We start from the raw sequence: 56,454 nt of genomic DNA on the forward strand, positions 1-56,454 counted from the left end.
AAATAAATCAGTCGATTTTATTCAGCACGTCACCGACCGCATCGAACAGACGATCCAGATCCTGCGGCTTGCTGTTGAACGTTGGCCCGAACTGCAGGGTGTCGCCGCCGAATCGCACATAGAACCCGGCTTTCCACAGGGCCATCCCGGCCTCGAACGGACGCACGATGGCGTCGCCGTCGCGCGGGGCAATCTGGATCGCCCCGGCCAGGCCGAAGTTGCGAATGTCGATGACGTTCTTCGAACCTTTCAAACCATGCAAGGCACTCTCGAAATGCGGCGCGACCTCGGCCACGCTTTGCACCAGGTTTTCCTTCTGCAACAGATCCAGTGCCGCCAGGCCAGCCACACAGGCCACCGGGTGCGCCGAATAGGTATAGCCGTGGGGAAACTCCACCGCATATTCGGGCGTCGGCTGGTTCATGAACGTCTGGTAGATTTCCGAACTGGCAATCACCGCCCCCATGGGGATGGCGCCGTTGGTGACCTGCTTGGCGATGCACATCAGGTCCGGAACCACGCCGAAGCTATCAGCGCCGAACATCGAACCGGTGCGACCGAAACCGGTAATGACTTCGTCAAACACCAGCAGGATGTTGTGCTGGTCGCAGATCTGCCGCAGACGCTTGAGATAACCCTCAGGCGGGACCAGGACCCCGGCGGATCCGGCCATCGGCTCGACAAATACGGCCGCAATGTTGGAAGCGTCGTGCAGCTCGATCAATTTCAGCAGCTCATCGGCCAGAGCGATGCCACCTTCCTTCGGCATGCCACGGGAATAGGCATTGCTGGCCAGCAAGGTGTGGGGCAGATGATCAACGTCCATCATGGCCTGGCCGAACAATTTACGGTTGCCACTGACACCGCCCAGGCTGGTGCCGGCGATGTTCACGCCGTGATAACCACGGGCACGGCCGATCATCTTGGTCTTGGTGGCCTGCCCCTTGAGGCGCCAGTAGGCACGGACCATCTTCACTGCGGTATCGGCGCACTCGGAACCGGAGTCGGTGAAGAACACATGGTTGAGGTTGCCCGGGGTCAGGCTGGTGATCTTTTCCGCCAGCTGGAACGACAGCGGATGGCCGTACTGGAATCCCGGGGAATAATCGAGGGTGCCCAATTGCCTGGCGACCGCCTCCTGGATTTCCTTGCGGGTGTGCCCGGCGCCACAGGTCCACAGGCCCGACAACGAATCGTAGACCTTGCGCCCCTTGTCATCCGTCAGCCAGCTACCCTCGGCGGCGACGATCAAGCGGGGATCGCGTTGGAAGTTACGATTGGCCGTGTAGGGCATCCAGTGGGCATCCAGCTTGAGCTGGCTGGCCAGGGAACCGACAGCGTGTTCGGGCATGTTCATCGACAAAACCTCGCAGGGTATGAGCGGCATGAAGCCAAGGCGTTCTTGCGACTACGTTGCCACGACGATAAAGTCGGTGAAATCCAGCTTTTCTAACCTTCAGTCAGCGGATCACTAAACTATGAGCGCTCGTCGTCCCGATCCACTGGCCCAAGTCAGCGACTTCGATATCCGCTTACTGCGCATTTTCCGCAGCGTAGTGGAATGCGGCGGATTTTCGGCGGCGGAAACCGTGCTTGGCATCGGCCGCTCGGCTATCAGCCAGCAGATGAACGATCTGGAGCAGCGTCTGGGCCTGCGTCTGTGCCAGCGTGGACGCGCGGGCTTTTCACTGACGGAGGAAGGGCGGGAAGTCTATCAATCGGCATTGCAGTTATTGAGCGCGCTGGAGAGCTTTCGCACCGAGGTCAACGGCCTGCACCAGCATTTGCGCGGTGAATTGACCATCGGCCTGACGGACAATCTTGTCACCCTGCCCCACATGCGGATCACTCACGCCTTGGCCCAGTTGAAAGAACGCGGGCCGGACGTGCAGATCCAGATTCGCATGATCGCTCCCAACGAAGTCGAACAAGGCGTGCTCGATGGGCGCCTGCATGTCGGCGTAGTGCCCCAAGCCAGCGCCCTTTCCGGACTCGAATATCAACCGCTCTACAGTGAACGCTCGCTGCTCTATTGCGCAGTAGGCCATCCGCTGTTTTATGTGGACGACCAACAGCTCGAAGACGCTCGGCTCAACAGCCAGGACGCTATCGCGCCAACCTTTCGCCTGCCCGCCGAGATCCAGGCTCACTACCAGGCACTCAACTGCACCGCCAGCGCCTCGGATCGCGAAGGCATGGCGTTCCTGATCCTCACCGGACGTTACATTGGTTATCTGCCAGATCACTACGCCAATCTATGGGTTCAGCAAGGACGTTTGCGAGCCCTCAAGCCCTTGGCACGTTTTTATGATCTGAGCCTGGCGTCGGTCACACGCAAGGGTCGCCGCCCGCACCTGGTGCTGGAAAGTTTTCTCGAAAACCTGGCGGCAACCCGCTGACATTTTTGCAGTACACGGCTTTTATGGCAGCAGCACTTGTCGGATCCGCGCCGGTGCGCTATGAACGCACTTGCCCGCCCCCACAGACCCAGCCCGGAAACGTCCATGACCTTTGAAGTTCCTGCCCATGGTGGCAAGCCTACCGGCCGTATTCGTCAAAAAAACGAGGAAACCATCCTCAGGGCCGCCGAGGATGAGTTCGCCCGCCACGGCTTCAAGGGCACCAGCATGAACGCCATCGCCCTGAAGGCGGGATTGCCCAAGGCGAACCTGCATTATTACTTCACCAACAAGCTCGGGCTCTACGTTGCCGTGCTGAGCAACATCATCGAATTGTGGGACAGCACTTTCAACTCTCTGACCGCCGAGGACGATCCAGCGCAGGCATTGACCCGCTACATCCGCGCCAAGATGGAATTCTCACGGCGCCAGCCCCAGGCATCGCGCATTTTCGCCATGGAAGTGATCAGCGGCGGCGAATGCCTGAGCGAGTATTTCAACCAGGATTATCGCGCCTGGTTCAAGGGCCGCGCGGCCGTGTTCCAGGCCTGGATCGATGCGGGCAAAATGGACCCGGTCGATCCGGTTCACCTGATTTTTCTCCTGTGGGGCAGCACCCAGCATTACGCCGATTTCGCCACCCAGATCTGCCGCGTGACCGGGCGTAGCAAATTGACCAGGCAAGACATGATCGACGCCGGCGACAATCTCATCCGCATCATTCTCAAAGGCTGCGGCCTGACACCAGACCTCTAGGACTCCATGCCTTATACCCTTGCCGGCTTTTGCGAATACCGTGAAGAAATCCGCAAAAGCCGTTTCATCACCTTAGCCGCCCCCATCACCAGCCCCGCCGAGGCCCAGGCCTTTATAGAGCGGCACAGCGACCTGGACGCCACGCATAATTGCTGGGCATGGAAACTGGGCGACCAATATCGCAGCAGCGACGATGGCGAGCCGGGCGGCACCGCCGGGCGCCCGATCCTCGCGGCCATCCAGGCCCAGGATTGCGATCAGGTGGTGGTGCTGGTCATACGCTGGTACGGCGGAATCCAGCTGGGTACCGGCGGTTTGGCCCGCGCCTATGGCGGCGGTGCGAACAAATGCCTGCAAACCGCCGAGAAGGTCGAATTGATCAGCCGCGTAGCGCTGCGTTGCCTGTGCGGTTTCGCCGAGCTGGCCCTGGTGAAACTGCGGATAGCTGAATGCGGCGGTCTGGTCCTCGCCGAGGATTTCACCGCCAACGGCGTGGAACTTCAATTGGCAGTCGGTGAAGAACACATCGAGAGCCTGCAGACGCGACTGGCCGACTTGAGTCGCGGACAGATACGACTTGAGCACCCGGCAGCCTCATGAAAAAGCACAGGTTTGCCCACATGCGCTGTGCACCTGCCTGTGGATAACCTGGGCGCATCCAGCTGTAACCCTTCTGTCATGCGGGTTTTCGAGCATTGTTCGTTTTTCATACAAAAATTCGCCGATCCGGCGAATACGTCAAAAAACAAATGGTTGCGATGCTTTATCACCTTTAGAAGAAAGCCGCACAGGGCTTATGCCCGACTTTCAGGCTTGCGCACAATAACTGTGGAGCAACCTGTGGATAACCCGTTCATGGCTCCAGCGGCCCCAAGAACAGCATGGCTTGCAGCCGCCTGATCATTTTTTAACCAGACATTATAAGGACCTGAACCTGATCGAAACCGCATGACCGCTCCCGACGCGTTGTGCCGCAAGCTGAAACAACCGCCCGGGCAATGTTGTCCATTAACTCCGTGACTTTTCTTTCAAGGAAGCATTCATGAATTCGGCAAAAACCGCATTGATCATCGGCGCCTCTCGGGGACTGGGCCTCGGCTTGGTGAAGACGCTTCTGGGTGATGGCTGGAACGTGACCGCCACGGTACGTAACCCACAGAACGCCGAGGCCTTGAAGGCGCTGGGCCCGGTTCGAATCGAAAAGCTCGACATGGACGACCAGCAAGCCGTCATCGCCTTGAGCCAGCAGCTCAGGGACCAGACCTTCGACCTGTTGTTCGTCAATGCCGGCGTCAAAGGCCCCGACAACCAGAGCCCGGGCGGCGCAACGCTGGCTGAGGTCGGTCAGCTGTTCTTCACCAATGCCGTGGCACCGATCAACCTCGCCCAACGCTTCGTCGGGCAGATCCGCGACGGCAGCGGCGTGCTGGCCTTCATGAGTTCGGTGCTGGGCAGCGTGACCATGCCCGACGCCCCCGAACTGGCGCTGTACAAGGCCAGCAAAGCCGCGCTCAACTCCATGACCAACAGTTTTGTCAGTCAGCTGGGCGAGCAGGCATTGACCGTGCTGTCGCTGCACCCGGGCTGGGTAAAGACCGACATGGGCGGCGAAGGCGCGGCCATCGATGTCGAGACCAGCACCCGTGGGCTGATCGATCAGGTCAACGCCTTTGCCGGCAAGGGTGGGCATCATTTCGTCAATTACAAAGGCGAGACGATTCCCTGGTAATCACCCCGATACCCTAGAGCATCCATCCTGCAGGACTTTTGTCGGGCACTGGAAATGTGTCCGGCAACCTGAGTACACTCCGAACCGCGCCCTCCAAGGCGCCCCTGGATCAGCAGACAGGGCATCACTGAGCTGGCTAACCTGAACCCACTTTCAGAGGAGCCGGCCACCATGCCTGCGACCCGTACCTGGTTAAAAAATCCCCTCGCCATTTTCACGGCCAACGGCCTCGATGCCCGTGGCGGTCTCGTCCTGCAGGACGGTGTGATCGTTGAGCTGCTCAGCGCCGGGCAACAGCCCGCACAGCCTTGTGGCACCGTGTTCGATGCTCGAGAACATGTGATCCTGCCGGGGCTGATCAACACCCATCATCACTTCTACCAGACCCTGACCCGCGCCTGGGCACCCGTCGTAAGCGAGCCGTTGTTCCCATGGCTGAAGACTCTCTATCCGGTGTGGGCGCGGCTGACTCCGGAAAAACTCGCGCTGGCGAGCAAAGTCGCGTTGGCCGAACTGCTGTTGTCGGGTTGCACCACGGCGGCCGATCACCACTACCTTTTTCCCGAAGGCCTGGAAAACGCCATCGATGTGCAGGTGCAATGCGTCGGTGAGCTGGGCATGCGCGCAATGCTGACCCGTGGTTCCATGAGCCTGGGCGAGGCCGACGGTGGCTTGCCGCCGCAGCAGACCGTGCAGCAGGGCCAGGTGATTCTCGACGACAGCCAGCGACTGATCGCTCGATACCATGAGCGCGGTGCCGGCGCGAAAATCCAGATTGCCCTGGCGCCCTGCTCGCCGTTTTCGGTCACGCCCGAGATCATGCGCGCCAGCGCCGAGCTCGCGGAAAAGCTCGACGTACGCTTGCATACCCACCTGGCCGAAACCCTCGACGAGGAGGACTTCTGCCGGCAGCGCTTCGGCCTGCGCACCGTGGATTACCTCGACAGCGTCGGCTGGCTGGGCCCACGTACCTGGCTGGCCCACGGCATTCATTTCAATCCTGACGAAATAACCCGTCTCGGCGCCGCCGGAACCGGAATCTGCCATTGCCCCAGTTCGAACATGCGCCTGGCCTCGGGCATTTGTCCGACGCTTGAACTGACCGCCGCCGGCGCCCCATTGGGCCTTGGGGTGGACGGCTCGGCGTCCAACGATGCGTCGAACATGCTGCTGGAAACCCGTCAGGCGCTATACATCCAGCGCTTGCGCTATGGCGCGCAAGCGATCACGCCGGAGAAGGTGCTGGGCTGGGCGACCCGAGGCTCGGCCCAATTGCTGGGACGCAGCGACATCGGCGAACTGGCAGAGGGCAAACAAGCCGACCTGGCGATGTTCAAGCTTGATGAGTTGCGCTTTTCCGGCAGCCACGATCCGATCTCGGCCCTGCTGCTGTGCGGTGCTGATCGGGCGGACCGGGTGATGGTCGCGGGTCAGTGGAGAGTGATCGATGGACAGGTCGAAGGGCTGGACCTGAAGGGCTTGATTGCCGACCACAGCCAGGCGGCGCGAGAGCTGATCGCGGGTACCTGACCCAACCAGAAAACCTGTGGGAGCGAGCCTGCTCGCGATAGCGGTTTCATATCCGGCACTGATATTGACTGACCTGGCCCAATCGCGAGCAGCTCGCTCCCACAGAGACTGTGACAGGTTCAAAGACCGAGCAACGACAACATGATAAACGTGGCAAACAGCACAAAGTGGGTCATGCCCTCGATGGCGTTGGTTTCGCCATCATTGAGGTTGATGGCGCTGACGATCAGGGTGATGAAGATCATCACCGTTTGCACCGGGGTCATCGCCATCTGGAAAGGCTGGCCGGTGTAGAGGGCCATGGCTTCCATCACCGGCACCGTCAGGATCACGGTGGACAGCGACGCGCCCAAGGCGATGTTCACCACCGACTGCATGCGATTGGCCAAGGCTGCGCGCAGGGCGGTGAGAATTTCCGGCGCAGCGGAGATGACCGCCACCAGAATTGCCGTGACCACCGGCGGCGCGCCGGAGCCTTCCAGCCCGAGGTCGATAGCCTTGGACATGACTTCGGCCAGCGCACCGATGACCACCACGCCGAACACCAGTGCGCCGATGGAAAACGCCAGGCTGATGGGTTTCGGCTCGGCTTCCACCGGTTCCTTCCTGCGGCGTTTTTCCGGGTAGCTGTAGCTGAAGAAATAGCTGTGTGGCCCCACCTGCATGCGCAAGAACAACGTATACAAGACGATCATCGCGCCGATGGTGAATGCCGAATAATGCTTCCAGTTTTCCTGCGGAATAAACTCCGGCACCACCATCGACACGCCCATGGCGGTGAGGATCATCACGCTGTAGGTACGCGCCGAATCGTCGTTATAGACCTGCTCGCCGTGCTTGAGCCCACCCATCAGCGCCGCCAGTCCGAGAATGCCGTTGATATCGAGCATCACCGCCGAATAGATCGTGTCCCGTACCAGGGTCGGCGACGCCTCGTTACTCATCATGATCGCCAGGATCACCACTTCCACCAGCACCGCCGACAAGGTCAGGATCATCGTGCCGTAAGGATCGCCGACCTTTTCCGCCAGCAACTCGGCGTGATGGGCCACGCGCATGGAGGCCGCGACGATGAAACCGATCAGCACCAGGCCGCCAACCAACGCCACGACCTGCCCGCTGCCCAGCAGCCAATGCTCCAGCGGGTAGGCGACAAAAGCGGCAAGCAGGGCCAGCAGCAGCAATTTTTCTTGCTTGATCAACGTCAGCATCGTGGGCCTATCGCAATGGACGGGTCATGAGCTACTAGACTGTGACGTGACGGGAACGTTTCCTTCATGTGCAGTAGCTGTCGTTCAGGTCTGCGCGGTTAGTGGATCAGCCGGTCAGGTTTTACCAGACATCGGCGTCCACCCCTGTAGAATGCCCGCCATTGATTCGCTGATGAGAAAAAACCATGTACGACTGGCTTAACGCCTTGCCCAAGGCTGAACTGCACCTGCACCTGGAAGGCTCGCTGGAGCCCGAGCTGCTGTTTGCCCTGGCCGAACGCAACAAGATTGCCCTGCCGTGGAACGACGTGGACACCCTGCGCCAGGCCTACGCCTTCAACAATCTGCAGGAGTTTCTCGACCTGTATTACCAGGGCGCCGACGTGCTGCGCACTTCCCAGGATTTCTACGACCTGACCTGGGCCTACCTGCTGCGCTGCAAGGCACAGAACGTGATCCACACCGAACCGTTCTTCGATCCGCAGACCCACACCGACCGGGGCATTCCATTCGAAGTGGTGCTCAACGGTATTGCCGCCGCCCTCAAGGACGGTGAGCAACAACTGGGCATCACCAGCGGCCTGATCCTGAGCTTCCTGCGTCACCTGAGCGAAGAGCAGGCGGAAAAAACCCTCGACCAGGCGCTGCCCTTCCGCGACGCGTTCGTGGCCGTCGGCCTGGACAGCTCGGAGATGGGCCACCCGCCGAGCAAGTTCCAGCGGGTGTTCGACAGGGCGCGCAATGAAGGCTTCCTGACCGTCGCCCACGCCGGCGAAGAAGGCCCCCCCGAGTACATCTGGGAAGCCTTGGATCTGCTCAAGATCCAGCGCATCGACCACGGCGTGCGAGCCATCGAAGACGAGCGGTTGATGCAGCGGATCATCGACGAACAGATCCCCTTGACGGTTTGCCCGTTGTCCAACACCAAGCTATGCGTGTTCGATGATATGTCGCAGCACAACATCCTCGACATGCTCGAACGCGGCGTGAAGGTGACGGTGAACTCCGATGACCCGGCGTACTTCGGCGGCTACGTCACCGAGAACTTCCACGCGTTGCACACGCATCTGGGCATGACCCAGGACCAGGCCAGGCGGTTGGCGCAGAACAGCCTCGATGCGCGGTTGGTGAAACCTTAAGACTGGCGATGATCCTTTGTGGGAGCGAGCCTGCTCGCGAAAGCGGTGAGTCAGTCGACATCATTTTCGATTGTCGGACCGCCTTCGCGAGCAGGCTCGCTCCCACTTGGATGAGGTTCAATCGACGACCGTACCCTCACTCAATTCCTCCAGCGTCTTGCCCCGCGTCTCCATTCCAAACAACCAGACCACGCCCGCCGCCACGGCAAAACACAGGGCGCCAAGGGCGAACACTCCGCCCTGCCCGGTGATCGGAAAGACCAAGCCGGTCACCAGCGGTCCAAGCAGCGAACCGATGCGACCGACCGCCGAGGCAAAGCCCGACCCCGTGGCTCGCGCCGAGGTGGGATACAGTTCCGGGGTGTAGGTGTAGAGCACTGCCCACATGCCGAACAGGAAAAACTGCATCAGCAGCCCGGAGCTGATCAGCAGCGTGACGTTCCCGCCAAACACCGCGCTCTGGCCATAAAGAAATGCCATGATCCCGCCGCCCAGCAGCGTGATGACACACACCGGTTTACGCCCCCACCGCTCCACCAGCCAGGCCGCCATCAGGAAACCGGGAATCCCGCCGAGGGAAATCAGCACCGTGTAATAAACCGACTGGGTCACCGCAAACCCCGACTGCTGCAGCAGCGCGCTGAGCCAGGACGTCAGCCCGTAGAAGCCGAGCAAGGCAAAAAACCAGACGCTCCAGATCATCATCGTGCGCTGGCGGTACAGCGGTGACCAGATCTGCGCCAGAGCCGAAAAGAAACTGCCGGGCGCCGTCGCCAGTGTCGGCAGGCGAATCGGTTCGGGCAGGTCCTGGCGACCCAGCGAGGCCCGGACCTTGTCTTCGATCCGCTTGAGTACGGCATCCGCCTCGGCGCCCCGCCCCGCCTGCTCCAGCCAACGTGGCGACTCGGGGATCAAGAAGCGAATCACCAGGACGAACACTGCCGGCACCGCCAACACCAGGAAAATGTCCCGCCAGCCGATCAGCGGCAGCAGGAAATACGACAGCACCCCCGCCGCCACGAAGCCCAGCGGCCAGAAGCCATCCATCAAGGCGATGTAGCGTCCGCGCTGCCTCGCCGGGATCAGCTCCGAGAGCATCGACTGGGCAATCGGAAACTCCATGCCCATGCCGATGCCCAACAGGATGCGAAACAGCGTCAGCGTCTCCACGTCCTGGGCGGTGGAACACAGGTAACTGGCGAGCCCCCACAAGACGATGCTCCACTGGAACACCGGTTTGCGTCCGAAGCGATCGGCAAGCAGTCCCGACAACGAGGCGCCCAGCACCATGCCGAAAAAGCTTGAACTGGCCAACAAACCGGCCTGGGCGGCGCTCAAGCCGAACTCGGTTCTGATCGAGCCCAGCAGGAACGTCATCATGGCCAGATCCATGGAATCAAAGAAAAAAGCCAGCGCGATAATAATGAAGATGACCCGGTGATAGCCGCTCATGGGCAACCGCTCAAGACGTTCCGCTGCACTGTAAACGTGAGTGTCCACTATTGCGTTCCCCCAATCCGATAGAACCCCGGACCGAGTGTGCGCGAACCTCACGGGCGGCTATTGCTGATAACGACCTGTGTACCGCTCTAGAGCGCCATTTCCAGAACCTCTTGCCTGGCGAATCGATGGATTTCCTGTTGACCGAGCGCGGTTACCTGCAACGCCCTGGAGTCGCTGGGCAGGCTGAGCCAGCCGGACTGCATGAACAATTGCAGCAATGCCGCCCCCAGCGCCCCTCCCAGATGTGGACGACGTTCGCTCCAGTCGGGGCAGGCGCAGGCCATACGCGTCTCGCGATGAGCCAGTGCCTGGATGAACAGACCTCGCCCAGCCAGTTGGCTGGCACCTTTATGCGTGACGACCACCCGATGCTCAAGCTGTTCGAGCCATCCGGCTTCCAACAGCCGCTGATACAGGTCCGCCGCCAGTGTGCCTCCCAGGTGGTCATCGCAAAGCCTGGCCCGCATCAACGAAGCGGGTGCCGTCGGCGTCCTGTTAGGCATGAGGCTGCGCTTGAAGACTTCCGGAACCTGTCGCGGCGTGCTGGCCAGGGTTGCGCTCGCCAATGCATCGACGGCAGCGCCGATCTCGGGTGCCGCCAGGCGAAAAAACCGCTTGCGGCCACGGATTTCGACCTTCACCAGGCCACCGGCAGACAGACGTCCCAGGTGGGCATTGGCCGAGGATGGCGAAAGCCCGGCCAGCAAGGCCAACTCTTCAGCTTGCCGGGCCGTACCGTCCATCAACGCCCACATCATTGCGCTGCGCTTGGGGTCGGCCAGCAGCGTGGCGATCTGGCTGATGCAAGGTGCATGTTCCATGTATTCACTCCCTGTTGAATCGTTCGTCTACTGCGCTGGGCGTACTGAGCCGTAATGAGGTGCCGGCCGGTTGCAGCCGTGCTCGATGTCATGCCGATACACTCGGCCGCTAGTATAAGCGCGCGGATCACGGTTGCCTGTCCTCCGGAAACCTTTGGAGGCGATTGTTCGTGAGGGAAAAGTCTCTATTTATCCGCGACTATGGCCATTATCAAAAAATCATTGAAAGAGCCTGTCGCTCCAGCTGCTTTAATCTCGCGCCTGAATAGCCAAACATGGGCTTCATCGACCCCCCTTACGGAGCTGCTGTATGAAAGCCATCGCGTATTACCAATCGCTACCTATCACCCACCCGCAGTCGCTGCAGGACATCGAACTGCCCGAACCGGTCGCCGGCCCCCGCGACCTGCTGGTGGAGGTCAAGGCCATTTCAGTCAACCCCGTCGACACCAAGGTCCGCCAGAACGTCCAGCCCGAAGCAGGCGCGGCCAAGGTGCTGGGTTGGGACGTGGCCGGCATGGTCAAGGCCGTAGGCAGCGAAGTCACGCTGTTCAAGGCCGGAGACAAGGTGTTCTACGCCGGTTCGATCGCCCGGGCCGGAGGCAACAGCGAGTTGCACGTTGTCGATGAGCGCATCGTCGGTAATATGCCGACAACCCTCGGTTTCGCCGAAGCGGCCGCATTGCCGCTGACCGCTATCACCGCCTGGGAATTGCTCTTTGATCGATTGCAGATCAAGGAAGGCCAGAGCGATCTGGGCCAGAGCCTGCTGATTGTCGGCGCCGCCGGGGGTGTGGGTTCGATCCTGACGCAATTGGCCCGCCAACTCACCGGACTGAACGTCATCGGCAGCGCTTCCCGGCCGCAGACCCAGGAATGGGTGCGAGACCTGGGCGCCCACCTCGTCGTGGATCACAGCCAACCGCTGAGCGATGCACTGAAGGAGGCGGGCCAGGCCCAAGTGACCCACGTTGCCAGCCTGACGCAGACCGATCAGCACCTCGACCAACTGGTCGAAGCCCTGGCGCCCCAAGGCAAACTGGCACTGATCGATGATCCCAAATCGCTGGACGTGACCAAGCTCAAGCGCAAGAGCCTGTCGTTGCATTGGGAGTTCATGTACACCCGTTCACTGTTCGAGACCGCCGACATGCTCGAACAACACAAGCTGCTCAACCGCGTGGCCCGACTGATCGATGCCGGCACGTTGAAGACCACGGTGGGCGAACACTTTGGCACCATCAATGCCGAGAACCTGCGCCGGGCTCACGCGTTGCTGGAAAGCGGCAAATCCAAGGGCAAGATCGTGCTAGAGGGCTTCTGACTGCAGCGGGCAGTTGCCCTGCAAACAATCCTGTGGGGGCAACTGCACCGTTAGTCCGACAATTGACCGTCGTCACAACTGCGCTGGCATTCGGGTCTACACTCGAGGCCTTTGCAACGCAATCTTTTACGTGAGGAGGCCAGCAATGAAGATCCTGATAAAAGAGGTGGCAAAATCCCAATGGCAAGTGCGTCTTGACCAGCACGTCGTGACCTTTCGCTCAGAAGCCGAGGCCCAGGCTTTCGCCGCGACCTTGCAAGCGCGCATCCATGCGCCGCATCAATTTCCCGAACATCAGCAGCGTGCCGCCAGCTGACTCAGTTCTGCTGGCCCGCCTGAGCGAGCGCCCGGGCGTTCTGCAGCCGACGGGTCAGCATCGCGGCACCCACCACCAATAGTCCGCACAGGCTGATTACCATCGCCATCGGCACTGCCGTGCCGTCATGCAGCGCCGCCACCAGTGCGGCGGCCCCGGCGGCTACGGAAAACTGCAGGCACCCCAGCATCGCCGAAGCGCTACCGGCCCGGGCCCCCTGCCCGTTCATGGCGCAGGCCGATGCATTGGGAAGGATGCAGCCAAGGCTGGCGATGCAGATGAACAATGGGATCAGTAACGGCCACAAACGCTCCGGCTGCAAGGCGCTGACAGCCAGTAAACTGAGCCCGGCTATCCAGTAGACCCAGACGGCGCGAGCCAGCAAAAATGCCGGGCCTCGCCTGGACAACAAGCGGGCATTGACCTGGGCCACCAGGATGAAACCCGCCGCGTTGGTACCGAACAGCCAGCCGAAGTGTTCGGCCGGTACGCCGTAAAGCTTGATGAAGACAAATGGCGAACCGGCGATATAGGCAAACATCCCGGCAATCGCGATGCCGCCCGTCAGGGCGTGCCCCAGGAAAACCGAGTCTGTGAGAAGCCGACCGTACTGACGCAACGCGCCGGATAACGGTTGCCGAGGTACGTGGGCCGGCAAGCTCTCCGGGAGCCACAACGCGACGGCCGTCGCCGCGAGCGCGCTGAACAAGGTCAGGCCGATGAAAATTGATTGCCAACCGTACAGGTTCACCAGCAAGCCGCCGAGCATCGGCGCCAGGATCGGCGCCAGGCCCATCACCAGCATCAGTTGCGAGAACACCTTGGCCGAGCCCACCGCGTCGCATTTGTCGCTGACTACCGCCCGGGAGATCACCATCCCGGCACAGCCGCCCAACGCCTGGACGAAACGAGCGCCAATCAGCCATTCGAGACTGGGCGCATAGGCACAGGCCAGCGATGCCACGGTGAACAAGCCGACGCCTGTCAGCAACGGGATACGCCGTCCAAAGCGATCCGCCACCGGCCCGTAGGCCAGTTGCCCGAGGGACAGCCCGAGGAAGTAGGCGGCCAGGGTCAGCTGGACATGGTTTTCATCGGTGCCAAAGGCGATCGCCATTGCCGGGAAGGCCGGCAGATAGAAATCGATCGCCAAGGGACCAAAAGCGCTCAAGGCGCCAAGAATCAGAATGGTACGGAGGTTCATCGGGCGTCCAGCTCAGGCGTCAGTCGGCAGCCCGACAGTCTAGCCGGGCTGGGCGCTCTTGAACATTCCGATAGGTCGCTAACGATTGAAAAGTTTCAAGCAGGACTGGCTTCGTAACCCTCTTCCCTGATTGCCTCGATTACGGTATCGGACGACAACTTGCTTTGGACCTCAACAGTCTTGGCGCCCAGATCGACCTTTACCTCGGCGTCCGGGTCTTTGGCTTGAAGAGCCAGAGTGACTGCCTTTACACAATGACCGCAGGACATGCCTTGAACATTGAAGATCTGCATGAAAAATGACTCCTTGGTTTGAGGTTGTGCGCAGTTTCAAGCTTGCCATCATGGCAAGGTCAAGTTCTGACGGAAACTGCCGGGCTGGCATTCGGCTGCGCGCTCGGCCAAGCTGCACACATCAAGGATTTAATACCGGAGGTTCAGCCATGCGCTGGTCAGCGTTCAGCCTGTTTTGCATGCTCGGTTTTTCTGCATTGGTGCCCCAGGCATCGGCCGCCGGCGAAGATTTCGGTGTGCTGATCATTTCCCGCGAGCGCCTGGAAGTGTCGACCAACTGCGAAATCGGCATCTACATTCAGGACCAGCTCGCGGCCAGGCTGTTCCAGGAGCAGAGCACTTCATTCAATTTGCCGCCGGGGCAGTTCTCCTTGCGCCTGAAATTGCTGCCAGGCCAGGCGCCGGGTTGCAACCCAGGCATGCTTGCCCCCGGTTCGCAGAACATCACGCTCAAGGCCGGCGACATCCTGAAGTACCGCATCGCCATGACGCATGAGGGCATGTACCTCAAGCAGGCTGATCTCGGTTACTGACCTCGCGAGTCCTTGTGGGAGCGAGCCTGCTCGCGAAAGCGGTGCGATAGCCGATGAAGAGATTGGCCTTACCGGCCTTCGCGAGCAGGCTCGCTCCCACGAGGGTCGCAAGCTTTTGAACTGGTGCTTGACCTTGCCCGCGTGGCAAGGTTGATCCTGTAGTCACTCACTACAGGGAGCCTGTCCGATGTCCGAGTCCACCACCTTCGATTTGCCGATTTCCGGCATGACCTGCGCAAGCTGTGCCGGGCGAGTCGAGCGAGCCTTGAGCAAGGTCGCCGGCGCCAGCGCCGTCAGCGTCAACCTGGCAACGGAACAGGCGCGGATCCAGGCCCCGCAGGGAAGCCTGCCGGCATTGATGCAGGCGGTCGAGCAGGCAGGTTACAGCGTTCCCGTCCAGACCCTGGAGTTGAGTATCGAGGGCATGACCTGCGCCTCTTGCGTGGGCCGGGTCGAACGGGCGTTGGGGAAAGTTGCCGGGGTGAACCGGGCCAGTGTCAATCTCGCCAATGAGCGAGCACACCTCGAATTGCTCGGGCAGGTTGATCCGCAAAGCCTGATCGATGCAGTCAAGCGCGCCGGTTACGACGCCAGTGTCTGGCAAGTCGAACAGCCTCGAAAAACCCAAGCCGATCAGCTGAGCCGCGAGCGCGTGGCCCTGGTGCTGGCGATTCTGCTGTCGATCCCGCTGGTATTGCCGATGCTGTTGCAGCCGTTCGGCGTGCATTGGATGCTGCCGGCCTGGGCGCAATTCGCGCTGGCGACGCCGGTGCAATTCATCTTCGGTGCGCGGTTTTACGTCGCGGCGTTCAAAGCCGTCCGCGCCGGCGCCGGAAACATGGACCTGCTCGTTGCCCTGGGCACCAGCGCCGGCTATGGCTTGAGCCTCTATGAGTGGGCGATGGCCCGACCGGGGAGCATGCCGCACCTGTATTTCGAGGCATCGGCCGTGGTGATTGCCCTGGTGCTGCTGGGCAAGTACCTGGAAAGCCGCGCCAAACGACAGACCGCCAGCGCCATCCGCGCCCTCGAAGCCTTGCGACCGGAGCGGGCGATTCAAGTGGTTGACGGTCAGGAACGGGACGTCGCTATCAGTGCCCTGCGCTTGAATGACCTGGTGCTGGTCAAGCCCGGCGAGCGCTTCCCGGTGGACGGTGAAGTGCTCGAGGGCCAGAGTCACGCCGACGAGGCGTTGATCAGCGGCGAAAGCCTGCCCGTGCCGAAGCAGCCCGGTGATCAGGTCACTGGCGGCGCGATCAATGGCGAAGGGCGCCTGTTGGTGCGCACCCGGGCCCTGGGGGCCGAGACCGTGCTGGCACGCATCATTCGCCTGGTGGAAGACGCCCAGGCCGCCAAGGCGCCGATTCAGAAGCTGGTGGACAAAGTCAGCCAGGTTTTCGTGCCGGTCGTATTGATCCTGGCACTCGCAACGTTGCTTGGCTGGTGGCTCTACGGTGCGCCGCTGGAGACGGCGCTGATCAATGCCGTCGCCGTGCTGGTGATCGCCTGCCCCTGTGCCCTGGGCCTGGCGACGCCGACGGCAATCATGGCCGGCACTGGCGTGGCCGCCCGCCACGGCATTCTGATCAAGGACGCCGAGGCGCTGGAACGTGCCCATGAAGTCGGCACGGTGGTGTTCGACAAGACCGGCACCCTGACGTCCGGCACGCCACGCATCGCCCATCTGGTGGCGCTTGACGGTGATGAAGACGCACTGCTGAACATGGCCGGCGCCTTGCAACGCGGCAGCGAACACCCGCTGGCCAAAGCGGTGCTCGACGCTTGCGCCGAACGCGGCCTGAGCGTAGCGGATGCCAGCGATAGCCAGTCCCTGACCGGACGCGGCATCGCCGGTAGCCTCGACGGGCGCCGCCTGGCCTTGGGAAATCGTCGTCTGCTGGAAGAGCTGGGCCTGAACCCCGGTTCGCTGGCCGAGTCGGCGCAAGCCTGGGAAACCGAAGGCCGAACCCTGTCCTGGCTCGTCGAGCAAGGCGCAACGCCTCGGGTCCTGGGCCTGCTCGCCTTCGGCGATACCCTCAAGCCCGGCGCTCTGGCGGCGGTCGAGGCCTTGAAGCAACGTCACATCGCCAGCCACCTGCTCACGGGCGACAACCGGGGCAGCGCTCGGGTCGTTGCCCAGGCATTGGGAATCGCCAACGTCCACGCCGAAGTGTTGCCGGGCGACAAGTCCGCCATCGTTCAACAACTGAAAACCCACTCGGTGGTGGCGATGGTCGGCGATGGCATCAACGACGCTCCGGCCCTGGCCGCCGCGGACATCGGCATTGCCATGGGCGGCGGCACCGACGTGGCGATGCAGGCCGCCGGCATCACCCTGATGCGCGGCGATCCGCGCCTGGTACCGGCGGCGCTGGACATCAGCCGCAAGACCTACGCGAAAATCCGTCAGAATCTGTTCTGGGCGTTCGTCTATAACCTGATCGGCATTCCGCTGGCGGCGTTCGGTTTGCTCAACCCGGTGTTGGCCGGCGCAGCCATGGCGCTGTCGAGCGTCAGCGTGGTGAGCAATGCATTGTTGTTGAAATTCTGGACACCCGCGCATCTGGAGGACAAGCGATGAACATTGGCCAGGCAGCCCGCCAGAGCGGCCTCAGCGCAAAGATGATCAGGTACTACGAATCCATCGGCCTGCTCAGGGCAGCCCATCGCACGGAGAGTGGCTATCGGATCTATGGCGCCGATGACTTGCATACGTTGGCATTCATCAAGCGCTCCCGGGATCTGGGGTTTTCCCTGGAAGAGGTCGGCAAGTTGCTGACTTTGTGGCAGGACCGTCAGCGTGCCAGCGCCGACGTAAAGGCTCTGGCCCGGCAACATATCGACGAACTGAACCAGAAAATTCGCGAACTGGCCGAACTGCGCGACACGCTCCAGGATCTGGTGGAGCACTGCCAGGGCGATCATCGCCCGGATTGCCCGATCCTCAGGAAACTGGCGTCGGGGTGATGTAGACCTATTACCACCTGTGGGAGCGAGCCTGCTCGCGAAGACGGCGGCCAATGCATTGATGCAAGCTGATCCACCGCTTTCGCGAGCAGGCTCGCTCCCACAAAAGCGTTTCTGAAGCACGCTAAAAACCCGGCCATGGCCGGGTTTCAGGTCAACCGATCACTGCATCCACGGCGGAGGCGGCTCTTCGGTCTTGCCGGGTGGCGCATCATCGGCGGCGCGTACGGCCTGGCGGCGTTCTTCATCCAGGCGCGCGGCCTCGATCTCACGCATGATCCCGCCGACATCCGCCAGTTCTTCCGGCTCGTCGAACTCACCGGTCAGCACGCTCGCCGGGTGCAGGGTGCCTGCTTCATACAGGGCCCACATTTCCTTGGCGTATTTGGTGCGTTTCAGCTCCGGGGCAAACCGACCGAAGTAGGACGCCATGTTGCCGACGTCCCGCTCCAGCATGCTGAAGGCGTGGTTGTTCCCGGCAGCGTCCACCGCTTGCGGCAGGTCGATGATGACCGGCCCCGTCGGCGTCAGCAGCACGTTGAACTCCGACAGGTCGCCGTGCACCAGACCGGTACACAACATCAACACGATCTGGGAAATCAGAAAAGCGTGATACTCGCGGGCCTGATCCGGCTCCAGCACCACGTCGTTGAGACGCGGCGCCGCATCGCCGTATTCGTCGGCCACCAGTTCCATCAGCAGCACGCCCTCAAGGAAGTCATACGGCTTCGGAACCCGCACGCCGGCGCTGGCCAGCCGGAACAGCGCGGCCACTTCGGCGTTCTGCCAGGCGTCTTCGGTTTCCTTGCGGCCAAACTTCGAGCCTTTAGCCATGGCCCGGGCCTGACGGCTGTTGCGCACCTTGCGGCCTTCCTGGTATTCGGCCGCCTGGCGAAAACTTCGCTTGTTCGCCTCCTTGTAGACTTTGGCGCAACGTAGCTCGTTGCCGCAGCGCACCACATAAACAGCTGCTTCTTTACCACTCATGAGTGGGCGCAGCACCTCGTCGACCAGACCGTCCTCGATCAGGGGTTCAATGCGTTTTGGAGTCTTCATCAGCTTTTATTCTGGGTCCTTTATTACCAAACACGCGAATGACAGGTCGTTATACGGCAATCCTCCCTCCACGGGGAGGGGGTCCGACCTATGAACCCTGAATGCACACACTGTGCCGGGTCGGACAACCGAGCCAAATCATAGTCGAGACCGGGCGTGGGGTTGCTCAGTGAATGGCAAGCGGTTGCGACAAAAGCCAAACGAGTCAGCGTTTGAACAGTTCCCCCGGCGTAAAACCGAACAGTCCCTTGAATGCCGCAATGAAAGCGGACGTCGAATCATACCCACAGGATAAGGCCGCGCTGGTCACGCTATCGCCCTGTTCCAGCGATTCCAGGGAAGACAACAGGCGCATGCGCTGGCGCCACGCACGGAAGCTCAAGCCGGTTTCACGCTGGAACAGGCGCATCAAGGTTTTTTCCGACGTGCCCAGGCGCTCGGCCCAGGCTTGCAGGGTCACGTGGCCTTCGGGTTGCTCGATCAATTCGTTGCACAGTTCCAACAAACGAGCATGACGGGGCAATGGCAGGGAAAAGCCCACCTCCGGCAGCGCCGCCAATTGGTCCAGCAGCACTTGGACCAAGCGTGTTTCCTGGGTCTCGCCCTGTGGGTAAGTGGCGGGAAACTGGCAGAACACTTTGATCAGCTCCCGCGCCAGCGGTGTAACTTCCAGCACCCGGCAACGATCTTCGGACCACGGGCACGCCTGGCGATGGACGTAAAGACTGCGCATTTCCGCGCGCATGGACGTCACGACCTGGTGCTCCAGGTCGGCCGGGATCCAGATGCCCCACTGCGGTGGCGCGAAGAAGCTGCCTTCGGCCGTATGGACGCCGAGCACGCCACTGATCGCGTAGGAGAATTGCACCCAATCGTGGCGATGAGCCTGGGTCCACGAACCGGCATTCAGACTTTCGACCCGGGCATAAAGCGGCCGAGGCAGCTCCGTCAGGTCCGGAATGCGTCTTTCGAGCTGTTGGTGTCCGTTAGTCGGCATTGATTGGCCTTATGTCGCAAGACGACTGGGTAGACCGACGTTAGGCTAAGACGACTCTTCTTACAATCCGCGGTGCCCTATGCACATCCTCAGACACCTCAAGCGCATGGCGACCGACTGGTTCCTGTGCGGCATGTTGCTCGCCACGCTGCTGGCGTATTTCTTCCCACGCTTCGGCGCTACCGGCGGCGCCATGCATGCCGAATGGGTGGTCAACATTGGCATCTTCGTGGTGTTTTTCCTCCACGGCGTCAATCTGTCCGGCGAGCAGATCCGCCATGGCCTGAAAAACATCCGGCTGCACCTGATGGTGCAAGGCTTCACCTTTGGGGTATTTCCATTGATCTGGCTACTCGGCAACTGGACACTGGGCAGCCATGTGCCGTCCTTGTTGATGCTGGGGTTCTTTTACCTGTGCGCGTTGCCTTCGACCATTTCGTCCTCGGTGGCCCTGACCGGCAGCGCCGGCGGCAACGTACCCGCGGCGATTCTCAACGCTAGCTTGTCCAGCGTGCTGGGGGTTCTCCTGACGCCGCTGCTGGTCAGCCTGGTGGTCGGCAACGGTGCCGGCGGCATCGACCTGGGCTCGACGCTGCTCGACCTGTGCATGATGTTGCTGTTGCCGCTGGTGCTCGGGCAGTTTTTGCGGCGCTGGCTGGCCGGTTTTTTCGCGCGCTACAAGCGCTACACCAGCATCATCGACAAACTGGTCATTCTGCTGCTGGTTTACGCCGCATTCTGCAATTCGATGATTTCCGGGATCTGGCAACAACAAGGTCATGGCGTGCTGCTCAGCGCCGTGCTGGGCAGTGCGGTGTTGCTGGCTGTCATCCTGTGGATGACCACCCGCACCGCTCGCGCCCTGCGTTTCAACAACGCCGATGAAGTCGCCGCGGTATTTTGCGCGAGCAAGAAATCCCTCGCCGCCGGAGTGCCGATGGCGGCGCTGATTTTCGGCAACAACCCCGGCCTCGGGCTGATCCTGCTGCCGATCATGATCTATCACCCGATGCAATTGATCGTCTGCTCGATCCTCGCCGAACGCTATGCAAGCCGGCAACGGGCGCAGGCATCGCAAAAGAGCGAGGCCATCGTCAGCGCTCGATGATAGCCGTTACCCCTTGGCCGGCGGCTGCGCAGATGGAAATCAGCCCCCGGCCCTTCCCTGCCGCGTCCAGCAACTTGGCCAGATTGGCGACAATGCGCCCGCCGGTTGCGGCAAACGGATGCCCGGCGGCCAGTGAGCTGCCCTTCACGTTCAGCCGGCTGCGGTCGAGAGTACCCAGCGGCGCATCGAGCACCAGGCGGGTCTTGCAGTAATCCGCGTCTTCCCAGGCTTTCAACGTGCACAGCACCTGGGCGGCGAACGCCTCGTGAATCTCGTAATAATCGAAGTCCTGCAAGGTCAGGCCGTTGCGCGCCAACAGCCGCGGCACGGCATAGACCGGCGCCATCAGCAGACCTTCGGCGCCGTTGACGAAGTCCACCGCCGCCGTTTCGCCGTCACGCAGGTAAGCGAGAATCGGCAGCCCACGGGCGTTGGCCCACTCCTCGCTCGCCAACAACACCAGCGAGGCGCCATCGGTCAGTGGGGTGGAGTTGCCCGCCGTCAGCGTACCCTTGGCGGTTTTTTCGAAGGCTGGCTTGAGGGAAGCGAGTTTTTCCAGGGTCAGGTCCGGGCGCAGGTTGTTGTCGCGGGTCAGGCCGAGAAACGGCGTCATCAGATCGTTGTGCCAGCCTTCGGCGTAAGCGGCGGCCATTTTTTGATGACTCTCCAAAGCCAACTGATCCTGCTCTTGTCGGGGGATCTGCCAGGTTTGCGCCATCAACTCGCAGTGCTCGCCCATACTCAGGCCAGTGCGCGGCTCGTTGATGCGCGGCAGGTCAGGTACCAGATGCCCGGGGCGCAATTGCAAAAACGTCTTGATTTTATCGGCGGTGGTTTTCGCGCGATTGGCTTGCAGCAGGATCCTGCGCAGCCCTTCATTGACGCCGATCGGTGCGTCGGAGGTGGTGTCCACGCCGCCGGCAATGGCGCTGTCGATCTGCCCGAGGGCGATTTTGTTGGCCACCAGCAGCACCGTCTCAAGCCCCGTGCCGCAGGCCTGCTGCACATCATAGGCGGGTGTGCTGGGCGACAGCCGCGAGCCGAGCACGCACTCGCGGGTCAGGTTCATGTCCCGGGAAAACTTCAGCACCGCCCCCGCGGCCATCTCCCCGATATACACGCCGTGCAGGTTGTAGCGCTCGATCAAGCCTTCAAGCGCAGCGGTCAGCATCGCCTGGTTGCTGGCGGTGGCATAGGGCCCGTTGGAGCGGGCGAAAGGAATGCGGTTACCGCCGATGATCGCGACGCGGCGTAGCTGTGCCATGTAGAACTCCCCTTTGTATGTCCAAATGTGCCGTCAGCGTTGACCCATCACCCATGGGAGCAGGCTTGTTCCCATGTGAAGGCGGTGCTCTGGAACACAGCTTAGGCTTTATCCCGCCGATCGAACGACTGATTGCCAAACATGGTCCACACTTGGAACCTCATCAGCCGGAGTGTGTTCCATGTCAGACCGTTACATAGACTTTGCCAATTCGCCCATTGGCCTGCGTCTGGTTGGCGCTCTCGGCTTGCCATCGCCGGTACGCCTGGAGCGTTGGCAGGCCGGGCGCCTGCGGCCAATCGAGGGTGCCTTGCTGCTGGGCGGCGGGCCGCTGACCGAACAGGTCGGCACATTCGCCAAGCGCCTGACCGATGCCATTTTCATCTACGGTGGCGAACCGACGCTCGCCACCGAATGGATCCCCGGGCACGGCCCGAAAATCAAGGCTGTGGTGTACGACGCCAGCCACCTGGCGCAGGTCGACCAGCTCAAGCAGTTGCGCGAGTTTTTCCAGCCGCTGATGAAAAATCTCGACCACAGCGCTCATGTCGTCATCCTCGGCCGCGCTCCGGAAAACCTCGACGACCCGTTCGCCGCCAGCGCCCAGCGGGCTTTGGAGGGTTTCAGCCGGTCCTTGGCCAAGGAGCTGCGCCATGGCGGGACGCTGCAGTTGCTGTACGTCGGCGAAGGCGCCGAAACCCAGCTGGAAGGTGCGCTGCGGTTTTTCCTGTCGCCCAAGAGTGCCTACGTTTCCGGGCAAGTGATTCGTCTCAAGGCCTGTGCAACCCAGGTCCAGGACTGGACCCGTCCGTTGACGGGGCTCAAGGCCCTGGTGACCGGCGCTGCCCGTGGCATCGGCGCCGCCATTGCCGAAACACTGGCCCGCGATGGCGCCGATGTGATCCTGCTGGACGTACCGCCAGCCAAGGCCGACCTCGATGCCTTGGCCGCTCGCCTGAGCGGGCGCAGCCTGACGCTGGACATCTGCGCAGAAGACGCAGCCACGCAGTTGATTGAACACCTGCCCGACGGCGTCGACATCGTTGTACATAACGCTGGCATCACCCGGGACAAGACCCTCGCCAACATGACCCCGGAATTCTGGGACGCGGTGCTGGCAGTCAACCTCAATGCGCCGCAAGTGCTGACCAAGGCCCTGCTCGACAGCGGCACCCTGCGCGACAACGGCCGGGTCATCCTGCTGGCATCCATCAGTGGCATCGCCGGCAATCGCGGCCAGACCAACTACGCCGCGAGCAAGGCCGGGCTGATCGGCCTGGCTCAAGCCTGGGCGCCAACCCTGCAGGCCCGAGGCATCAGCATCAACGCCGTGGCGCCAGGCTTCATCGAAACCCGCATGACCGCAGATATTCCTTTCGCCCTGCGCGAAGCCGGGCGACGCATGAGCTCGCTGGGCCAGGGCGGCCTGCCCCAGGATGTCGCCGAAGCCGTGGCCTGGCTCGCGCAACCGGGCACCGGTGCCGTGACCGGACAGGCGCTGCGCGTGTGTGGGCAAAGCCTGCTGGGGGCCTGATCATGACGATCCAATGGCATGAGATACACGCCGCGCCGTCGATGTCCGGGCTGTACGCCAAGGCCGCGACACGCCGCAAGATCACCGGCACTACCTTGCCGGACGTTGGGCTGCGCCAAGTGATCCAGGTTGATCAGCAACGCCTGGCGGCCTATCGCAAGGTCTGCGGTTTTACCGAAAACGGTCTGCTGCCACCGACCTATCCCCATGTGCTGGCGTTCGCCCTGCAAATGCAGCTACTGACGGATCGGGATTTTCCGTTCCCGCTGCTGGGGTTGATCCACCTCAGCAACCGCATCCGCATACTGCGGCCCATGGGCGGGGTCAGCCAGGTGCGCGCCAGCGTCAATGTCGAGAATCTCCAGCCGCACGCCAAGGGCGCGGTGTTCGATCTCGTGACCCGCATTGAAGATCAGCTGGGACCGCTGTGGGAGGCCGAAAGCCAGATGCTGTGCAAAGGCGTCCAGCTTGATGGGGCGCTGGTGGAGGAACCGGCGATTGCCGCCCTTGAGTTGACGGAATTGGCACACTGGACAGCACCTGCCGACATCGGCCGGCAATACGCCAAGGTGTCCGGCGACTACAATCCGATCCACCTGAGCGCCGCCAGCGCTCGGCTGTTCGGCTTCCCCACCGCCATCGCCCACGGCCTGTGGAACAAGGCCCGGACGTTAGCGGCGCTGGACGACCATTTGCCCGAGGCCAACATCGAGATCGAAGTGAACTTCAGGAAACCGGTGCGCCTGCCCAGCGAGGTGACGCTGCTGGCGAGCGCCGCGGGGTCCAATGGAAAACTGCGGCTGGTGGGGGCTGGAGAGTTGGAGCACATGCTCGGCAGTTGGCAGCCGGTTGCCTGAATAAAAAACGCCGTCCCCTGTGGGAGCGAGCCTGCTCGCGAAGGCGATGGTCCTGCCTGCGCTGCTGCTGAATGGGACGGTATCTTCGCGAGCAGGCTCGCTCCCACAAGGGCCATTCGTCAACGTGGGGGATAATTCGACAGGATCCGCCCCACCGTCTCGCGCACCTTCGTGCTGCGCTCCGTCGGGTTGGGCGACTCGCTGAGCAGTTGCTCATCGCTGCCACGCCACACCAGCTTGCCGTCCTTGCCGTCGAGCAGGTCGATCTGCACCGTGGCGACTTTGTAGCTGACGTTGCGGGTTTCGTTATACATCGGCCCGCCCCAATAGCCATTCCAGGGGCCGCCCCAGCCGCCGCCGTAGTTTGTCGTCACCTGTTGCTGACGGTCCTCGACGATCAGGTAGGCCTGGACCTGCACATCGCTGCGGGTACCGGACGGAGCCGGGCGCAAGCCGCGCTGATCAAGCTGATCGGCAATGGCCTGGCGGATCCGCTGTTCGGTCAGGTCGCTCTTGATGCGCGGGTCATCCGGCCGATACTGCAACGCGGGCTCTTTCCAACTCCAGCTGCGGTAGGCCGCGAAATCACGAGTAGTGTCGAAGTCATGATTGACCTGATTGGACGTACAGGCGCCCAGCAACAAGGCCAGGGCAAATGGGGCGATACGGCGGAACATGGTTTTTCTCCGTTGCGTAATCAACTGGGAGGATAAGCCGAAAGAGCCTTTTCCACTGCCTCACGAATGGCATCGCTACGTTCGCTCTGACTGCCTCGCTGGCTGGTCTCGGCGCTGGCACTCCACACCGGCTGGTTGTTGCGGGCATCGAACAGATCAACCCGAACCACCACGACCTGCTCCCGGTAAGTGCGTACCACGGGGACGCTGTTGTACATGCCATAACCCGGCCCGTATCGGTTGTAACCGCCGTAGTAGCCCGAATCATAATCGTCGCGAACCTGGCGTACACGGGTCTCCAGGCGCAGGTCGGCACTGACGAAGAGGTCCGCCGGCCGATTGTCATGCAGCGGGCGCAGGCCGCGCTGGTCCAGGGCATTGCTCACCGCTTCGGCCACCTGCGCCGAGTCCGCCCAGGCCGTGCCCGGTGGCAGTCGGCCGTTGAGCCAGGACCAGCTGCGATAGCGCCCGTAATCCCGGGGCGGCGCGGGATAGGCGCTGCGATCGAATACCGTGGCGGCCTCGGGTGGTGCTGGCGGCAGCGGCCTGGATGTCGCGACATAAGGGTTGCTGCCCTGACAGGCCGCCAGCCCCAGGCACAACACCATTAACCCTGAACGACCTTTCATTTCGCTCTCCGATTGCTTTGCGGATCAGAGGGGACGGCAAACCCAGTGCAAATAACGTCCCAAGCCGGCAAAGGCCGGATGGCGACGGTGGGCCAGTTCCATCTCCAGCAGTTGTGCAAGCTCTGCACGGCCCTGGAACTCCACCGGCATATAGTCGTGAAAAACCCGCACCCCACTCTGGGTTTCGACCTGCCACAGGCCTTCAAGTTGCGCCGCCAATTCTCGTGGATCAAGCGGTTGCTGAGGGGTCAGGCTCTGTTTCTCGCCGGCCATGTCGTTTTTACGCAGTTTGCGAAAGTGCCCCTTGAGCAGGTTGCGATAGACCAGCGCATCGCGGTTGTAAAACGCCAGGGACAACCAGCCGCCAGGCACCGTCAACTGATGCAGCACCGGCAGGATCGCATGGGGCTCGGCCAGCCATTCGAGCACCGCGTGGCACAGCACCAGATCGTAGGGTTCGGTGAGCTGGCCGAGCAGATCCTGCCACGGCGCCTGGATGAACGTTGCGGCCTGGCCCGCCTCGGCAAAGCGTTGGCGAGCGCCTTCGAGCATCGGCTCGGCCGGTTCGGCCAGGGTGACCTGATGCCCGCGCTCGGCCAGCCACAGCGACATGTGGCCCAGCCCCGCGCCAATATCCAGCACTCGCAAGGGGTGATCCGGCAACGCTTCAAGGAGATCGGCCTGAAGCACGGCCAGCCGAATAGCCCCCTTGGCTCCTCCGTAGATTTTTTCGGCAAAACGCGTGGCGAGTTGATCGAAATGGCGATCACTCATTGGCCGAACCGCCGTTCGCTGTCGGCCAACTTGCTGCGCACCACGGCATCCATGTCCAGGCCCAGCTCGCTGCACAACAGCAACAGGTACAAGACGATGTCACCGATTTCCTGCCCGGCGTGGGCAAGTTTTTCCGCGGGCAACTGGCGTGACTGCTCCTCGGTCAACCACTGGAAAATCTCCACCAATTCAGCCATTTCGACGCTGGCGGCCATGGCCAGGTTTTTCGGGCTGTGAAATTGCCGCCAATCGTTACGATCACGGATGGCATGCAGGCGTTCGGTCAGTTCAACAAGGTTCATCGGGCTCTCCTGGATGCGCATAGCTTCGAGGGGATGACGAGGTAAGGCAAGAGTCTCGATACAAAGCGCCGGTTTGCCCCATAATCGAACGATCCCGGCCCAGACCGCTCCTACATTCAGGAGCAAAAGGCTCAACGTGGATTCCCTCTCATCAGGACGCACACATGCAGGTAGAAAGCTTTTTCGAATGGCTCGGTCAGGCGCTCGGTTCGGTGATCCGTTTTATCGTCGATCTGCTCAGTGGCCTGTTCAACACCCTGGCCAATGCCGGCGGCAATTTTGTCGAAGGCCTGTCCCGGACGCTGGGAATGGATACTTCAATCATCAGCATCATTGCGCTGATCCTCGGGCTGATGCTGCTGTACTCGGCGATCCGCGCCTTCATGCGGGCGTCGATCGTCATGGGCATCATCTGGCTGGTGCTGGGGTTGTGGCTGTTGAGCTGGATTATTCACTGAGCCCCCAACTTGGACACCCTGTGGCGAGGGAGCTTGCTCCCGCTGGACTGCGCAGCAGTCCCAAACCGGGCTGACGCGGTTCTCCAGAAACACCGCGCCCCCCAGTCTTGCGACGGCTGCGCCGCCGAGCGGGAGCAAGCTCCCTCGCCACAAAAGCCTGCCGCACAGATGAATGAAACGCTGCAATAACCCGCTACAATCGCGCTCCTTCAAGGAGCCCGCATGCCCAAGCTGATTACCGACTGGCGCGACCGCCTTACTCATCGCCGGGTCTGGGCGCTGGCTGCGCCGATGATTCTCTCGAACATTTCCGTGCCGCTGGTAGCGCTGGTAGACAGCACCGTCATCGGCCATTTGCCCCATGCCCATCAGTTAGGCGCAGTGGCGGTCGGAGCGAGTCTGTATACGGTGCTGGCATGGGCCATGGGTTTCCTGCGCATGGGCACCACCGGGTTCGCCGCCCAGGCGGCCGGGCGTGCCGACGGCGCGGCGTTGCGCCAGGTGTTGTTGCAGGGTCTGCTGCTGGCGATGGGGCTGGCGGTGCTGCTCGGTGCCGTCGGCATTCCCTTGAGCGACGTGGCGCTGCACTTCATGCAACCGTCCGCCGAACTCAACCAGTTGACCCGCGATTTCTTCCACACTCGCCTTTTCGGCTTGCCTGCGGCGCTGGCCAGCTATGCGCTGGTCGGCTGGTTCCTCGGCGCCCAGAACGCCCGCTCGCCGCTGGCGATCCTGCTGGTGACCAACCTGGTGAACATCGCCTTGAACCTCTGGTTCGTGATCGGCCTGGACTGGGGCGTGACCGGTTCGGCCCGGGCGTCGGTCATCGCCGAATGGACGGGCGCACTGGTAGGCCTGGCCCTGGCGCGCAACACCCTGCGCAACTGGCCTGGGCAGATAGCCTGGGCCGCGCTGGGCTTGTGGCAGAGCTGGCGACCGTTGCTGGCGGTGAACCGGGACATTTTCATCCGCAGCCTGGTGCTGCAATCGGTGTTTTTCCTGATCACGGTGCAAGGCGCGCGTCTGGGTGACGCAACCGTGGCCGCCAATGCCCTGCTGCTCAACGGCCTGCTGCTGACGGCCCACGCCCTGGACGGCCTGGCCCACGCCGTGGAAGCACTGTGCGGCCACGCTATTGGGGCTCGCGACCGCCTGGCCCTGCGCCGTGCGCTGGTCGTTGCCAGCGGTTGGTCGCTGATTGCCAGCCTCGGGTTTGCCCTGCTGTTCCTGCTTGCTGGGCATTTGTTCATCGACATGCAGACCGACATCACCGAAGTGCGGAACACCGCTTACCACTACTTGCCTTATCTGGCGGCGTTACCGTTGATTGCGGTATCGAGCTACCTGCTCGATGGCCTGTTCATTGGCGCCACCCGCGCCCGGGAAATGCGCAACGGCATGCTCCTGACCCTGCTACTGACGTTGCCGTTCGCCTGGGTCCTGCAAGGATTGGGAAATCACGGCCTGTGGATCACTTTCCTGCTGTTCATGGCCTTGCGCAGCCTGACGCTCGGTACCTTCGCCTGGCGCTTGCAACGACACGACAGCTGGCTCGGTGGCAATGCCCGGTGAGTCCTTCAATCCTGGTTGCCTTGCCATAGCCGCCGCAACTGCTCCAGACGCTCGTGTTGCGAGCCGCCAGCCAGCTCCGGCGCTGGCTGCGCATCAGGGTATTGCAAGCGTAGCCACAACCAGCCGTCGAGGGCGCTCTGTTCGCTGAACCCCAGCGCCAACCCTTGCTGCATATATTCCCAGAGCGACCAGTAGTCATGCCCAATGGAGCAGGACCAACGCCAGACATGACGCTCCAATACACACGCCTGCAACTGGCTTTGTTGCCTGTCACTGAGGCCCGGCTCGTTCTCCAGAGCCGGCACCGACAAGCCAGGATTGGCGAGCTGTTGCCAGCCCTCCGAGCCCATGGTCCGATCAGCCCAGGTGCCTCCGAACCAGCGCAGAAGGCTGATCGGCCCCAGCCAGCAACTGAGTTCCCGAGGGTCGCAACCATCAAAAAAATAACTCGCGGTGTGCGGGTTGTAATAGCTCAACAAAGCCTTGTAGTGCAGGCCCAGCGTGACCGTCAGCATGCGCCGCAAATGCGTCAGCAATACTTCGGCAGGCGCCGCGCTCACTATCAGTAGCCCCGGCCAGGATTGACTATCCAGCTGGCACAGACTGGCCAGCGCTGGCGATCGCTGCAGATCAACCAATAGCGGGCCATCGTCCCTCAGTTCGTGAAGATCGGTGTTTTCGAACAGAAGAAAGCGCCGTGCCTCGGCAAATTGCTCCCGCAGGCGCTGCGCGGCTCCGCGGCCGTTCGGCGCGTCGAGCAGCAGCCATTGCGGCGTGGCCCCAGGCATGGCGGCAGCGTTCATGGCGCTGCGCCCGTACCACGTTGCGTCACCAGGCGGCAGATGCACACCGCCCGGGCGCAGGGGTTGAACGCCCCTGCGCCGGGCAGCAGGCACAGCAGGAACAGCGGCTCGCCACCGCGCACTGCAGACAACAGGTGGTCATCGACTTCAGGCGTCCCGGGTGTTTCTGACAAACTCGCACTGGCTGGCGCTGGCTGTGTGCCCATGAGGGGCGGTGGGCCGAGAAAGGCACAGATAAGCGGGCGATCCGGGTCACCCTCGATAAAGCTCACCAGGACCTCGGTGCCCTCACGAATCCGATCGCCTGCGCAGGCCGCCAGCTCAGGCGCCAACGGCAGCCAGCAATGGCTGGCGCTGGCCCCTTCCCCTTGATAGACCCAGTCGAACTGCACCGCCACTCGCCCAGGCACCTGGTCTGCAGGCTCATCCACGTCTACCACCCATCCGCGTTGCCGGCTCACCATGACCGGCTTCGCAGGCACCTTTTCTGCCACAAACGACAGCCCGAAGGGAATGGCTCGGAACCGGTTGGCATATCGACCTGACTGGCCACGATGCTCGACCCTGGTCAATAACCAGCGCCGGTTCCAGTCCTTGAAAGGGTGAGCGGTCAGGGTCAGGGTCTGGCCGCTGTGCAAGTGCATCAGATCGCTCTGGCCCTCGGCGGCCAGTATGCCGATACCCTCGGAGCCAGCCTGAACGCTTAAGGCGTGCACGGCGTCAGCCTGGCCGTCACCGTCGTAGATAACCTCGCCAGCGGAAAAGACACTGCCCGGCGCATCGGAGAAAACCAGGCAGTGCCCATCCCGGGCATGCTCGAAATGGAACCGGATACCAGACTCGGCGCATATCCTCTGCAGAAATTGCAGGTCGGACTCCCGGTACTGGCTACAGACATCCCGCGTCGCAAAATCACCGCTCAAGTCCAGGCACAGCCCGCGCCCGCCGATGCCGTGCCCGCTCAAGACCTGGCGAATGATCTGCGGTACCGAGCGGCCACTGAACACCCGCTGGCTGAAGCGCTGCGCCAGGTATGCAAGCTTCGGCTCGATGCGCACATGGCAATTACCTCCATGACGGTGCTGCACAACTTCGTGGAGCTGTCCGTGAATGCCCCGGCCGCAGCTTCCGAAACTCAACCAGACGCTGCGGTACAGCAGGCCCGCCAGGTCCAGCGGCGTGTCACTGGTCACCAGTTCCACCTCGAACAGGAAAGGTTCGCTGATGTTTTCATTGCCGGTGAAGGCCACGACAACAAAGGACTCGGGCAGACCGGCTATCTCCAGACGAAATGATGACTCGCGGGCTGGACAGGACATCGGCGTTTCTCTACAGGAGGGGGCGACCGGGCATTCTGGCCGAGAGCCCGGGTCGAGTAGAGGGGCCAAGTACAAGTAAGGAACGGGACTACACGAAATAAGGACCTTTCCGATTAGCTGCCCCCGTGTGAGGAAATTTCCACAGCGCAAATCAAAACGCCCTCCGGAACTGTCCGAAAATACCCGCGGCATGCGACGTATTTTCTGACAGCCCCGGAGGGCGTTGCGCTTGGCGCTATTGCCCTGTCAGGAAGACAGGTAGGAGGAACGAGTCAACCCGAGACGCAGGGCATCCAGGAACTGGGTGCGTTCGGCCGCCGTGATCCGGGCGCTGGCGCACTTGTCACGGTAGTGAGTCATCAGCTCCTCCGGCGACAGGTGCACGTAGCGCAACATGTCCTCGATGGTGTCGTGGGTTTCGATACCGGCGTGGTACACGCTGCCGTCGGCGTTCTGGTAGATGTTCACCGAATCGGTGTCACCAAACAGGTTGTGCATGTCACCGAGGATTTCCTGGTAGGCACCCACCAGGAAAATGCCCAGCAGATAGTCTTCGCCCGGATTGAGCGAATGGACCGGCAGGCTGGTCTCGATGCTCTGCTCATCGACGTATTGCTTGATCTTGCCGTCGGAATCGCAGGTCAGGTCTTGCAGAACGGCGCGGCGCAGTGGCTCTTCATCGAGACGATGCAACGGCAGGATCGGCAACACCTGGCCGATCGCCCAGGTGTCCGGCAAACTCTGGAACACCGAGAAGTTGCAGATGTACTTGTCGGCCAGCTTGTCGTTGAGCTCATCGAGCACTTGACGGTGCGAGCGCTGACGGGCCTTCAGCGAGTTGTGCAGACGACGGCACACGGCGAAGTAGCACTGCTCGGCCAGGGCTTTTTCCGCCAGGGTCAGCTTGCCATCGGCGTACTGCGCAGCCACGTCGCTCATGTAATGGGTGGCACGCCAGTAGGTCTCGGTGACCATCTCGATATCGGTCGGGCCCAGCAGGTCCACCAGCCATTGCACGGTTTCCGGCAGGCTTTCCTTGTTTTCGATCACCGGCACATCGTCATGGTGCTTCTCGACGTCGGTGACCTGGACCACCAGCATCGCATGGTGGGCGGTCAACGAGCGGCCGCTCTCGGAAAAGATGTGCGGGTGCGGCAGGCTCTGCGCATCGCAGAACTCCTTGAGCATCCCCACCACGACCCCGGCGTAATCGTCCATGTCGTAGTTGATCGAGCTGGCGTTGCGCGAGTGCGTACCGTCGTAGTCGACGCCCAGACCGCCGCCGACATCGATGTGATCCACCGGCAGGCCGAGGTTGCGCAGCTCACCGTAGTAACGAATCGCTTCCTTGAAACCATGCTGGTAGTCCGCCAGGTTGGCGATCTGCGAGCCCATGTGGAAGTGCAGCAGGCGGATGCCCTGGTCGAGGCCGGCGCCGCGGAAGCGCTCGACCACCGACAACAACTGCGCGGCGGACAAGCCGAACTTGGATTTTTCGCCACCGGTATCGGCCCATTTGCTCGATGCCAGGGACGACAGGCGCACCCGCAGACCGACCTGCGGCTTGACCTTGAGCGACGCAGCCTCTTCGATCACCAAGCCGACTTCGGACTCTTTCTCGATCACGATGAAGACATTGTGGCCCAGCTTCTGGCCCATCAGCGCCAGGCGGATGAACTCGCGGTCCTTGTAGCCATTGCAGACGATGGTCCCGCCCTTTGGCGCCAGGGCCAGCACTGCCAGCAACTCGGGCTTGGAACCGGCTTCCAGGCCGATGGAGACATTCTGGGTGGCGATGATGTTTTCGATCACCGCCTCCTGCTGGTTTACCTTGATCGGGTAAAGCGCGGTGTACTGGCTCTGGTATTCCAGGCGTGCAATGTTGCTGTCGAACGCGCCGGTGAGCTGACGCACCCGATCTTGCAGGATATCGGGGAAGCGCACCAACAACGGCAACGAAAGGCCACTCTGGCGCAACTGGTCGACTTGCTCGTACAAATCGATCGGCGAACTGTCGGGGCCGTTCGGACGGACTTCGACGCGACCGGCTTCATTGATCGCGAAATACCCGGCCCCCCAATGGCGGATCCCATAAACGCTGCGGCTGTCCGCAACTGTCCATTGGCTGCCATCGTCTTTTCGTGTGCGTCGTACGGACATCGAAGTCCCCTATAAAGAAGTCAAAATGCACCATCCGGTCGGAGGCTGGCGCAGTCTAGAGAATGGAAATGACGATTTGCCTGTAAGCAGGTAGACCCTGCCCGCAGCGCTGAGTTTAGAACCCCGTTCAGAACAGGCTCTGTGAAAACCATGTGGGCGATCGCAAACCGAGGTCCGGATCAAGCCAGGGTGGGTTTCACAGAAGCTGCTAGCCGCCGGACTTCTTTGCCTTGAAACCGTGTCGGGTGAGTTCCGCCAGCAAGAGCTCGACGTGATCGCCCTGGATCTCGATGACGCCATCCTTCAACGCGCCGCCGGTACCACAGCGCTTTTTCAGCGTCGTTGCCAGTTCCTTGAGCGCGTCCTCGGCCAGCGGCACGCCGGTGACCGTGGTCACCGTCTTGCCACCTCGGCCTTTGCTTTCGCGGCGTACGCGAGCGATGCCGTCTCCGGCGGGTATGGCGGTCTGTTTGCAGATGCAGGCATCCACCGGCTGGCGGCAATCAGGGCAATGACGACCGGCGTCGGTAGAAAATACCAGGCCGCCCAGGGCGGCGAAGGATGCGGCTTTTTTGGCCACCGGCAATCCTCTTCGGAGGACAAAGACTGGTCGAGGGGCGAAAGTGCCTCGACCGCGAAGCCCCACTCAGGCAGGGGCAGCGCAGCTGGACCGAACGAAGTCGGCCAAGCTTGAAAAGTCGCGCAGTGTAACGACAAAAAGCCCACTTGCTAAGGGCCAATCAGCGCCAATTTACAGCTTCTTTGCGACACCGCGCTCACGGGCGCGCAAATAGCGCCCAAGCGCCGCCAGGGAGTCCGGGCAATACGGTTTGTGGCGTATTTCATCGAGCACCTGCTCGACGGGCAGAAAGCGCGCTTCCAGGACTTCTTCCGGTTGCAGGACCAACGGCCCGTCCCACACGGCGGAAAACGCCGCGCACCACAGGCGACTGCCGGCGTCCTCGAAATAGAAATGATCGTGGGCGACCAATTCGACGCCGCTCACGCCTAATTCTTCGGCCAGCTCGCGCGCCGCCGACTCGGCGTACGTCTCGTGGGCCTGAACCATTCCCCCTGCCGCGACATCCCAATAGCCGGGGTAGATAGCCTTGCTCAAAGTCCTTCGATGAACGCACAGCTCGCCCGCCGAATTGAACAGCATGATGTAGGTGCCGCGTCCGATCAGGCCTCGCTCGCGCAGATCCGAGCGCACCAGGCTGCCGAGCAGATTGTCGTCTTCGTCGACCCAAGCGATCAGCTCGGCATCCGAGGCCACTCGATGAGCGTCCTCCCGGGTGCTTTCGTCCATCCTTCAGCCCTGGTTGAGCAATTGCCGCAGGTCAATCACCGCCGCATTGGCGCGAGAAATATAGTTGGCCATGACCAGCGAGTGGTTCGCCAACACCCCGAAGCCGCTGCCGTTGAGAATCATCGGGCTCCAGATCGGCTCCTGTGAAGCCTCCAGTTCGCGAATGATCTGCCGCACGCTGACCGTCGCGTTCTTCTTCGCCAGCACGTCTGCGAAATCCACCTCGATGGCGCGCAACAAGTGAGACAGCGCCCAGGCTTGACCACGAGCCTCGTAGAACACGTTGTCGATTTGCAGCCAAGGTGTCTCGACCACCTCTTCGTCAACCTGCGGCACCTGGCCTGGCGCCGGGACCTCGGTCTTCAGCGAGGTGTTGAGCTTGACCCGGCCGACGCTGGCAGACAGGCGCTGGGACAGCGACCCCAGGCGCGTACCGACATCCCCCAGCCAGTTGTTCAGGTTGTCGGCGCGGGCGTAGAACAACGCGCTTTTCTGACTTGGATCGGACAGGCGCGCCTGATAACGGCTCAAGGAATTGATGCCTTCCTGGTATTCCGATTCGCTGGACGGCAGCACCCAACTGCGGTTGTCGAAGTTGAAGCGCGGCTCGGCCTTGGCCAGGTCGGCGTCTTCGGCGGACTGCGACTGGGAACGGGCGAAGTCCTTGCGCAGGGCACGGCTCAGGTCGCGGACCTGCACCAGCACGCCGTATTCCCAACTGGGCATGTTGTCCATCCACAGGCCTGGCGGGAAGCGGTCGTTGGAAATGTAGCCGCCCTGCTTGGTCAGCAAGGTTCCGGCGACGGTCTTGAGGGTTTCCACGGTGGTGTAGCCGACCACCATCTGCCGGCCATCCTTCTCGGCCGCTGCCTGGGCGTTCTGCTGTACCGGAAACAACTCGGGCTCCTGGCTCCAATACCAGCCGACTGCAATAGTCACCAGCAGGTACAGGCCAATGAGCGTGGCCAGCGCCCGACTGAAAAACAGCCCACCCAGATAGCTGCGGGTGTCCGATTTCGGTTCGGCGGCGCGTTCAGGCGCGCTGCCCGCGCGGTTCTTCCAGTCCAGCATGGCGATGTCCCTTCAATCACTTGAGTTCACGGTTCGACCACAACCTTACATCAACGTGCCTTGGCCGGCATCCGTCGTTGGGCTTATCGGAGAATTACCGCCACGAGACAAAGACCCGCCTAGGGGAATCCCTGAACCTCATCCGCTGGAAAATTGAAGAAACAACGTCGGAGAAAAGCGCAAGCAACATCCCGAAGCCGCGTCGTTGTGCCGTACCGAAATAGCTTGGATCGGCTATTGGAAACCCCTGAAGACCTTTATTTATAGGGCTGTCACCACGTCCGCAAAGGCAATTCCAGACCGACAGGTCAGAAACTGAATGGCGCCTCCTGGCAGATTATTGATGTAGAACACTCATGTAAGGGAAAAGAGGTGCTAGCATAGAGCCACCAGTCGATCTCAGCATGCCCCCTAACTAGTAGTCAGGATATGACCGAGCCAGAAGACCCCAGCCGCGAGCGCCTCAAGCACCACTTTGCCCAGCGGGTAATTCATCAGGCTCGCCAGATCCTGGAGATATGGCAGCGCCTGCAACGCAGCGAATGGTCCAGTACCGACCTGTCGGAGCTCAGTGAAGCCAATCTGCGCCTGCTGCGCTTTGCCGAGCGTTTCGAGCAACCTGAGCATTGCCAGCTTGCCCAAGGTATCGGCCAGTCGTTGCAAGCGGTAGATGCCAATCGCGGGCGCCTGAGCAGCCAGCTGATCACCGAGATCAACCGCTTGATGCAACGCCTGTCCCGCACCGGCTTGCGCCATGGCGACCAGCTCGAGCAGACCTTCCTGCCACCGCTGCGCAAGCCCATCTACATATTGCTGCAAGACCATGACCGTGCCGAACGGCTGGCCAAGCAACTGGAATTCTTCGGCCTCAGCGCCCAGTCCCTGGACAGCGTCGCGGCATTCCGGGCCGCGATGGTCGAGCGCCTGCCTGCGGCCATTGTCATGGACGTGGATTTCAGCGGCCCGGGCGTGGGCCTGAAGCTGGCTGCCCAAGCCCAGGAAGGCCTGGATCAACCACTGCCGCTATTGTTTTTCAGTTTGCTGGAAACCGATACACCAACGCGGCTGGCCGCCGTGCGCGCCGGCGGGCAGGAGTTTCTCACCGGCACGCTGGAGGCCTCGAGCCTGCTGGAAAAAATCGAAGTGCTGACCTGCGTCGCCCAGTACGAACCCTACAAAGTGTTGATCATCGATGACTCCCGCGCCCAGGCCCTGCACACCGAACGCCTGCTCAACAGCGCCGGCATTGTCACGCGCACGCTGATCGAGCCGATCCAGGCCATGGCCGAGCTGGCGGACTTCCAGCCCGACCTGATCATCCTCGACATGTACATGCCCGCCTGCACCGGTACGGAACTGGCCAAGGTGATCCGCCACAACGACCGCTACGTCAGCGTGCCGATCATTTACCTGTCCGCCGAAGACGACCTGGACAAACAGCTCGACGCCATGAGCGAGGGCGGTGATGACTTCCTGACCAAACCGATCAAGCCCAGGCACCTGATCACCACCGTGCGCAACCGTGCAGCACGGGCCCGCAATCTCAAGGCGCGGATGGTGCGCGACAGCCTCACCGGCCTGTACAACCACACCCATATCCTGCAATTGCTCGAAGACTGCAGCTTCCGCGCCCGCCGTGAGGGCAAGCCCTTGAGCTTCGCCATGCTCGATATCGACCATTTCAAACGGGTCAACGACAGCCACGGCCACCCTATGGGCGACCGGGTGATCAAGAGCCTGGCGCTGTTTCTCAAGCAACGCTTGCGCAAGACCGATTTCATCGGCCGGTACGGCGGCGAAGAGTTCGCTATCGTCATGCCCGACACCGACATTGATGCCGCCTGCACAGTGCTGGACGAAATCCGCCAGCGCTTTGCCGAGATTCACTACCCGGCCCAACCCCAGGACTTGTGGTGCACCTTCAGCGCCGGGGTGGTGGAGATGAGCGAAGAGTCCGACAGCCTGATGATGGCCAGCCAGGCGGACGAGGCGCTGTACCGTGCCAAGCACGCCGGGCGCAATCGGGTGCAGAGCGCCAGGCAATCAAAGCAAAGTGCCACCTTTTCATCGGAATCGACTGATTCGGTCATAAACGTGTAACGCAAACGCAATAACTTCAGGCACTTACGATTCTGCCCCCGGTAGACCCTTGATGCGCCTGAAGCTGCTGACCAACCTCAACACTGTTCTTTTAGTTGCCGTATGCCTTGGCCTCGGCGCCACCCTATGGTGGTCGCAGATTGCCTTGGAGCGTCCTTATCTGCTGATGGAACGTTACCTGGGCCTGTCGCGGCAGTTCCAGGGCGAAGTGGCGCGCAACATCGAAGATTACCTGGCCAGCGGCGACGCCTTGCGCCTCAGCGCAGCCACCCAGGCCCTGGGAACCCTGCAAAAAGATCTGGACCAGTTCCCGCCGGACCTGGCCAGGACGCTAAGCCCGAGCCTGTCGAACCTTGACGGTTTCAGCAAGACCGACCTGCTGGCCGCCGGCAAACTGGCGGCTGATCCACAGGCCCTGTTGTTGCAGGCTGAACGTGAGCTGAGCGCCAGCCTGGACCAACTTGCCCAGTACGCCAACGGCGCGCCGGCTTATCTGCCGCCGCTGTTTGCTGCCTCACAGCATTTGGGCCGGTTGTCACTCGCCCGGGACAAACTGGTCAGCAGCGGCCGCAGTGAACTGGCCGCCGATGTCGAACGGGAACTGGCCAACGTCCGCACCCAGGCCCAGCAACTGAACAGTCTGCCGCTGCTCGGCGTCACCGCCAGCAACGAATCGGGCAGCGATGACTTCGCCGCGCTGATGGGTCTGGAAACCGAGGAAAAGGCCGCCGCCGAAGACGCCGGGATTGCCCTCAAGCGCGAACTCAACAGCCTGCTCGGGCGTTATCCCGCGGAACTGGCGCGCACGCGCGAACTGATCCAGAAACGCACCGAGCTGGCCGATGCCACGCACTTGAAAACCACCGATGTGCAACAGGCAATCGACGCCATGGAGCCTGCGGTCCGTGCCCAACATGGGCAGATCCAGGGCGAAGTACGGGTCATCCAAGGGGTGATGATCGGCCTGATTCTGCTGATCGCCCTTCTTATCGATACCTTGCAGCGACGCCTGGCCCGGACCTTGACCCGCCTGGCGCCGGCCCTTTCCACTTGGGCCGAAGGCGATTTCAGTGGCGATATCCGTGTCGGCGCCAGCAACCGTGAATTGCAGGACATCGAAGCCTCGCTCAATCGCCTGCGCGCCTATCTGGTGGATCTGGTCGGTACCATCCGCCTGAACGCCGAACAGGTGGCCGGCAGCAGCCGGACCCTGGCCGAGCTCAGTGGCGAATTGCATAGCGGTGCCGAAGACCAGGCCGGTGACACGGCATTGATCCGCGACTCCCTCAGTGAGCTCGAAGCGACCATCCAGCAAGTGGCCGGCGATGCCAGCCAGGCCGCGGATGCCAGTCGCAGTGCGGGCCATGCCGTGGAGCAAGGCCAGAAAGTGATCGGCATGAGCCTCGCCGGCTTGCACTCGCTCGTCGGCGAAGTGCAGGGCAATGCGCAAATGATCGAACAGCTGGCTGAGGAGTCGGCGACCATCGGCGGCGTGCTGACCGTCATCCGCTCGATTGCCGACCAGACCAACCTGTTGGCCCTCAACGCCGCCATCGAAGCCGCCCGCGCCGGGGAAATGGGCCGCGGCTTTGCGGTTGTGGCCGAGGAGGTCCGCTCCCTGGCTCAACGCACCGCAGGCGCCACGGCCGAGATCCAGGCGCTGATTGCCCGTTTGCAGCAGGCTGCACGCCAGTCCGTGGAAGGCATGCGCGCCCAGGTCGAACACGCCGAAGCCACCGCCAGCCAGGCCCAGGCGGCCGATGGTGCACTGGATAAAATCGTCGAGGCGATCCAGACCATCGCCGATACCGCGGTGCGCATCGCCGATGTCACCGCCCAGCAAAGCGGCGCCGTCAGCGAAATCCGCGATCACAGCGAGCGGATCCACCAACTGGGCGGGGATAACCTGCAGCGCATCGGCCAAGGCCGGGAACAGGGCGACAACCTGCTGCTCCTGGGCGGGCGCTTGCACACGGCGGTGCAGGCGTTCCGGGTGTGATTTCAGAAGCCCACTGAACCTGTGGCGAGGGAGCTTGCTCCCGCTGGGTCGCGCATCTGCCGTAGAACCCGCCAGCGTTTCTTTCGATGCGCCATGTTGAAAGTCACAGGGCTCCTTGGGCGGGCCCTGATAGGTGTTGTCGCATGAAAAAGGTTACGGATTTTTTAACAGCCCCCCTCATGCTAGGCTCCCGGCCCTTCAAGAAATTGCAAAAGGAACATGCAATGAGGGTACCTTCGTCGCCACTCGGTGTTTCTGTCGAAGAAAACATGGCCGTGGCACACCATAAGAAAAATGTTCTGAAAGCCGGATCGGCTTTTATCTACTCTTGGTTTTATACCCAAGTAAGAAATCGTGGCCCTTGGGACTACAAGAAACTATCCGCGGAATATGAAGCCTTTGGAAATTTCAACTACGGCGCCACCGGAACCGCAGCAGGCTTCAGCGAAGACGTTCTTTTACGGGCAGCAGGCTTGGCCCAAAGTCGAGCAGGAACGACCACGGCGGAATTCGGGACATGGTGGGGGCAAGCCCCCTTCGGCGACGATCCGGGAGATCAGCGATGGATCAAGGAAGGGGTAAAATATGCCAAATTCAGAAACTACTAAAAAACCTGCCCTTCTCGCTGTCTTGTGCACAGTGCTTGCCCTCGCGCTGGCTTACACCAGTTGGACGTGTTTTTTCCGTCCAAATACGCCTGAGTTGACAGAGGTCGTATTACGAAAACCTTTGTCTCAGGATGCATTTATCTACGGCGTAAAGGATGAGCGTGGCGGAGCGACGGTTCCTTTCAGTTACCGCTACTACGTCTATCGGACCCTGGCAGCGGACGGTGACATACTTTCGGAACTGAAAACCGCGACGCCATTTCTTGTCACTCGGGATGATTCGGTAACCATAGACACTCAGGAACAGACGATTACGGTATTGGTTGACAAGGAGATCTACGCCTACCACAGCAATACCCTCTACCGAAACGCCGATGGCGAAGACTACACGGCGGTGAGTATTTATTTGCATTCTGGTCCAGCTGAGTAAAGGGAGCGAGCCAGCTCGCTCCCACAGGTGTGGCGCAGTATTCCGATCGTGAGTGACCGAATCCAGATACATGGTCACAAACTTCGCGCAAACATCGGTCAACGTGCCGGCTATTGCCGGGAACTGGACAGTCACAAAGACTTTGCGGCATAGTCTCCGGGTTCTGACACCTGCTCACAGACAACAAGGAACAGCAGATGGCGACCCTTCTGGTCCTGCACGGACCCAACCTGAACCTGCTGGGCACCCGTGAACCGGGCGTCTATGGCGCCGTGACACTGGCCCAGATCAACCAGGACCTGGAGCAACGGGCCCGTAGCGCCGGCCATCATTTGCTCTACCTGCAAAGCAATGCCGAATATGAATTGATCGACCGCATCCATGCCGCGCGCGGCGAAGGCGTGGATTTCATTCTGATCAATCCCGCGGCTTTTACACATACGAGCGTCGCATTACGTGACGCGCTGCTGGCAGTGAGCATCCCATTCATCGAAGTGCATTTGTCCAACGTGCACAAACGCGAACCTTTCCGCCATCACTCCTACTTCTCCGATGTAGCAGTAGGCGTGATCTGCGGCCTTGGCGCCAGCGGTTACCGACTGGCCCTGGAGGCCGCTCTAGAGCAGCTTGAAAAACAGGCAACAGCTTGAACAACAAGCGTTAAACGCCCCTGACCGACCCTTGGGAGTTGATGATTCATGGATATCCGTAAAGTTAAGAAACTGATCGAATTGCTGGAAGAGTCCGGCATCGACGAGCTCGAGATCAAGGAAGGCGAAGAGTCCGTACGCATCAGCCGCCACAGCAAGACCCCGGCCCAGCAGTTCTATGCACCGGCACCGATGCAAGCGCCAGCCGCTGCACCTGCTCCAGCAGCTGCGCCAGTTGCCGCCGCGGCACCTGCCGCACCGGCCGCGCCGACGCTGAACGGCACTGTTGCTCGCTCGCCGATGGTGGGCACGTTCTATCGCAAGTCTTCCCCGAGCTCGCCGTCCTTCGTTGAAGTTGGCCAGACCGTGAAGAAAGGCGACACCCTGTGCATCGTCGAAGCCATGAAGATGATGAACCACATCGAAGCTGAAACCAGCGGTGTGATCGAGTCCATCCTCGTCGAAGACGGCCAGCCGGTTGAGTACGACCAACCGCTGTTCACCATCGTTTGAACCGCGGAGAGCCTTTGATGACTGCGAAGTTGGAAAAAGTTCTGATCGCTAACCGCGGTGAGATCGCCCTGCGGATTCTGCGTGCCTGCAAAGAGATGGGCATCAAGACCGTCGCCGTTTACTCCAAGGCCGACAAAGAACTGATGCACCTGGGCCTGGCGGATGAATCCGTCTGCATCGGTCCGGCGTCGGCTGCGCACTCCTACCTGCACATCCCAGCGATCATCGCCGCCGCCGAAGTGACCGGCGCTACCGCCATTCACCCTGGCTACGGTTTCCTCGCGGAAAACGCCGACTTCGCCGAACAGGTGGAAAACTCCGGTTTTGCCTTCATCGGCCCAAAAGCCGAAACCATTCGCCTGATGGGCGACAAGGTCTCGGCCAAGCACGCCATGATCGCTGCCGGCGTGCCAACCGTTCCGGGCTCCGACGGCCCGCTGCCTGAAGACGAAGAAACCGCTCTGCGCATCGGTCGCGAAGTCGGCTATCCGGTGATCATCAAGGCCGCTGGCGGCGGTGGTGGTCGCGGCATGCGTGTGGTGCACAAGGAAGAAGACCTGATTTCCTCGGCAAAACTGACCCGCTCCGAAGCAGGCGCGGCGTTCGGCAACCCGATGGTCTATCTGGAAAAATTCCTCACCAACCCACGTCACGTCGAGGTCCAGGTACTGTCCGACGGCCAAGGCCAGGCGATTCATCTCGGCGACCGCGATTGCTCGCTGCAGCGTCGTCACCAGAAGGTCCTCGAAGAAGCGCCGGCACCAGGCATCGACGAGCAGGCTCGCCAGGAAGTCCTGGCCCGCTGCGTCAAGGCCTGCATCGATATCGGTTACCGCGGCGCGGGTACTTTCGAGTTCCTGTATGAGAACGGTCGTTTCTACTTCATCGAAATGAACACCCGCGTTCAGGTGGAGCATCCGGTTTCGGAAATGGTCACCGGCATCGACATCGTCAAGGAGATGCTCAGCATCGCCGCTGGCAACAAGCTGTCGTTCACTCAGGATGACGTGGTCATCCGCGGTCACGCGCTGGAATGCCGGATCAATGCCGAAGACCCGAAAACCTTCATGCCAAGCCCTGGCACGGTCAAGCATTTCCATGCCCCGGGCGGCAACGGCGTTCGCGTCGATTCGCACCTGTACAGCGGTTATGCCGTTCCGCCGAACTACGACTCGTTGATCGGCAAGCTGATCACTTACGGGGCAACCCGCGACGAAGCCATGGCGCGCATGCGCAATGCGCTGGACGAGATCGTGGTGGACGGGATCAAGACCAACATCCCGCTGCACCGCGACCTCACCCGCGACGAAGGCTTCTGCAAAGGGGGCGTGAACATTCACTACCTCGAGCACAAGCTGGCTGGCGAGAAGCACTAAGCCTCAACCCGCACCAGACAAAGCCGCCTTCGGGCGGCTTTGTCGTTTCTGCAGGTTTCGCAAACCCTCCCACAAAAGCTTTGCGCTCGCGTAAACTTGCGCGCTTCGCTGGCCGCTAGGCTGCAATCATCATTTTCCAAAGGTGCCCGCCATGCCTTGGCTGCAAGTACGTCTGGCCATCAGCCCGGAACAAGCCGAAACCTATGAAGACGCCTTTCTTGAAGTTGGCGCCGTTTCGGTCACCTTCATGGATGCCGAAGACCAGCCGATCTTCGAGCCGGAACTCAACACCACCCCGCTGTGGTCTCACACCCACCTGCTGGCCCTGTTCGAGGGTGGCACCGAAGCCACCAGCGTGCTTGCTCACCTGGAGCTGCTGACCGGCGGCCCGCTACCCGAGCACCACAGCGAAGTGATCGAGGACCAGGATTGGGAACGCAGCTGGATGGACAACTTCCAGCCGATGCGCTTCGGCCAGCGCTTGTGGATCGTGCCGAGCTGGCATGCCGCACCGGAGCCGGACGCGGTCAACCTGCTGCTGGACCCGGGCCTGGCGTTCGGCACCGGCACCCACCCGACTACCGCGCTGTGCCTGGAGTGGCTCGACGGCCAGGACCTGAAGGACTGCCACGTACTGGACTTCGGCTGCGGTTCGGGGATCCTGGCTATTGCCGCGCTGCTGTTGGGCGCCAAGGAAGCGGTCGGCACCGATATTGATGTCCAGGCCCTGGAAGCGTCCCGCGACAACGCCGGACGCAACAACATTGCCGAAGCACTTTTCCCGCTGTATCTGCCCCAAGACCTGCCCCAAGTACAGGCCGACGTACTGGTAGCCAACATCCTCGCCGGCCCGCTGGTGTCGCTGGCACCGCAGCTGTCCAGCCTGGTCAAGCCGGGCGGACGCCTGGCGCTGTCGGGCATCCTGGCGGAACAGGGCGAAGAAGTCGCCGCCGCCTACGCCGGGGATTTCGACCTGGACCCGATTGCCAATCGCGATGGCTGGGTGCGCATCACTGGACGTCGGCGCTAGAATGGCCGCCTGTATCGACCGGATTGCCGCATGACCGACAGCTTCGTCACCCAGTGCCCGCATTGCCACACCAGTTTTCGTGTCAGCCATGCTCAATTGAGCGTGGCACGCGGGGTGGTTCGCTGCGGCTCGTGCCTGCAGGTGTTCAACGCCGCGCGACAATTGCTCGAACAGCGCACGGCCAAGACCGTTGCGCCCCCACTCGCGCCGCTCGCCGCACCAGCCGTCGATACACCGCCGCCCCGCGCCATCAGCCAGAAACAATGGAGCGCCGCCGAGCTCGACCTCGATGACCTGGACAAGGAGCTGGCGCGTCTGGAGCGCCTCGAAAAGCGCGCCCCGGACAGCTTTGGCCGGCGTCGCGAAGACAACCTGAGCGCCCAGCGCGAGCAGCTTCCGCAGGAGCAGGAAGCCTGGTCCGACAGCCTCTATAGCGAAGCCCCCGACGAGCGCGCCGAAGGCGCCCTGCAAATTCCGGTCGAGCCGTTCGAGCCTCATGAGCCCGCCCGGCCGCCACGGACCGAACCTTCCTTGTCCCTGGCCCTTGAGCCCCTGGAGCCGGACGACGAACCCGTCGCCCCGCTCAGCCTCACGCCGGACGACGAGCCGCACGAACACCTCGAGCGCCTGTCCGCCACCGACGACCTGGATGACGAGCCGGAGCCTGCGGCAACGCCGCGCAAGAAGCGCGAGCGCCATGAGCCGGGGATACGCGCTGAAGCCCTGCAAGACCTGGACGATGATCCATTGCAACTGGACTGGCGCAAACGCCGCTCGCCCTGGGGCCGTCGCCTGCTCTGGAGCCTGTTGATATTGCTCGGCGCGGCAGCGCTGGCCGGCCAGTACATCGCCTACCATTTCGAAGAACTGGCCCGCCAGGACCAGTACCGTCCGTGGTTCCTGCAAATCTGCCCGGTCATTGGCTGCGATGTCCCGTCCAAGGTCGACATCGCCAAGATCAAGAGCAGCAACCTGGTGGTGCGCAGCCATCCGGAATTCAGCGGCGCCCTGGTGGTGGATGCGATCATCTACAATCGCGCGCCCTTCTCCCAGCCGTTCCCGCTGCTGGAGTTGCGTTTTGCCGACCTCAACGGTCACCTGATCGCCAGCCGTCGCTTCAAGCCAGGCGAGTACCTGGGCGGCGATCTCGAAGGCCGGGGGGAAATGCCGCCGCAGACGCCGATCCATATCGCCCTGGATATCCTCGATCCGGGGCCGAAAGCGGTGAACTACAGCCTGAGCTTTCATTCACCCGAATGAAGCCGCCAGGGCCGATTGATTGACGGCAGCTTTCTGACTCGACCCACCCAGACCAAACCGCTGGCGATAACAGAATAGCTGTTCAGATTTTATCCAATTCGACCTTTATCCAGTCATCGAGAGCGGGTATCATGCCAACCCTTTTTCGAAGTCTCATGATCCGGCCCCACTTCAGGGAAGTCCTATGTCGGCGGTACGCATCGGCCCATATACATTGCAGAACGGTCTGGTCCTCGCCCCGATGGCGGGCGTTACCGATCAGCCCTTTCGTCAGTTGTGCAAACGATTGGGCGCCGGTCTCGTGGTCTCGGAAATGGTCACCAGCGACATGAGTCTGTGGAGCACCCGCAAATCGCGTCTGCGCATGATCCACGAAGGCGATCCCGAGCCCCGCTCGGTACAGATCGCCGGTGGCGACGCACAGATGCTGGCGGAGGCGGCCCGGGCGAATGTCGAGCTGGGGGCGCAGATCATTGACATCAACATGGGCTGCCCGGCGAAGAAGGTCTGTAACAAGGCCGCAGGCTCGGCGCTGTTGAAGGATGAAGCACTGGTCACCGAGATCCTGCAGGCAGTTGTCGCCGCAGTCGATGTGCCGGTGACCCTGAAGATCCGCACCGGCTGGGACCGGGACAACAAGAACGGCCTGACGGTGGCGAAGATCGCCGAACAGGCAGGTATCACGGCGCTGGCGGTGCATGGCCGCACCCGTGCCGACCTGTACACCGGCGAAGCCGAGTACGACACCATTGCCGCGATCAAGCAGGCGGTGTCCATTCCGGTGTTTGCCAACGGCGATGTCGATTCGCCCGAAAAGGCCCGGTACGTGCTGGACGCGACCGGTGCCGACGGCCTGTTGATCGGCCGGGCCGCCCAGGGGCGGCCATGGATTTTTCGTGAGATCGAACATTTCCTGCGCACCGGCGAAAAGCTCGCTGCGCCGCAATTGTCCGAGGTGGAACGTATTCTGCTAGAGCATCTGGCCGCGCTGCACGCCTTCTATGGCGAAGTCATGGGCGTACGCATCGCTCGCAAGCATGTGGGCTGGTATCTCGCAACCCTGCCGGGCGCCAGGGAGTTTCGCGCCCGTTTCAATCGTTTGGATGGTACGCAAGCACAATGCGCCGACGTTCAGGCGTTTTTCGCCGAACGTTACAAGAGCCTGACAGGGGACGAAGGGGTGGCCGCATGACGATGATGACCGAGACTTTAGTGAGTGGAATAACACCCGTGAGCGACAACGTGAATTTGAAACAGCACCTCAACACGCCCAGCGAAGAAGGCCAGACCCTTCGCGGGAGCGTCGAGAAGGCGCTGCACAATTATTTCGCCCACCTTGAGGGCGCTGCCGTCACGGATGTGTACAACCTGGTGCTTTCCGAAGTCGAGGCACCGCTGCTCGAGAGCGTGATGAACTACGTCAAGGGCAACCAGACCAAGGCCAGTGAGCTGCTGGGCCTGAACCGCGGCACCCTGCGCAAGAAACTCAAGCAGTACGATCTGCTGTAAGCATTCAATCAAACCAGAAAGGCGCCCGCGTAAAAAACGGTCGCCTTTTTTGCTGACTTCCCTTGCTTTTGATGGAAATTGAAATGACCGACCAGACCACCCGCCTGCCGATCCGCCGCGCCTTGATCAGCGTCTCCGACAAGACCGGGATCCTTGAATTCGCCCGCGAGCTGCAACAGCTGGGCGTCGAGATTCTCTCGACCGGCGGGACCTTCAAGTTGCTGCAGGACAACGGCGTCGCCGCGGTGGAAGTTGCGGACTACACCGGCTTCGCGGAAATGATGGACGGTCGGGTCAAGACCTTGCACCCGAAGATCCACGGAGGGATCCTCGGTCGTCGCGGCATCGATGACGCCATCATGAACGAACACGGCATCAAGCCGATCGATCTGGTGGCGGTCAACCTTTACCCGTTCGAAGCAACCATCAACAAGCCCGGCTGCGACCTGCCGACCGCCATCGAGAACATCGACATCGGTGGCCCGACCATGGTCCGCTCGGCGGCCAAGAACCATAAGGACGTGGCCATTGTCGTCAATGCCAGCGACTACGCCGGCGTCCTGGAAAACCTCAAGGCCGGTGGTTTGACGTACGCCCAGCGCTTCGATCTGATGCTCAAGGCCTTCGAACACACCGCCGCCTACGATGGCATGATCGCCAACTACATGGGCACCGTGAACCAGGCGGCCGAGACCCTGAGCACCGAAGGCCGCAGCGAATTCCCGCGCACCTTCAACACCCAGTTCGTCAAGGCCCAGGAAATGCGCTACGGCGAGAACCCGCACCAGAGCGCGGCGTTCTACGTGGAAGCCAAGCCAGCCGAAGTCGGCATCGCCACCGCGACCCAATTGCAGGGCAAGGAACTGTCGTTCAACAACGTGGCCGACACCGACGCCGCGCTGGAATGCGTGAAAAGCTTCGTCAAGCCAGCCTGCGTGATCGTCAAGCACGCCAACCCATGCGGCGTCGCGGTAAGCCCGGACGCCGAGGGCGGCATCCGCCAGGCCTACGAACTGGCCTACGCCACCGATACCGAGTCGGCCTTCGGCGGCATCATCGCCTTCAACCGCGAGCTGGACGCCGAGACCGCCAAGGCCATCGTCGAGCGCCAGTTCGTCGAAGTGATCATTGCCCCTTCCGTCAGCGAAGAAGCCCGCGCCATTGTTGCCGCCAAGGCCAACGTTCGCCTGCTGGCCTGTGGTCAGTGGTCGGCCGACCGCGCGCCGGCCTGGGACTACAAGCGCGTCAATGGCGGCCTGCTGGTCCAGAGCCGCGATATCGGCATGATCGGCAGCGAGGACCTCAAGGTCGTGACCCAGCGCGCGCCGAGCGAGCAGGAAATCAACGACCTTATCTTCGCCTGGAAAGTCGCCAAGTACGTCAAGTCCAACGCCATCGTCTACGCCAAGAACCGCCAGACCATCGGTGTCGGCGCCGGCCAGATGAGCCGCGTCAACTCGGCCCGCATCGCTGCGATCAAGGCTGAGCACGCCGGTTTGCAGGTTCAGGGCGCCGTCATGGCCTCCGATGCGTTCTTCCCGTTTCGCGATGGCATCGACAACGCGGCCAAGGTCGGCATCACGGCGGTGATCCAGCCGGGTGGTTCAATGCGTGACAGCGAAGTGATTGCCGCCGCAGATGAAGCCGGCATCGCAATGGTCTTCACGGGCATGCGCCACTTCCGTCACTGATCCAACCTGATCGAAATGTGGGAGCGAGCCTGCTCGCGAATGCAATCTACCAGCGACGTTGATGTTGCCTGATACACCGCTTTCGCGAGCAGGCTCGCTCCCACATGAAGCGCTCCAGCAGCGCCTTACAGAATTTGAGGTTTTTGAAATGAATGTTTTGATCATTGGCAGCGGTGGCCGTGAACACGCCCTGGCCTGGAAAGTGGCTCAGGATCCGCGCGTGCAGAAGGTCTTTGTCGCACCGGGCAATGCCGGCACCGCCATCGAAGCCAAGTGCGAAAACGTTGCCATCGACGTGCTGGCCCTGGAACAACTGGCCGACTTCGCCGAGAAGAACGTCTCGCTGACTATCATCGGCCCGGAAGTGCCGCTGGTCGCTGGCGTGGTCGACCTGTTCCGCTCTCGCGGCCTGGATTGCTTCGGCCCGACCGCCGGGGCCGCGCAGCTGGAAGGTTCGAAAGCGTTTACCAAGGATTTCCTGGCGCGTCACAAGATCCCGACCGCCGACTACCAGAACTTCACCGAAATCGAACCGGCACTGGCTTACCTGCGCGAAAAAGGCGCACCGATCGTGATCAAGGCCGACGGCCTGGCCGCCGGCAAAGGCGTGATCGTTGCCATGACCCTGGCCGAAGCCGAAGATGCCGTGCGTGACATGCTCGCCGGCAACGCCTTTGGTGACGCCGGATCGCGGGTTGTCATCGAAGAATTCCTCGATGGCGAGGAAGCCAGTTTCATCGTCATGGTCGACGGCAAGAATGTCTTGCCGATGGCCACCAGCCAGGACCACAAACGTGTCGGCGACGGCGACAGCGGCCCGAACACCGGCGGCATGGGCGCCTACTCCCCCGCTCCGGTAGTCACCACCGAGGTACACCAGCGCGTGATGGACCAGGTGATCTGGCCGACCGTGCGCGGCATGGCCGAGGAAGGCAACGTCTACACCGGTTTCCTCTACGCTGGCCTGATGATCGACAAGGCAGGTAACCCGAAAGTCATCGAATTCAACTGCCGTTTCGGCGATCCTGAGACCCAGCCGGTGATGCTGCGCCTGCAATCGAGCCTGGTGCTGCTGGTCGAAGCGGCCCTGGCCCAGGCGCTGGACAAGGTTGAAGCCCAATGGGATCCGCGTCCAAGCGTTGGCGTGGTGTTGGCGGCGGGTGGATATCCAGGCGACTATGCCAAGGGCAGCGCCATCAAAGGCCTGGACGCCGCCGCGCAATTGGAAGGCAAGGTGTTCCACGCTGGCACGGCACTGAAGGATGGACAGGTGGTCACCGCCGGTGGTCGCGTGCTTTGCGCCACGGCCATGGGCGCCAGTGTCGATGCGGCCCAGCAGCAGGCCTACCGGCTTGCCGCGCAGATTGATTGGGAAGGTTGCTTCTACCGCAACGACATTGGCTACCGAGCCATTGCCCGTGAGCGTGGCGAAAACCAGGAATAACCCGGCCGTTCAGCCAGGCAGAGGGCCATGGCCCTTGCCTGGCTGCCGGGGCGCCGCGCATAGTTATAATCTGGCATCAACCTATGAAGGGATTTCGCCGTGCGCTGGCTCAGGATTGCCATAGGCTTCACCGTTACCCTGCTGACATTGCTCTGCATGTTCCCGGCCCAGGCCGCGCCGGGCAGTGGCTGGGCAATATTGCTCGACGAACAGGGTAACCTGAAGCTGAGCGACATCCGCTCTGCCCGCTACACCAATCAATTCAGCCCGATAGACCTGGACCACCTCAAGGCGGCCGAACCCGGCGGAGCGTTATGGCTGCGTTTCCGGCTGGCGCCTGACCGGCATGAACAGATTCTGCGCATCTTTGCTCCAGACCTGTCGCGCCTGAATCTTTATGTGCTGGACGGCGATACGCTGATTGATCAACAGATCAGTGGCAATGCCTCGCCAGATACCGGACAGTCCGCTCCCAGCAGTGATCTCATGCTGGCACTGCCGCGCAGCGACAAGCCCCTCGACGTCTACCTGCGATTGGCCTCCCGGTACGAACTGCGCCCCTACGTCACGCTGCAACCGGCCATCATGGCGGCGGCCAACCAGAACCAGACGCTGATCTACGGCCTGCTGTTCGGCTGCATCGCCATGTTGATCCTGCACAACCTCACCCGTTACGCCTATACCCGCTCGCGCAGTTGCCTGTGGCTGGCAGCCTGTGAAGGGTTGCTGATGCTCAGCCTGATCCTGTTGCTGAACCTGGCCGGGGCCTGGCTGCCTGACTGGCCGGCGATCCAGACGCCGGGAGCGTACCTGGCGCTGTTGCTGACGGCGCCCTGCGGCTTGATGTTCGCTTTTCGTTTCTTCGCGCCGCTGGGCGAGCATCCGCTGAACCGGCTGCTGGTGGGGGAAATCGTCTTCATCGTGCTATGCAGCCTGCTGCTGTTGTTCGTCAACACGCTGCCGCTCAACATCATCACCTATGCACTGGTGGCGCTGGCCGGGCTGAGCATGTTGTTCGTCAGCGCCTGGCACTGGCAGAAAGGCTACCGCCCGGCACGCCTGTTCGTCGCCGCCATGGTGGTGTTCAACCTCGGCACGCTGATCATCCTCCCGGCCTTGCAAGGGCTGACGGAAGTCGCGCCGCAAGGCCTGATCGTCACGCTGCTGGTCTTCATCTGCATCAGCGGCCTGTTGATGAGCGTCGCGCTGGGCGAACGCCAGCGGTCGATCAACGAGAGCCGCTTCAGCATCAGCCGCGACCTGGCGGCAAGCAACGCCGAAATCAACGCCAAGGCCGAGTTCCTGGCCAAGATCAGTCATGAGATCCGCACCCCCATGAACGGCGTGCTGGGCATGACCGAGTTGCTGCTGGGCACGCCATTGTCGGTCAAGCAGCGTGACTACGTGCAGACGATCCACAGCGCCGGTAACGAACTACTCACACTGATCAACGAAATTCTCGATATATCCCGTCTCGAATCGGGCCAGATCGAGCTGGACGATGTGCAATTCGACCTGAATGCGCTGATCGAGGACTGCTTGAGTATCTTCCGCGCCAAGGCTGAACAGCAGAATGTCGAGCTGATCAGCTTTATCCAGCCCCAGGTGCCACGCGTCATCAGTGGTGATCCGACGCGGCTGCGCCAGGCCCTGCTGAGCCTGCTGGAAAATGCCCTGAAGAAAACCGACGAGGGCGAAGTGCTGATCGTCGTCGCCCTTGATGAACGCAGCAACCAGCCACGCCTGCGTATCGCGGTGCAGGACAGCGGTTCGCCCATGGACGCCGAGGAGCGCGACACGCTGATGCACGCCGAGCTGCACAGCAAGAATTTTCTCTCCGCCACGCGGCTGGGGGGCAACCTGGGCCTGGTCATCGCCCGCCAGTTGATCATGCTGATGCATGGCGAGTTCGGCATCAAGAGTGGAAGCAGCCAGGGCAGCACCTTGTGGCTGACCTTGCCACTGGACCCTGACCGCCTCGAACACCCGACTTCCGATCTCGACAGCCCGCTGCAAGGGGCGCGGGTATTGGTCGTCGACGACAACGACACCTGCCGCAAAGTACTGGTGCAACAGTGCAGCGCATGGGGCCTGAACGTCAGCGCGGTGCCCTCGGGCAAGGAAGCCCTGGCGCTGCTGCGCACCAAGGCGCACCTGCGCGATTATTTCGACGTGGTACTGCTGGACCAGAACATGCCCGGCATGACCGGTATGCAATTGGCGGCCAAGATCAAGGAAGACCCGAGCCTGAACCACGACATCCTGTTGATCATGCTCACCGGCATCAGCAACGCGCCGAGCAAGATCGTGGCGCGCAACAGTGGCGTCAAGCGCATCCTCGCCAAACCGGTCGCCGGTTATACCCTCAAGACCACCCTGGCGGACGAACTCAACCAGCGCAACAAAGGCCAGGCCCCGACTGCACCGGTGAATGCCGGCCCTCTGCTGCCGGTGAAAGTGCCCAGCGACTTTCGTATTCTGGTAGCCGAAGACAACAGCATCTCCACCAAAGTCATCCGCGGCATGCTCGGCAAGCTCAACCTGCAACCCGATACCGCCAGCAATGGCGAAGAAGCCCTCAAGGCCATGAAGGAGCAGCGCTACGACCTGGTCCTGATGGATTGCGAGATGCCGATACTCGACGGTTTCTCCGCCACCCAGCAGTTACGCGCCTGGGAAGTCGGCAACCAACGGACCCGCACCCCGGTGGTCGCGCTGACGGCGCATATCCTGGCCGAACACAAGGAACGCGCGCGCCAGGCCGGGATGGACGGACATATGGCCAAGCCGGTGGAGCTGTCGCAGTTGCGCGAGCTGATCGAGCATTGGGTAGCCCAGCGCGACCAACAGAACCGTACGGCGCAGACGTCCTGAGCCGACAGGCACCGAAACCCCTGATAGACTCCCGTCGTCCTCCTCCGCCTTGAGCCTCTACCATGCTCCATGTGCTGTTCAGCGTTTACCTGAAAATGCTGGTGCTTTATAGCCCGTTCTTCGTGCTGTCGTGTTTTATCAGCCTGACCCGCGGCTATTCGCGCAAGGAGCAACGTCGGCTGGCCTGGAAGGTCGCGACCGCGACGCTGGTATCCAGCGTATTGCTCTATCTGTTCGGGCGGGTCATCTTCAGCGTGTTCGGCATCACCGTGGATGCATTCCGTATCGGCGCCGGCAGCGTGCTGTTCATTTCGGCGCTGGGCATGGCCCAGGGCAAATCGGCGGTACAGACCGACAATGTCCAGCAGGACGTGACTATCGTCCCGCTGACCATTCCGTTGACTGTCGGCCCCGGCACCATCGGTGCCCTGCTGGTGATGGGCGTAAGCCAGCCGCACTGGGACGACAAGCTCATGGCGATCATCAGCATCGCCCTGGCCAGCTTCACCGTTGGCGTCGTGCTTTACCTGTCCAGCCGCATCGAACGGATCCTCGGCGACCAAGGCCTGCAGATCGTCAGCCGCCTGATGGGGCTGTTTGTCTGCGCGCTGGCGGCGCAGATCATTTTTACTGGAGTAAAAGGGTATCTGGCCCCGTAGCCATTTACCCGCGCTTGCGACGGCTGAACCTTTTGCTCAATGCTTCTTTGCGATACTCACCCAGGTATTTCTCGATTTCCTGCCTGAACGTTTCATAACGGGCCGGGTTGAAGGTCACGAACGATTTACCACGGAAAAATTCCCGCGCCGAGGCCCGCCAGTTTACGAATAGAACACCGCCTTCATTCGAAGAGCCGGAGTGTTTTATCGACGCGGCAGAAGCAATCAGGAGACCGTTGGAAAGCTGCTCACAAGGGATGACTGACAAGCGCGCGCCATCAAAAGTCTTCGCCTGGCTGTGGAAGAGGTTGATGGTCTTGTCGTCCTGCTTCAAACCATCGATCGTGGTATCCACCACGGCCCCAAGCACCGTCGCTGCCGGGAAACCGGCCTTCACTCCATCAATGATTCCTTTGACGATATCCTTGATCACCAGGTCCAGGTCTACCCGCACGGAACTTTCGGAATAACGGGTATAGCCACTGTCGGGCACGAAACACCCTAGAGACTCCAGGCACTGTATGAACTCCTCATACCACTCACGCGTATTCCTGCCATCGGGGAAGCTGGCGTTTGCTTCGAGGATCGCCATGCTCATCAGGTTTTCCATGATTGTCATATTTTCGAGGGTCATGTTATTGCCATAACCCACCAGCGCGTCGCCCAGCATCAGCGCATCGAGTTCCTTGGTCGGGTTGACCTGCGACTGCACAACGGATCTGCGTACACGCCGCCCGGCCGGAACCGATGACTTGCGCCTGTCGATACGCGCATTAATAAACTCGATAGTTTCTGCGACGCTGATTTTACTTTCAGACAGTTCCATACAATCTTCCTTGGTTATTTGAGTGACCGCTCCTGCGGACAGTGTCGAATCTAGTGACTTTTCAAACCAACAACAAACGCCAAACAATTACAACATGTTCGGGGCGCCTACCAGCCCCCCCTGAAAACATCCGGTTTCCAAACAACAAGCCCCACCACTTGAAGTTCACACGCGTTTTTGTATTTATGAATACATCACTCAACTTTACGGATAAAAAGGAATGACCAATAAAACACTCACCGGCCTCATAACGGGCCCCAGCCTTTTTTCATACATCGAGACACTCTCCCTGTCAGAGCATGACGATATTGCCGATTGCAATAACTTCGCCATCCTCATTGCTGACGAAAAACACAACCGTTATTACGATCCGGAGCGTTGGTTTGAACAGTATGTCGGTGTGTTGAAGGCTCTCGGCTGGTCAATCTATCAGGACGCAATATTTACTAGAACACAACATATCCTCACAGGCTCTGTGGCGGACTTTCTGGTCGAGAGCGCAAACGGGATGAGCGATAGCCGGCAAGGCAATGCCATGATCGACACGCTCGACAGCTTGAAAACCAACAGCCCGGCGCTGTTGTCCTTTGACCGGGAAAGCGGTTCAGGGGACAGTTTCCAAGTAGTTCCAGCCCGCTACGACGCGCGAGGCCTTCTCAATATCGCCGTTTTCAAACTTGAGCTGAACGCCTACATGAAGAGAACCAACTTCCTGTTCTGGACTTGGGAAAAACGCTCAGCCAGGATAGTCCAGCGAAAAGCCTACCTGAGGTTGAACAAGACGATACTCGACGGGCAGCGAGTATTGATAAACAGGCGATTGGGAAAAAAACGCATGGAGCGATTCGACCTCAGCCAGAACCGCCCCATGGACAATTAAATCACCTGACACCCTGACGCTACTTCATGCCCCGGGCTTATCGCCGTACCAACGCGGCGTATACACCCAGTCGCCACCTTCGACGCGCGGAAATACGCAGGTGGTGGAGGAACCGACCAGCACCATGGTGCGCATGTCCACCTGGTCCGGGGTCAGTTGCCCCAGCGTGATGACGCGCAGGGTCTGGCCCGGTCGGCCGATGTCACGTCCCAGCACTACTGGAGTATCAGCCGCGCGGTGTTGTGCGACGATTTCCAGCGCTCGTCCCAGTTGCCAAGGACGGGAGCGGGAGATCGGGTTGTAGAACGCCAGGGCCAGGTCCGCCTCGGCCGCCAGGTCCAGGCGTTTCTCGATGATCGACCACGGCTTGAGATTATCCGACAAGGACATCACGCAGAAATCATGACCCAGCGGCGCGCCGGCCTGGGCCGCCGTGGCCAGGGAGGCCGAGACGCCTGGCAGGATTTGCAGGTCGACGTTATGCCAGTCGGCATCAGTCGACTCATGCAGCGCTTCCAGTACAGCGGCAGCCATGGCGAATACGCCAGGGTCACCGGATGACACCACCACCACCGACCGGCCCTGAGCCGCCAGTTCGAAGGCATGTCGGGCACGCTGCATTTCTTCGCGGTTATCGGTGCAATGCTGCACCTGGTCGGCCCGCAAAGGCCCGGCCATGCGCACGTAAGTCTCATAGCCGAGCACATCGTTGGCGCGGTCGAGTTCGGCACGCACGGCCGGGACCATCAACTCTGCCGCTCCAGGGCCAAGGCCGATCACCGCCAGACGTCCGCGCGCACGGCCAAGCTGCAGCGGGTCGACGGGCCGCTCAGCCACGGCGATGGCCACGCCACCCATTGGTTGCAACGAAACCGGCAGGCCCAACGCATCACCCAACCATTGCTCGATGTCATCGCTGGCCCGCGCGAAGCGCAGCGGCACACCCAGCGCCAGCGCAGCGTGGTGCAACTCGGCGCGGGCCATGTCGCT

The 56,454-nt window shown here is 61.5% G+C and carries 53 protein-coding genes (1 of these 53 only partly in view); 32 read left to right on the forward strand and 21 right to left on the reverse strand.

Features of this window, described 5'->3' with window-relative positions; all coding sequences use genetic code 11:
* Positions 1–7: 7 nt before the first annotated feature.
* Entirely contained in the window at positions 8–1,357 is a 1,350-nt protein-coding gene (locus J3P84_RS24170) for an aspartate aminotransferase family protein (RefSeq protein WP_434626283.1), read from the reverse strand.
* Between the two features lie 121 nt (positions 1,358–1,478).
* On the opposite strand from J3P84_RS24170, the gene J3P84_RS24175 reads away from it, so the two are divergent.
* From J3P84_RS24175 to J3P84_RS24195, 5 genes are all read left to right on the forward strand, one after another.
* Positions 1,479–2,399 carry a LysR family transcriptional regulator gene (locus tag J3P84_RS24175; protein WP_434602727.1) on the forward strand — a complete coding sequence of 307 codons (921 nt, stop codon included), beginning with the start codon at positions 1,479–1,481 and terminating at the stop codon, positions 2,397–2,399.
* A gap of 105 nt (positions 2,400–2,504) precedes the next feature.
* Positions 2,505–3,155 carry a TetR/AcrR family transcriptional regulator gene (locus tag J3P84_RS24180; RefSeq protein WP_305497021.1) on the forward strand — a complete coding sequence of 217 codons (651 nt, stop codon included), beginning with the start codon at positions 2,505–2,507 and terminating at the stop codon, positions 3,153–3,155.
* Positions 3,156–3,161: 6 nt separating this feature from the next.
* Positions 3,162–3,755, forward strand: a complete 594-nt coding sequence (locus J3P84_RS24185) for an IMPACT family protein (RefSeq protein WP_434626285.1) — start codon at positions 3,162–3,164, stop codon at positions 3,753–3,755.
* Between the two features lie 442 nt (positions 3,756–4,197).
* Positions 4,198–4,884: an SDR family oxidoreductase gene (locus tag J3P84_RS24190; RefSeq protein ID WP_434602725.1), complete on the forward strand. Its 687-nt coding sequence runs from the start codon at positions 4,198–4,200 to the stop codon at positions 4,882–4,884.
* A gap of 171 nt (positions 4,885–5,055) precedes the next feature.
* Positions 5,056–6,414 (forward strand): 8-oxoguanine deaminase, encoded by a 1,359-nt coding sequence (locus J3P84_RS24195; protein WP_434626286.1) that lies wholly within the window; start codon positions 5,056–5,058, stop codon positions 6,412–6,414.
* Between the two features lie 119 nt (positions 6,415–6,533).
* Here the strand turns inward: J3P84_RS24195 and J3P84_RS24200 are convergent, their stop codons facing one another.
* Positions 6,534–7,625, reverse strand: coding sequence for a calcium:proton antiporter (locus J3P84_RS24200; protein WP_305497028.1), 1,092 nt, complete (start codon positions 7,623–7,625; stop codon positions 6,534–6,536).
* 185 nt (positions 7,626–7,810) lie between these two features.
* Here J3P84_RS24200 and J3P84_RS24205 point away from each other — a divergent pair, with 185 nt between their 5' ends.
* Complete coding sequence (locus tag J3P84_RS24205; protein ID WP_434626287.1) at positions 7,811–8,764, forward strand: adenosine deaminase; 954 nt, start codon at positions 7,811–7,813, stop codon at positions 8,762–8,764.
* A 117-nt stretch (positions 8,765–8,881) separates the two neighbouring features.
* On the opposite strand, the gene J3P84_RS24210 is transcribed toward J3P84_RS24205, so the two are convergent.
* Together J3P84_RS24210 and J3P84_RS24215 are read right to left on the reverse strand one after the other, a co-directional pair.
* Entirely contained in the window at positions 8,882–10,216 is a 1,335-nt protein-coding gene (locus J3P84_RS24210) for an MFS transporter (protein ID WP_434631511.1), read from the reverse strand.
* A gap of 137 nt (positions 10,217–10,353) precedes the next feature.
* Positions 10,354–11,088, reverse strand: coding sequence for an ArsR/SmtB family transcription factor (locus J3P84_RS24215; RefSeq protein ID WP_434626288.1), 735 nt, complete (start codon positions 11,086–11,088; stop codon positions 10,354–10,356).
* A 310-nt stretch (positions 11,089–11,398) separates the two neighbouring features.
* Between J3P84_RS24215 and J3P84_RS24220 the strand changes: the two genes are divergently transcribed.
* Together J3P84_RS24220 and J3P84_RS24225 are read left to right on the forward strand one after the other, a co-directional pair.
* Positions 11,399–12,412, forward strand: a complete 1,014-nt coding sequence (locus tag J3P84_RS24220) for a zinc-binding alcohol dehydrogenase family protein (RefSeq protein WP_434626289.1) — start codon at positions 11,399–11,401, stop codon at positions 12,410–12,412.
* Positions 12,413–12,557: 145 nt separating this feature from the next.
* Positions 12,558–12,728, forward strand: a complete 171-nt coding sequence (locus J3P84_RS24225) for a hypothetical protein (protein WP_305497035.1) — start codon at positions 12,558–12,560, stop codon at positions 12,726–12,728.
* Between the two features lies 1 nt (position 12,729).
* Here J3P84_RS24225 and J3P84_RS24230 read toward each other — a convergent pair whose 3' ends face one another.
* Positions 12,730–13,932, reverse strand: a complete 1,203-nt coding sequence (locus J3P84_RS24230; RefSeq protein ID WP_434626290.1) for a multidrug effflux MFS transporter — start codon at positions 13,930–13,932, stop codon at positions 12,730–12,732.
* A gap of 95 nt (positions 13,933–14,027) precedes the next feature.
* Positions 14,028–14,225 carry a heavy-metal-associated domain-containing protein gene (locus J3P84_RS24235; RefSeq protein WP_434626291.1) on the reverse strand — a complete coding sequence of 66 codons (198 nt, stop codon included), beginning with the start codon at positions 14,223–14,225 and terminating at the stop codon, positions 14,028–14,030.
* Positions 14,226–14,374: 149 nt separating this feature from the next.
* On the opposite strand from J3P84_RS24235, the gene J3P84_RS24240 reads away from it, so the two are divergent.
* From J3P84_RS24240 to cueR, 3 genes are all read left to right on the forward strand, one after another.
* Positions 14,375–14,758 (forward strand): hypothetical protein, encoded by a 384-nt coding sequence (locus J3P84_RS24240; RefSeq protein ID WP_434626292.1) that lies wholly within the window; start codon positions 14,375–14,377, stop codon positions 14,756–14,758.
* A gap of 187 nt (positions 14,759–14,945) precedes the next feature.
* Positions 14,946–17,339 (forward strand): heavy metal translocating P-type ATPase, encoded by a 2,394-nt coding sequence (locus J3P84_RS24245; RefSeq protein ID WP_434626293.1) that lies wholly within the window; start codon positions 14,946–14,948, stop codon positions 17,337–17,339.
* Positions 17,336–17,725, forward strand: a complete 390-nt coding sequence (gene cueR / locus J3P84_RS24250) for a Cu(I)-responsive transcriptional regulator (RefSeq protein ID WP_434626294.1) — start codon at positions 17,336–17,338, stop codon at positions 17,723–17,725. The genes J3P84_RS24245 and cueR overlap by 4 nt, the downstream gene beginning before the upstream one ends.
* A gap of 162 nt (positions 17,726–17,887) precedes the next feature.
* Here cueR and J3P84_RS24255 read toward each other — a convergent pair whose 3' ends face one another.
* Complete coding sequence (locus J3P84_RS24255) at positions 17,888–18,781, reverse strand: PA4780 family RIO1-like protein kinase (protein WP_072410317.1); 894 nt, start codon at positions 18,779–18,781, stop codon at positions 17,888–17,890.
* 205 nt (positions 18,782–18,986) lie between these two features.
* Positions 18,987–19,778, reverse strand: coding sequence for a helix-turn-helix domain-containing protein (locus J3P84_RS24260; RefSeq protein ID WP_434626295.1), 792 nt, complete (start codon positions 19,776–19,778; stop codon positions 18,987–18,989).
* 79 nt (positions 19,779–19,857) lie between these two features.
* Between J3P84_RS24260 and J3P84_RS24265 the strand changes: the two genes are divergently transcribed.
* On the forward strand, positions 19,858–20,886 hold the full coding sequence (locus J3P84_RS24265; RefSeq protein ID WP_434626296.1) for a bile acid:sodium symporter family protein: 1,029 nt from the start codon (positions 19,858–19,860) through the stop codon (positions 20,884–20,886).
* Here the strand turns inward: J3P84_RS24265 and J3P84_RS24270 are convergent.
* On the reverse strand, positions 20,873–22,150 hold the full coding sequence (locus J3P84_RS24270) for an acetyl-CoA C-acetyltransferase (RefSeq protein ID WP_434626297.1): 1,278 nt from the start codon (positions 22,148–22,150) through the stop codon (positions 20,873–20,875). The genes J3P84_RS24265 and J3P84_RS24270 overlap by 14 nt on opposite strands.
* Positions 22,151–22,331: 181 nt before the next feature.
* Here J3P84_RS24270 and J3P84_RS24275 point away from each other — a divergent pair, with 181 nt between their 5' ends.
* Together J3P84_RS24275 and J3P84_RS24280 are read left to right on the forward strand one after the other, a co-directional pair.
* Positions 22,332–23,684, forward strand: a complete 1,353-nt coding sequence (locus J3P84_RS24275; protein ID WP_434626298.1) for a 3-oxoacyl-ACP reductase — start codon at positions 22,332–22,334, stop codon at positions 23,682–23,684.
* Between the two features lie 2 nt (positions 23,685–23,686).
* Positions 23,687–24,541, forward strand: a complete 855-nt coding sequence (locus J3P84_RS24280; protein WP_434626299.1) for a MaoC family dehydratase — start codon at positions 23,687–23,689, stop codon at positions 24,539–24,541.
* Positions 24,542–24,660: 119 nt separating this feature from the next.
* On the opposite strand, the gene J3P84_RS24285 is transcribed toward J3P84_RS24280, so the two are convergent.
* The 4 genes from J3P84_RS24285 to J3P84_RS24300 are packed head-to-tail and all read right to left on the reverse strand — an operon-like array spanning position 24,661 to position 26,923.
* Entirely contained in the window at positions 24,661–25,218 is a 558-nt protein-coding gene (locus J3P84_RS24285) for a DUF4136 domain-containing protein (protein ID WP_434569926.1), read from the reverse strand.
* A gap of 20 nt (positions 25,219–25,238) precedes the next feature.
* Positions 25,239–25,847, reverse strand: coding sequence for a DUF4136 domain-containing protein (locus J3P84_RS24290; RefSeq protein ID WP_434626300.1), 609 nt, complete (start codon positions 25,845–25,847; stop codon positions 25,239–25,241).
* A 24-nt stretch (positions 25,848–25,871) separates the two neighbouring features.
* Positions 25,872–26,621 carry a methyltransferase gene (locus J3P84_RS24295; protein ID WP_434626301.1) on the reverse strand — a complete coding sequence of 250 codons (750 nt, stop codon included), beginning with the start codon at positions 26,619–26,621 and terminating at the stop codon, positions 25,872–25,874.
* On the reverse strand, positions 26,618–26,923 hold the full coding sequence (locus tag J3P84_RS24300) for a MazG-like family protein (protein WP_434626302.1): 306 nt from the start codon (positions 26,921–26,923) through the stop codon (positions 26,618–26,620). The genes J3P84_RS24295 and J3P84_RS24300 overlap by 4 nt, the downstream gene beginning before the upstream one ends.
* Positions 26,924–27,087: 164 nt before the next feature.
* Here J3P84_RS24300 and J3P84_RS24305 point away from each other — a divergent pair, with 164 nt between their 5' ends.
* Entirely contained in the window at positions 27,088–27,381 is a 294-nt protein-coding gene (locus tag J3P84_RS24305) for a hypothetical protein (RefSeq protein WP_305497064.1), read from the forward strand.
* A 222-nt stretch (positions 27,382–27,603) separates the two neighbouring features.
* A complete protein-coding gene (locus tag J3P84_RS24310) occupies positions 27,604–28,953 on the forward strand; it encodes an MATE family efflux transporter (RefSeq protein WP_434626303.1) in 1,350 nt (449 codons plus the stop codon).
* Between the two features lie 5 nt (positions 28,954–28,958).
* Here J3P84_RS24310 and J3P84_RS24315 read toward each other — a convergent pair whose 3' ends face one another.
* From J3P84_RS24315 to J3P84_RS24340, 6 genes are all read right to left on the reverse strand, one after another.
* Positions 28,959–29,756, reverse strand: a complete 798-nt coding sequence (locus tag J3P84_RS24315; RefSeq protein WP_434626304.1) for a DUF4123 domain-containing protein — start codon at positions 29,754–29,756, stop codon at positions 28,959–28,961.
* Positions 29,753–31,075 (reverse strand): type VI secretion system Vgr family protein, encoded by a 1,323-nt coding sequence (locus J3P84_RS24320; RefSeq protein ID WP_434626305.1) that lies wholly within the window; start codon positions 31,073–31,075, stop codon positions 29,753–29,755. The genes J3P84_RS24315 and J3P84_RS24320 overlap by 4 nt, the downstream gene beginning before the upstream one ends.
* A gap of 246 nt (positions 31,076–31,321) precedes the next feature.
* Complete coding sequence (speA, locus tag J3P84_RS24325; RefSeq protein WP_039593533.1) at positions 31,322–33,235, reverse strand: arginine decarboxylase; 1,914 nt, start codon at positions 33,233–33,235, stop codon at positions 31,322–31,324.
* A gap of 208 nt (positions 33,236–33,443) precedes the next feature.
* Complete coding sequence (locus tag J3P84_RS24330) at positions 33,444–33,815, reverse strand: translation initiation factor Sui1 (RefSeq protein ID WP_434626306.1); 372 nt, start codon at positions 33,813–33,815, stop codon at positions 33,444–33,446.
* A gap of 171 nt (positions 33,816–33,986) precedes the next feature.
* The gene (locus tag J3P84_RS24335) at positions 33,987–34,544 is read right to left on the reverse strand and encodes an NUDIX hydrolase (RefSeq protein ID WP_434602708.1); all 558 of its coding nucleotides are present in this window, start codon (positions 34,542–34,544) and stop codon (positions 33,987–33,989) included.
* Positions 34,545–34,547: 3 nt separating this feature from the next.
* Positions 34,548–35,615: a DUF2333 family protein gene (locus J3P84_RS24340; RefSeq protein ID WP_434569934.1), complete on the reverse strand. Its 1,068-nt coding sequence runs from the start codon at positions 35,613–35,615 to the stop codon at positions 34,548–34,550.
* Between the two features lie 429 nt (positions 35,616–36,044).
* Between J3P84_RS24340 and J3P84_RS24345 the strand changes: the two genes are divergently transcribed.
* From J3P84_RS24345 to J3P84_RS24415, 15 genes are all read left to right on the forward strand, one after another.
* A complete protein-coding gene (locus tag J3P84_RS24345) occupies positions 36,045–37,715 on the forward strand; it encodes a diguanylate cyclase (RefSeq protein WP_434569935.1) in 1,671 nt (556 codons plus the stop codon).
* Positions 37,716–39,111: 1,396 nt separating this feature from the next.
* The gene (locus J3P84_RS24350) at positions 39,112–39,714 is read left to right on the forward strand and encodes a methyl-accepting chemotaxis protein (RefSeq protein ID WP_370871141.1); all 603 of its coding nucleotides are present in this window, start codon (positions 39,112–39,114) and stop codon (positions 39,712–39,714) included.
* 143 nt (positions 39,715–39,857) lie between these two features.
* Entirely contained in the window at positions 39,858–40,322 is a 465-nt protein-coding gene (locus J3P84_RS24355) for a polymorphic toxin type 44 domain-containing protein (RefSeq protein WP_434626307.1), read from the forward strand.
* Positions 40,300–40,752: a hypothetical protein gene (locus J3P84_RS24360; protein ID WP_434626308.1), complete on the forward strand. Its 453-nt coding sequence runs from the start codon at positions 40,300–40,302 to the stop codon at positions 40,750–40,752. Before J3P84_RS24355 ends, J3P84_RS24360 begins: the two co-directional genes overlap by 23 nt.
* A gap of 197 nt (positions 40,753–40,949) precedes the next feature.
* Positions 40,950–41,402, forward strand: coding sequence for a type II 3-dehydroquinate dehydratase (gene aroQ / locus J3P84_RS24365; RefSeq protein ID WP_305497076.1), 453 nt, complete (start codon positions 40,950–40,952; stop codon positions 41,400–41,402).
* 48 nt (positions 41,403–41,450) lie between these two features.
* A complete protein-coding gene (gene accB, locus J3P84_RS24370; RefSeq protein WP_053118072.1) occupies positions 41,451–41,915 on the forward strand; it encodes an acetyl-CoA carboxylase biotin carboxyl carrier protein in 465 nt (154 codons plus the stop codon).
* Between the two features lie 17 nt (positions 41,916–41,932).
* A complete protein-coding gene (gene accC, locus J3P84_RS24375) occupies positions 41,933–43,291 on the forward strand; it encodes an acetyl-CoA carboxylase biotin carboxylase subunit (RefSeq protein WP_007971365.1) in 1,359 nt (452 codons plus the stop codon).
* Positions 43,292–43,442: 151 nt separating this feature from the next.
* A complete protein-coding gene (prmA, locus tag J3P84_RS24380) occupies positions 43,443–44,321 on the forward strand; it encodes a 50S ribosomal protein L11 methyltransferase (protein ID WP_305497077.1) in 879 nt (292 codons plus the stop codon).
* Between the two features lie 30 nt (positions 44,322–44,351).
* On the forward strand, positions 44,352–45,581 hold the full coding sequence (locus J3P84_RS24385; protein WP_434626309.1) for a DUF3426 domain-containing protein: 1,230 nt from the start codon (positions 44,352–44,354) through the stop codon (positions 45,579–45,581).
* Positions 45,582–45,765: 184 nt separating this feature from the next.
* The gene (dusB, locus tag J3P84_RS24390) at positions 45,766–46,773 is read left to right on the forward strand and encodes a tRNA dihydrouridine synthase DusB (RefSeq protein WP_434626310.1); all 1,008 of its coding nucleotides are present in this window, start codon (positions 45,766–45,768) and stop codon (positions 46,771–46,773) included.
* Positions 46,770–47,090 (forward strand): DNA-binding transcriptional regulator Fis, encoded by a 321-nt coding sequence (fis, locus tag J3P84_RS24395; RefSeq protein WP_025211617.1) that lies wholly within the window; start codon positions 46,770–46,772, stop codon positions 47,088–47,090. The genes dusB and fis overlap by 4 nt, the downstream gene beginning before the upstream one ends.
* An 83-nt stretch (positions 47,091–47,173) precedes the next feature.
* Positions 47,174–48,781 (forward strand): bifunctional phosphoribosylaminoimidazolecarboxamide formyltransferase/IMP cyclohydrolase, encoded by a 1,608-nt coding sequence (gene purH / locus J3P84_RS24400; RefSeq protein WP_434626311.1) that lies wholly within the window; start codon positions 47,174–47,176, stop codon positions 48,779–48,781.
* A 148-nt stretch (positions 48,782–48,929) separates the two neighbouring features.
* Positions 48,930–50,225 carry a phosphoribosylamine--glycine ligase gene (gene purD / locus J3P84_RS24405; RefSeq protein ID WP_434626312.1) on the forward strand — a complete coding sequence of 432 codons (1,296 nt, stop codon included), beginning with the start codon at positions 48,930–48,932 and terminating at the stop codon, positions 50,223–50,225.
* Between the two features lie 99 nt (positions 50,226–50,324).
* Positions 50,325–53,099: a response regulator gene (locus J3P84_RS24410; protein WP_434626313.1), complete on the forward strand. Its 2,775-nt coding sequence runs from the start codon at positions 50,325–50,327 to the stop codon at positions 53,097–53,099.
* A gap of 62 nt (positions 53,100–53,161) precedes the next feature.
* Positions 53,162–53,758 (forward strand): MarC family protein, encoded by a 597-nt coding sequence (locus J3P84_RS24415; RefSeq protein WP_039593516.1) that lies wholly within the window; start codon positions 53,162–53,164, stop codon positions 53,756–53,758.
* A gap of 4 nt (positions 53,759–53,762) precedes the next feature.
* On the opposite strand, the gene J3P84_RS24420 is transcribed toward J3P84_RS24415, so the two are convergent.
* Entirely contained in the window at positions 53,763–54,584 is an 822-nt protein-coding gene (locus J3P84_RS24420; RefSeq protein ID WP_434626314.1) for a hypothetical protein, read from the reverse strand.
* Between the two features lie 220 nt (positions 54,585–54,804).
* Between J3P84_RS24420 and J3P84_RS24425 the strand changes: the two genes are divergently transcribed.
* Positions 54,805–55,464, forward strand: coding sequence for a hypothetical protein (locus J3P84_RS24425; protein WP_434626315.1), 660 nt, complete (start codon positions 54,805–54,807; stop codon positions 55,462–55,464).
* 24 nt (positions 55,465–55,488) lie between these two features.
* Here the strand turns inward: J3P84_RS24425 and cobJ are convergent, their stop codons facing one another.
* A protein-coding gene (cobJ, locus tag J3P84_RS24430; protein ID WP_434626316.1) for a precorrin-3B C(17)-methyltransferase crosses the window boundary here: on the reverse strand, positions 55,489–56,454 show its 3' portion. It continues 732 nt past the right edge of the window; 966 of the gene's 1,698 nt are visible here — the last part of the coding sequence; the start codon falls outside the window, past its right edge; its stop codon occupies positions 55,489–55,491.

The sequence above is a fragment of the Pseudomonas sp. Z1-29 genome (genome assembly GCF_051131995.1).
GTDB lineage: Bacteria > Pseudomonadota > Gammaproteobacteria > Pseudomonadales > Pseudomonadaceae > Aquipseudomonas.

Excerpts from the sequence above, each read along its gene's own strand:
- J3P84_RS24415 (WP_039593516.1), top strand. The coding sequence starts at position 53,162 with ATGCTCCATGTGCTGTTCAGCGTTTACCTGAAAATGCTGGTGCTTTAT.
- accC (WP_007971365.1), top strand. The coding sequence starts at position 41,933 with ATGACTGCGAAGTTGGAAAAAGTTCTGATCGCTAACCGCGGTGAGATC.
- J3P84_RS24295 (WP_434626301.1), bottom strand. The coding sequence starts at position 26,621 with ATGAGTGATCGCCATTTCGATCAACTCGCCACGCGTTTTGCCGAAAAA.
- dusB (WP_434626310.1), top strand. The coding sequence starts at position 45,766 with ATGTCGGCGGTACGCATCGGCCCATATACATTGCAGAACGGTCTGGTC.
- J3P84_RS24290 (WP_434626300.1), bottom strand. The coding sequence starts at position 25,847 with ATGAAAGGTCGTTCAGGGTTAATGGTGTTGTGCCTGGGGCTGGCGGCC.
- J3P84_RS24170 (WP_434626283.1), bottom strand. The coding sequence starts at position 1,357 with ATGAACATGCCCGAACACGCTGTCGGTTCCCTGGCCAGCCAGCTCAAG.
- J3P84_RS24210 (WP_434631511.1), bottom strand. The coding sequence starts at position 10,216 with ATGAGCGGCTATCACCGGGTCATCTTCATTATTATCGCGCTGGCTTTT.
- J3P84_RS24275 (WP_434626298.1), top strand. The coding sequence starts at position 22,332 with ATGTCAGACCGTTACATAGACTTTGCCAATTCGCCCATTGGCCTGCGT.
- J3P84_RS24230 (WP_434626290.1), bottom strand. The coding sequence starts at position 13,932 with ATGAACCTCCGTACCATTCTGATTCTTGGCGCCTTGAGCGCTTTTGGT.
- J3P84_RS24200 (WP_305497028.1), bottom strand. The coding sequence starts at position 7,625 with ATGCTGACGTTGATCAAGCAAGAAAAATTGCTGCTGCTGGCCCTGCTT.
- J3P84_RS24335 (WP_434602708.1), bottom strand. The coding sequence starts at position 34,544 with ATGGACGAAAGCACCCGGGAGGACGCTCATCGAGTGGCCTCGGATGCC.
- fis (WP_025211617.1), top strand. The coding sequence starts at position 46,770 with ATGACGATGATGACCGAGACTTTAGTGAGTGGAATAACACCCGTGAGC.
- J3P84_RS24235 (WP_434626291.1), bottom strand. The coding sequence starts at position 14,225 with ATGCAGATCTTCAATGTTCAAGGCATGTCCTGCGGTCATTGTGTAAAG.
- J3P84_RS24215 (WP_434626288.1), bottom strand. The coding sequence starts at position 11,088 with ATGGAACATGCACCTTGCATCAGCCAGATCGCCACGCTGCTGGCCGAC.
- J3P84_RS24420 (WP_434626314.1), bottom strand. The coding sequence starts at position 54,584 with ATGGAACTGTCTGAAAGTAAAATCAGCGTCGCAGAAACTATCGAGTTT.
- aroQ (WP_305497076.1), top strand. The coding sequence starts at position 40,950 with ATGGCGACCCTTCTGGTCCTGCACGGACCCAACCTGAACCTGCTGGGC.
- J3P84_RS24300 (WP_434626302.1), bottom strand. The coding sequence starts at position 26,923 with ATGAACCTTGTTGAACTGACCGAACGCCTGCATGCCATCCGTGATCGT.
- J3P84_RS24205 (WP_434626287.1), top strand. The coding sequence starts at position 7,811 with ATGTACGACTGGCTTAACGCCTTGCCCAAGGCTGAACTGCACCTGCAC.
- J3P84_RS24190 (WP_434602725.1), top strand. The coding sequence starts at position 4,198 with ATGAATTCGGCAAAAACCGCATTGATCATCGGCGCCTCTCGGGGACTG.
- speA (WP_039593533.1), bottom strand. The coding sequence starts at position 33,235 with ATGTCCGTACGACGCACACGAAAAGACGATGGCAGCCAATGGACAGTT.
- J3P84_RS24280 (WP_434626299.1), top strand. The coding sequence starts at position 23,687 with ATGACGATCCAATGGCATGAGATACACGCCGCGCCGTCGATGTCCGGG.
- J3P84_RS24385 (WP_434626309.1), top strand. The coding sequence starts at position 44,352 with ATGACCGACAGCTTCGTCACCCAGTGCCCGCATTGCCACACCAGTTTT.
- J3P84_RS24270 (WP_434626297.1), bottom strand. The coding sequence starts at position 22,150 with ATGGCACAGCTACGCCGCGTCGCGATCATCGGCGGTAACCGCATTCCT.
- J3P84_RS24225 (WP_305497035.1), top strand. The coding sequence starts at position 12,558 with ATGAAGATCCTGATAAAAGAGGTGGCAAAATCCCAATGGCAAGTGCGT.
- J3P84_RS24240 (WP_434626292.1), top strand. The coding sequence starts at position 14,375 with ATGCGCTGGTCAGCGTTCAGCCTGTTTTGCATGCTCGGTTTTTCTGCA.
- J3P84_RS24355 (WP_434626307.1), top strand. The coding sequence starts at position 39,858 with ATGAAAAAGGTTACGGATTTTTTAACAGCCCCCCTCATGCTAGGCTCC.
- J3P84_RS24260 (WP_434626295.1), bottom strand. The coding sequence starts at position 19,778 with ATGCCGACTAACGGACACCAACAGCTCGAAAGACGCATTCCGGACCTG.
- J3P84_RS24245 (WP_434626293.1), top strand. The coding sequence starts at position 14,946 with ATGTCCGAGTCCACCACCTTCGATTTGCCGATTTCCGGCATGACCTGC.
- J3P84_RS24185 (WP_434626285.1), top strand. The coding sequence starts at position 3,162 with ATGCCTTATACCCTTGCCGGCTTTTGCGAATACCGTGAAGAAATCCGC.
- J3P84_RS24305 (WP_305497064.1), top strand. The coding sequence starts at position 27,088 with ATGCAGGTAGAAAGCTTTTTCGAATGGCTCGGTCAGGCGCTCGGTTCG.
- J3P84_RS24220 (WP_434626289.1), top strand. The coding sequence starts at position 11,399 with ATGAAAGCCATCGCGTATTACCAATCGCTACCTATCACCCACCCGCAG.
- prmA (WP_305497077.1), top strand. The coding sequence starts at position 43,443 with ATGCCTTGGCTGCAAGTACGTCTGGCCATCAGCCCGGAACAAGCCGAA.
- J3P84_RS24315 (WP_434626304.1), bottom strand. The coding sequence starts at position 29,756 with ATGAACGCTGCCGCCATGCCTGGGGCCACGCCGCAATGGCTGCTGCTC.
- J3P84_RS24345 (WP_434569935.1), top strand. The coding sequence starts at position 36,045 with ATGACCGAGCCAGAAGACCCCAGCCGCGAGCGCCTCAAGCACCACTTT.
- purD (WP_434626312.1), top strand. The coding sequence starts at position 48,930 with ATGAATGTTTTGATCATTGGCAGCGGTGGCCGTGAACACGCCCTGGCC.
- J3P84_RS24195 (WP_434626286.1), top strand. The coding sequence starts at position 5,056 with ATGCCTGCGACCCGTACCTGGTTAAAAAATCCCCTCGCCATTTTCACG.
- purH (WP_434626311.1), top strand. The coding sequence starts at position 47,174 with ATGACCGACCAGACCACCCGCCTGCCGATCCGCCGCGCCTTGATCAGC.
- J3P84_RS24360 (WP_434626308.1), top strand. The coding sequence starts at position 40,300 with ATGCCAAATTCAGAAACTACTAAAAAACCTGCCCTTCTCGCTGTCTTG.
- J3P84_RS24350 (WP_370871141.1), top strand. The coding sequence starts at position 39,112 with ATGAGCCTCGCCGGCTTGCACTCGCTCGTCGGCGAAGTGCAGGGCAAT.
- accB (WP_053118072.1), top strand. The coding sequence starts at position 41,451 with ATGGATATCCGTAAAGTTAAGAAACTGATCGAATTGCTGGAAGAGTCC.
- J3P84_RS24265 (WP_434626296.1), top strand. The coding sequence starts at position 19,858 with ATGCACATCCTCAGACACCTCAAGCGCATGGCGACCGACTGGTTCCTG.
- J3P84_RS24180 (WP_305497021.1), top strand. The coding sequence starts at position 2,505 with ATGACCTTTGAAGTTCCTGCCCATGGTGGCAAGCCTACCGGCCGTATT.
- J3P84_RS24310 (WP_434626303.1), top strand. The coding sequence starts at position 27,604 with ATGCCCAAGCTGATTACCGACTGGCGCGACCGCCTTACTCATCGCCGG.
- J3P84_RS24285 (WP_434569926.1), bottom strand. The coding sequence starts at position 25,218 with ATGTTCCGCCGTATCGCCCCATTTGCCCTGGCCTTGTTGCTGGGCGCC.
- J3P84_RS24255 (WP_072410317.1), bottom strand. The coding sequence starts at position 18,781 with ATGAAGACTCCAAAACGCATTGAACCCCTGATCGAGGACGGTCTGGTC.
- J3P84_RS24340 (WP_434569934.1), bottom strand. The coding sequence starts at position 35,615 with ATGCTGGACTGGAAGAACCGCGCGGGCAGCGCGCCTGAACGCGCCGCC.
- cueR (WP_434626294.1), top strand. The coding sequence starts at position 17,336 with ATGAACATTGGCCAGGCAGCCCGCCAGAGCGGCCTCAGCGCAAAGATG.
- J3P84_RS24320 (WP_434626305.1), bottom strand. The coding sequence starts at position 31,075 with ATGTCCTGTCCAGCCCGCGAGTCATCATTTCGTCTGGAGATAGCCGGT.
- J3P84_RS24425 (WP_434626315.1), top strand. The coding sequence starts at position 54,805 with ATGACCAATAAAACACTCACCGGCCTCATAACGGGCCCCAGCCTTTTT.
- J3P84_RS24175 (WP_434602727.1), top strand. The coding sequence starts at position 1,479 with ATGAGCGCTCGTCGTCCCGATCCACTGGCCCAAGTCAGCGACTTCGAT.